The organism is Eubacterium sp. BIOML-A2, assembly GCF_009680135.1.
Taxonomy (GTDB): domain Bacteria; phylum Bacillota; class Clostridia; order Lachnospirales; family Lachnospiraceae; genus Faecalicatena; species Faecalicatena contortus_B.
In genome coordinates this window covers 1-57,671 of sequence record NZ_WKZK01000026.1, presented here as the reverse complement: position 1 = coordinate 57,671, position 57,671 = coordinate 1, and the positions used below count along the sequence as shown (strand labels likewise).

The 57,671-nt window shown below is 46.8% G+C and carries 54 protein-coding genes, 1 pseudogene and 1 riboswitch (1 of these 56 running past the window's edge); of the genes and pseudogenes, 10 read left to right on the top strand and 45 right to left on the bottom strand.

Translation table 11 applies throughout. The annotated features are described in order from the left end of the window. The 5 genes from ffh to GKG43_RS11150 all read right to left on the bottom strand — a co-directional run. Positions 1–1,242 carry the 5' portion of a signal recognition particle protein gene (gene ffh, locus GKG43_RS11170; RefSeq protein ID WP_050639573.1) on the bottom strand. It extends 114 nt beyond the left edge of the window, so only the first 1,242 of its 1,356 coding nucleotides appear in the window; it begins with the start codon at positions 1,240–1,242; its stop codon lies beyond the left edge, outside the window. A 1-nt stretch (position 1,243) separates the two neighbouring features. Further along, positions 1,244–1,594 carry a YlxM family DNA-binding protein gene (gene ylxM, locus GKG43_RS11165; RefSeq protein WP_330377547.1) on the bottom strand — a complete coding sequence of 117 codons (351 nt, stop codon included), beginning with the start codon at positions 1,592–1,594 and terminating at the stop codon, positions 1,244–1,246. A 119-nt stretch (positions 1,595–1,713) separates the two neighbouring features. After that, positions 1,714–2,625 (bottom strand): S8 family peptidase, encoded by a 912-nt coding sequence (locus GKG43_RS11160; protein ID WP_129879106.1) that lies wholly within the window; start codon positions 2,623–2,625, stop codon positions 1,714–1,716. A gap of 67 nt (positions 2,626–2,692) precedes the next feature. Further along, complete coding sequence (locus GKG43_RS11155; RefSeq protein WP_025656898.1) at positions 2,693–3,421, bottom strand: response regulator transcription factor; 729 nt, start codon at positions 3,419–3,421, stop codon at positions 2,693–2,695. Beyond that, positions 3,418–6,096, bottom strand: a complete 2,679-nt coding sequence (locus GKG43_RS11150) for a sensor histidine kinase KdpD (RefSeq protein WP_129879105.1) — start codon at positions 6,094–6,096, stop codon at positions 3,418–3,420. The genes GKG43_RS11155 and GKG43_RS11150 overlap by 4 nt, the downstream gene beginning before the upstream one ends. 434 nt (positions 6,097–6,530) lie before the next feature. Here GKG43_RS11150 and GKG43_RS11145 point away from each other — a divergent pair, with 434 nt between their 5' ends. Next, complete coding sequence (locus GKG43_RS11145; protein WP_081733163.1) at positions 6,531–6,764, top strand: chorion class high-cysteine HCB protein 13; 234 nt, start codon at positions 6,531–6,533, stop codon at positions 6,762–6,764. Positions 6,765–7,048: 284 nt separating this feature from the next. Here the strand turns inward: GKG43_RS11145 and GKG43_RS22925 are convergent, their stop codons facing one another. Beyond that, positions 7,049–7,195 carry a hypothetical protein gene (locus GKG43_RS22925; RefSeq protein ID WP_167702483.1) on the bottom strand — a complete coding sequence of 49 codons (147 nt, stop codon included), beginning with the start codon at positions 7,193–7,195 and terminating at the stop codon, positions 7,049–7,051. Positions 7,196–7,323: 128 nt separating this feature from the next. On the opposite strand from GKG43_RS22925, the gene GKG43_RS11140 reads away from it, so the two are divergent. Next, positions 7,324–8,121, top strand: coding sequence for a hypothetical protein (locus GKG43_RS11140; protein WP_055152046.1), 798 nt, complete (start codon positions 7,324–7,326; stop codon positions 8,119–8,121). Next, positions 8,081–8,359 (top strand): hypothetical protein, encoded by a 279-nt coding sequence (locus tag GKG43_RS11135; protein ID WP_025656895.1) that lies wholly within the window; start codon positions 8,081–8,083, stop codon positions 8,357–8,359. Before GKG43_RS11140 ends, GKG43_RS11135 begins: the two co-directional genes overlap by 41 nt. Before the next feature lie 40 nt (positions 8,360–8,399). Here the strand turns inward: GKG43_RS11135 and GKG43_RS11130 are convergent, their stop codons facing one another. From GKG43_RS11130 to GKG43_RS11105, 6 genes are all read right to left on the bottom strand, one after another. Beyond that, positions 8,400–8,873: an acyl-CoA thioesterase gene (locus GKG43_RS11130; protein ID WP_025656894.1), complete on the bottom strand. Its 474-nt coding sequence runs from the start codon at positions 8,871–8,873 to the stop codon at positions 8,400–8,402. After that, positions 8,874–9,359: a hypothetical protein gene (locus GKG43_RS11125; RefSeq protein WP_025656893.1), complete on the bottom strand. Its 486-nt coding sequence runs from the start codon at positions 9,357–9,359 to the stop codon at positions 8,874–8,876. A gap of 9 nt (positions 9,360–9,368) precedes the next feature. Next, positions 9,369–10,109: a tRNA pseudouridine(38-40) synthase TruA gene (truA, locus tag GKG43_RS11120; RefSeq protein ID WP_025656892.1), complete on the bottom strand. Its 741-nt coding sequence runs from the start codon at positions 10,107–10,109 to the stop codon at positions 9,369–9,371. Between the two features lie 66 nt (positions 10,110–10,175). Beyond that, a complete protein-coding gene (locus GKG43_RS11115) occupies positions 10,176–10,577 on the bottom strand; it encodes a DUF2809 domain-containing protein (RefSeq protein ID WP_025656891.1) in 402 nt (133 codons plus the stop codon). A 112-nt stretch (positions 10,578–10,689) separates the two neighbouring features. Further along, the gene (gene feoB / locus GKG43_RS11110; protein ID WP_025656890.1) at positions 10,690–12,735 is read right to left on the bottom strand and encodes a ferrous iron transport protein B; all 2,046 of its coding nucleotides are present in this window, start codon (positions 12,733–12,735) and stop codon (positions 10,690–10,692) included. Continuing rightward, on the bottom strand, positions 12,732–12,959 hold the full coding sequence (locus GKG43_RS11105) for a FeoA family protein (protein WP_025656889.1): 228 nt from the start codon (positions 12,957–12,959) through the stop codon (positions 12,732–12,734). Before GKG43_RS11105 ends, feoB begins: the two co-directional genes overlap by 4 nt. A gap of 217 nt (positions 12,960–13,176) precedes the next feature. On the opposite strand from GKG43_RS11105, the gene GKG43_RS11100 reads away from it, so the two are divergent. Both GKG43_RS11100 and GKG43_RS11095 read left to right on the top strand, forming a co-directional pair. After that, a complete protein-coding gene (locus tag GKG43_RS11100) occupies positions 13,177–14,160 on the top strand; it encodes a hypothetical protein (RefSeq protein WP_055152043.1) in 984 nt (327 codons plus the stop codon). Between the two features lie 63 nt (positions 14,161–14,223). Further along, complete coding sequence (locus GKG43_RS11095) at positions 14,224–16,344, top strand: EAL domain-containing protein (RefSeq protein ID WP_055152040.1); 2,121 nt, start codon at positions 14,224–14,226, stop codon at positions 16,342–16,344. 388 nt (positions 16,345–16,732) lie between these two features. On the opposite strand, the gene GKG43_RS11090 is transcribed toward GKG43_RS11095, so the two are convergent. From GKG43_RS11090 to GKG43_RS11080, 3 genes are all read right to left on the bottom strand, one after another. Then, positions 16,733–17,350 (bottom strand): signal peptidase I, encoded by a 618-nt coding sequence (locus GKG43_RS11090; RefSeq protein WP_055152034.1) that lies wholly within the window; start codon positions 17,348–17,350, stop codon positions 16,733–16,735. 8 nt (positions 17,351–17,358) lie between these two features. Continuing rightward, the gene (locus tag GKG43_RS11085) at positions 17,359–17,868 is read right to left on the bottom strand and encodes a hypothetical protein (RefSeq protein WP_055152031.1); all 510 of its coding nucleotides are present in this window, start codon (positions 17,866–17,868) and stop codon (positions 17,359–17,361) included. Between the two features lie 126 nt (positions 17,869–17,994). Beyond that, complete coding sequence (locus tag GKG43_RS11080; protein ID WP_055152028.1) at positions 17,995–18,912, bottom strand: LysR family transcriptional regulator; 918 nt, start codon at positions 18,910–18,912, stop codon at positions 17,995–17,997. Positions 18,913–19,094: 182 nt separating this feature from the next. Here GKG43_RS11080 and GKG43_RS11075 point away from each other — a divergent pair, with 182 nt between their 5' ends. Further along, positions 19,095–19,769 carry an MgtC/SapB family protein gene (locus GKG43_RS11075; protein ID WP_050639559.1) on the top strand — a complete coding sequence of 225 codons (675 nt, stop codon included), beginning with the start codon at positions 19,095–19,097 and terminating at the stop codon, positions 19,767–19,769. A gap of 727 nt (positions 19,770–20,496) precedes the next feature. Here GKG43_RS11075 and GKG43_RS11070 read toward each other — a convergent pair. The 6 genes from GKG43_RS11070 to GKG43_RS11045 form a co-directional block, all read right to left on the bottom strand. Then, entirely contained in the window at positions 20,497–21,528 is a 1,032-nt protein-coding gene (locus GKG43_RS11070; protein WP_129879104.1) for a LacI family DNA-binding transcriptional regulator, read from the bottom strand. Positions 21,529–21,663: 135 nt separating this feature from the next. Next, a complete protein-coding gene (gene malQ, locus GKG43_RS11065) occupies positions 21,664–23,145 on the bottom strand; it encodes a 4-alpha-glucanotransferase (RefSeq protein WP_050639556.1) in 1,482 nt (493 codons plus the stop codon). Positions 23,146–23,162: 17 nt separating this feature from the next. Then, complete coding sequence (locus tag GKG43_RS11060) at positions 23,163–24,035, bottom strand: carbohydrate ABC transporter permease (protein ID WP_025656881.1); 873 nt, start codon at positions 24,033–24,035, stop codon at positions 23,163–23,165. Further along, on the bottom strand, positions 24,035–24,877 hold the full coding sequence (locus GKG43_RS11055) for a sugar ABC transporter permease (RefSeq protein ID WP_055152022.1): 843 nt from the start codon (positions 24,875–24,877) through the stop codon (positions 24,035–24,037). Before GKG43_RS11055 ends, GKG43_RS11060 begins: the two co-directional genes overlap by 1 nt. Before the next feature lie 69 nt (positions 24,878–24,946). Further along, complete coding sequence (locus tag GKG43_RS11050; protein WP_055152019.1) at positions 24,947–26,308, bottom strand: ABC transporter substrate-binding protein; 1,362 nt, start codon at positions 26,306–26,308, stop codon at positions 24,947–24,949. 345 nt (positions 26,309–26,653) lie between these two features. Beyond that, the gene (locus tag GKG43_RS11045) at positions 26,654–28,906 is read right to left on the bottom strand and encodes a glycogen/starch/alpha-glucan phosphorylase (protein WP_050639553.1); all 2,253 of its coding nucleotides are present in this window, start codon (positions 28,904–28,906) and stop codon (positions 26,654–26,656) included. Between the two features lie 204 nt (positions 28,907–29,110). Between GKG43_RS11045 and GKG43_RS11040 the strand changes: the two genes are divergently transcribed. Continuing rightward, positions 29,111–29,995 (top strand): AraC family transcriptional regulator, encoded by an 885-nt coding sequence (locus GKG43_RS11040; protein WP_055152016.1) that lies wholly within the window; start codon positions 29,111–29,113, stop codon positions 29,993–29,995. Positions 29,996–30,025: 30 nt separating this feature from the next. On the opposite strand, the gene GKG43_RS11035 is transcribed toward GKG43_RS11040, so the two are convergent. The 4 genes from GKG43_RS11035 to GKG43_RS11020 form a co-directional block, all read right to left on the bottom strand. Further along, positions 30,026–30,856, bottom strand: coding sequence for a PHP domain-containing protein (locus GKG43_RS11035; RefSeq protein ID WP_050639551.1), 831 nt, complete (start codon positions 30,854–30,856; stop codon positions 30,026–30,028). Between the two features lie 151 nt (positions 30,857–31,007). Beyond that, the gene (locus tag GKG43_RS11030) at positions 31,008–31,211 is read right to left on the bottom strand and encodes a hypothetical protein (RefSeq protein WP_050639550.1); all 204 of its coding nucleotides are present in this window, start codon (positions 31,209–31,211) and stop codon (positions 31,008–31,010) included. A gap of 131 nt (positions 31,212–31,342) precedes the next feature. Further along, positions 31,343–32,326 carry a DUF4203 domain-containing protein gene (locus GKG43_RS11025; protein ID WP_055152013.1) on the bottom strand — a complete coding sequence of 328 codons (984 nt, stop codon included), beginning with the start codon at positions 32,324–32,326 and terminating at the stop codon, positions 31,343–31,345. A gap of 30 nt (positions 32,327–32,356) precedes the next feature. After that, positions 32,357–33,358: a WYL domain-containing protein gene (locus tag GKG43_RS11020; protein ID WP_055152236.1), complete on the bottom strand. Its 1,002-nt coding sequence runs from the start codon at positions 33,356–33,358 to the stop codon at positions 32,357–32,359. A gap of 704 nt (positions 33,359–34,062) precedes the next feature. Between GKG43_RS11020 and asnA the strand changes: the two genes are divergently transcribed. Beyond that, complete coding sequence (gene asnA, locus GKG43_RS11015) at positions 34,063–35,073, top strand: aspartate--ammonia ligase (RefSeq protein WP_050639547.1); 1,011 nt, start codon at positions 34,063–34,065, stop codon at positions 35,071–35,073. A gap of 52 nt (positions 35,074–35,125) precedes the next feature. On the opposite strand, the gene GKG43_RS11010 is transcribed toward asnA, so the two are convergent. The 6 genes and pseudogenes from GKG43_RS11010 to GKG43_RS10980 form a co-directional block, all read right to left on the bottom strand. Beyond that, positions 35,126–35,737, bottom strand: coding sequence for a C39 family peptidase (locus GKG43_RS11010; protein ID WP_242857544.1), 612 nt, complete (start codon positions 35,735–35,737; stop codon positions 35,126–35,128). Beyond that, positions 35,730–37,259, bottom strand: a complete 1,530-nt coding sequence (locus GKG43_RS11005; protein WP_050639546.1) for a Na+/H+ antiporter NhaC family protein — start codon at positions 37,257–37,259, stop codon at positions 35,730–35,732. The genes GKG43_RS11010 and GKG43_RS11005 overlap by 8 nt, the downstream gene beginning before the upstream one ends. Before the next feature lie 922 nt (positions 37,260–38,181). After that, the gene (locus GKG43_RS11000) at positions 38,182–39,057 is read right to left on the bottom strand and encodes a ribokinase (RefSeq protein WP_050639543.1); all 876 of its coding nucleotides are present in this window, start codon (positions 39,055–39,057) and stop codon (positions 38,182–38,184) included. Between the two features lie 123 nt (positions 39,058–39,180). Further along, positions 39,181–40,386, bottom strand: coding sequence for a DUF6070 family protein (locus GKG43_RS10995; RefSeq protein WP_050639542.1), 1,206 nt, complete (start codon positions 40,384–40,386; stop codon positions 39,181–39,183). A gap of 114 nt (positions 40,387–40,500) precedes the next feature. Further along, a pseudogene (locus GKG43_RS23340) lies at positions 40,501–41,553 on the bottom strand (DUF6070 family protein). 350 nt (positions 41,554–41,903) lie between these two features. Beyond that, positions 41,904–42,467 (bottom strand): DUF305 domain-containing protein, encoded by a 564-nt coding sequence (locus GKG43_RS10980; protein WP_050639540.1) that lies wholly within the window; start codon positions 42,465–42,467, stop codon positions 41,904–41,906. A gap of 193 nt (positions 42,468–42,660) precedes the next feature. On the opposite strand from GKG43_RS10980, the gene GKG43_RS10975 reads away from it, so the two are divergent. Further along, a complete protein-coding gene (locus GKG43_RS10975; RefSeq protein WP_129879101.1) occupies positions 42,661–43,584 on the top strand; it encodes a LysR family transcriptional regulator in 924 nt (307 codons plus the stop codon). A 16-nt stretch (positions 43,585–43,600) separates the two neighbouring features. Here the strand turns inward: GKG43_RS10975 and metF are convergent, their stop codons facing one another. From metF to GKG43_RS10935, 8 genes are all read right to left on the bottom strand, one after another. Further along, positions 43,601–44,464, bottom strand: coding sequence for a methylenetetrahydrofolate reductase [NAD(P)H] (gene metF / locus GKG43_RS10970; protein WP_129879100.1), 864 nt, complete (start codon positions 44,462–44,464; stop codon positions 43,601–43,603). A gap of 132 nt (positions 44,465–44,596) precedes the next feature. Continuing rightward, positions 44,597–45,706 (bottom strand): HAMP domain-containing sensor histidine kinase, encoded by a 1,110-nt coding sequence (locus GKG43_RS10965; protein WP_129879099.1) that lies wholly within the window; start codon positions 45,704–45,706, stop codon positions 44,597–44,599. Between the two features lies 1 nt (position 45,707). After that, positions 45,708–46,355: a response regulator transcription factor gene (locus tag GKG43_RS10960; protein WP_050639536.1), complete on the bottom strand. Its 648-nt coding sequence runs from the start codon at positions 46,353–46,355 to the stop codon at positions 45,708–45,710. A 55-nt stretch (positions 46,356–46,410) separates the two neighbouring features. Then, positions 46,411–46,992, bottom strand: a complete 582-nt coding sequence (locus GKG43_RS10955; RefSeq protein ID WP_050639535.1) for a hypothetical protein — start codon at positions 46,990–46,992, stop codon at positions 46,411–46,413. Between the two features lie 366 nt (positions 46,993–47,358). Beyond that, entirely contained in the window at positions 47,359–47,532 is a 174-nt protein-coding gene (locus GKG43_RS10950) for a hypothetical protein (protein WP_154253304.1), read from the bottom strand. A 110-nt stretch (positions 47,533–47,642) separates the two neighbouring features. Continuing rightward, positions 47,643–48,560, bottom strand: coding sequence for an NAD-dependent epimerase/dehydratase family protein (locus GKG43_RS10945; protein WP_129879098.1), 918 nt, complete (start codon positions 48,558–48,560; stop codon positions 47,643–47,645). Between the two features lie 31 nt (positions 48,561–48,591). Then, positions 48,592–50,286: a hypothetical protein gene (locus GKG43_RS10940; RefSeq protein WP_129879097.1), complete on the bottom strand. Its 1,695-nt coding sequence runs from the start codon at positions 50,284–50,286 to the stop codon at positions 48,592–48,594. Between the two features lie 74 nt (positions 50,287–50,360). Further along, a complete protein-coding gene (locus tag GKG43_RS10935) occupies positions 50,361–50,639 on the bottom strand; it encodes a hypothetical protein (protein WP_050639532.1) in 279 nt (92 codons plus the stop codon). A gap of 234 nt (positions 50,640–50,873) precedes the next feature. Between GKG43_RS10935 and pepI the strand changes: the two genes are divergently transcribed. Next, entirely contained in the window at positions 50,874–51,758 is an 885-nt protein-coding gene (pepI, locus tag GKG43_RS10930) for a proline iminopeptidase (protein ID WP_050639531.1), read from the top strand. 75 nt (positions 51,759–51,833) lie between these two features. Here pepI and GKG43_RS10925 read toward each other — a convergent pair whose 3' ends face one another. From GKG43_RS10925 to thiM, 6 genes are all read right to left on the bottom strand, one after another. Further along, a complete protein-coding gene (locus GKG43_RS10925) occupies positions 51,834–52,730 on the bottom strand; it encodes an ARMT1-like domain-containing protein (RefSeq protein ID WP_129879096.1) in 897 nt (298 codons plus the stop codon). Between the two features lie 94 nt (positions 52,731–52,824). After that, positions 52,825–54,027, bottom strand: coding sequence for a putative hydroxymethylpyrimidine transporter CytX (cytX, locus tag GKG43_RS10920; RefSeq protein ID WP_129879095.1), 1,203 nt, complete (start codon positions 54,025–54,027; stop codon positions 52,825–52,827). A gap of 2 nt (positions 54,028–54,029) precedes the next feature. Continuing rightward, entirely contained in the window at positions 54,030–54,857 is an 828-nt protein-coding gene (gene thiD, locus GKG43_RS10915; RefSeq protein ID WP_129879094.1) for a bifunctional hydroxymethylpyrimidine kinase/phosphomethylpyrimidine kinase, read from the bottom strand. Between the two features lie 117 nt (positions 54,858–54,974). Then, complete coding sequence (locus GKG43_RS10910) at positions 54,975–55,652, bottom strand: HAD family phosphatase (protein WP_129879093.1); 678 nt, start codon at positions 55,650–55,652, stop codon at positions 54,975–54,977. Beyond that, positions 55,649–56,332 (bottom strand): thiamine phosphate synthase, encoded by a 684-nt coding sequence (gene thiE / locus GKG43_RS10905; protein WP_050639526.1) that lies wholly within the window; start codon positions 56,330–56,332, stop codon positions 55,649–55,651. The genes GKG43_RS10910 and thiE overlap by 4 nt, the downstream gene beginning before the upstream one ends. Further along, entirely contained in the window at positions 56,319–57,140 is an 822-nt protein-coding gene (thiM, locus tag GKG43_RS10900; RefSeq protein ID WP_050639525.1) for a hydroxyethylthiazole kinase, read from the bottom strand. The genes thiE and thiM overlap by 14 nt, the downstream gene beginning before the upstream one ends. 73 nt (positions 57,141–57,213) lie before the next feature. Beyond that, positions 57,214–57,322, bottom strand: a riboswitch (TPP riboswitch). Between the last annotated feature and the right edge of the window lie 349 nt (positions 57,323–57,671).

Below are 57,671 nucleotides of genomic sequence, written 5' to 3'. Positions count from 1 at the left end.
TGATATATCCACGCCGGCGCCTCTGGCTATCCGGTGCTTTCTGGATGGATTTAACAGATCCGGGTTGCTGCGTTCTTCCAGTGTCATGGAATGGATCATGGCCTCCATCCGGGCCATTTTCTTGTCATTCTCCTCGGAATCCAAATCCGGCAGCTTCGAGTTCATGCCGCCGAGTCCCGGCATCATGCTCATGACGCTTGACAGACCGCCCATCTTCTTCATCTGGCTCATGCTTTCCAGATAATCATCAAAATCAAACTGGGCCTTCTTCATCTTCTCTGTCATCTTTTTGGCTTTTTCTTCGTCTATCTCCGCCCCTGCTTTTTCAATCAGGGTCAGGACATCCCCCATACCCAGAATACGGGAAGCCATTCGGTCCGGATAAAACTGTTCCAGATCGGAAAGTTTTTCTCCCATACCTACATATAAAATCGGCCTTCCGGTTACGGCTTTGATCGACAGCGCCGCCCCGCCCCGGGTGTCACCGTCCAGCTTCGTGACAATGACTCCGTCAATTCCGATCTTTTCATGGAAACTTCCGGCAACATTAACCGCATCCTGTCCGGTCATTGCATCCACAACCAGGATCGTCTGATGCACTGTAACTGCCTCCTTGATCTCCTGAAGCTCCCCCATCATATCCTCATCAATGTGAAGACGTCCGGCGGTATCCAGTATCACAATGTTGTTGCCATTTTTTACCGCGTGTTCATAAGCGGCCTTTGCAATGTCCGCAGGCTTGTTCTTGTCTCCCATGGAAAATACTTCCACGCCCTGCTTCTCTCCATTTATCTGTAACTGCTTGATTGCTGCCGGCCTGTATACATCACATGCCACAAGCAGCGGTTTCTTGCCCTTTAACTTGTACTTTCCCGCCAGCTTAGCCGTCGTCGTCGTCTTACCGGCTCCCTGAAGGCCCGCCATCATAATCACCGTGATCGCACTGCCCGGCTGCAGCTGTATCTCCGTCGTCTCGGATCCCATCAGCTTGACCATCTCTTCGTTTACGATCTTGATAACCATCTGGCCCGGATTCAGTCCGTTCATCACATCCTGACCGACCGCGCGTTCCTGTACATCTTTGACAAATCCCTTGACTACCTTAAAATTGACGTCTGCTTCCAGTAGCGCCATCTTTACTTCCTTCAGGGCCGTCTTCACATCGTCTTCCGTAAGCCGTCCCTTACTGCGGAGGTTTTTAAATACGTTTTGAAGCTTTTCAGTTAAACTGTCAAATGCCATTCTATAACTCCTCTATAATAGTATCCGAAATCCTCCGGATTCTCTCAGCCATTACTTCCGGCTCCACATCCCGACTCTCGTAAGAGTCAAGCACATCATTAATCTCCTGCACCATCTTTTTTACAGAAAGAAACTTCTCAACAAGATGCAGCTTGCTCTCGTACCCTTCCAGAATCTTCTGGCAGCGCCTGACCAGGTCGTGGACACCCTGCCTGCTGATCCCTTCAGACTGCGCTATCTCGCTTAATGACAGATCTTCCAGCACAAACTGCCCGTAAATCTCTTTTTGGTGATCTGTGAGTAGTTCACCATAAAAATCATATAACAACGCCTGTTCTAAAATCTCATTCACAATCATCACCTTTGTTATCATACTAAAAAGCAAAGCAGGTGTCAAGTATTTTTTCTTGACACCTGCTTTATTTTTCATCTGTTTTTTTATTTGATTTTCCAACCTGTTTTTGCAGCAAATTACATCGTAAGCAGTTTCCCTACGTTGAGCATCCCCCAGCCCTGTGCCGCGCACTCATTTCTGACACAAGACTCACGGAGCTTAAGCTTCACCTCCACATTGGTCATATCCGGAAATTTTGACAGCATGCAGGCGATCGCTCCCGACACCACAGGCGTTGCCATCGACGTGCCGCTTTTTGTGACATATGGCTTCTGCCAGCGGTTGGTATAATCTCCGTTGCAGCTCAGGATATTCGTCCCCGGCGCCAGCAGATCCGGCTTAATAACGCAAGCATCCGTGGGGCCGTTCCCCGAATAATTCCATTCTCTGCCGCCGCGCCCCGCAATGATCGATCTTTTCTCCCCCACTGCCCCTACAGTTATCACTTTCCTGCTGGTACCCGGAACAGCAACTGTCCCCGCGCCCGGTCCGTAATTTCCTGCTGAGACGACCACCACAAGCCCTGCATCCCAAAGCGCTTCCACAGCATCCACAAGCCTTTGTTCCTGCGCTCTCTCCACTCCCGGCTGTGTTCCCACAGAGATATTCACAATGCGGAGTTTCACCCTTTTGTGGATCATAAGCAGCCAGTCAATTCCCTCAAGAACATCTTCCACCGAGCCGTTCCCCGTATGATCCAGTACCTTCCCTACCAGAATCTCCGCCCGCGGCGCCATCCCGGCGTATACCCCCGAGGACAGTCTCCCGCTCCCGGCCAAAATTCCAGAAACATGCGTTCCGTGCTTACCATCATCATATATTTTATCTTTATGATTAACAAAATCGCGAAAACCAATAATTCTTCTATCAAAATCAGGGTGAAGCGTGATTCCGGTATCCAGTACCGCTGCGCGCACACCCTGTCCCAGGTATTTATTAGTAATGATATCCGGGCACCAATATCCAACAGTCTGCTTTACCCATTTCATGAAAACACCTTTTTTAATATGATATTCAGAAATGTTGTCCCTGTCTACTAATTTTGTGCCCCGCCTGTCAGCTAACCTCCGTCTTCTCATCTACCCGCAGCATCCGGTACCCTACGCCTATATGGGTTTGGATATACTGCGGATTGGATTTGTCTTTTTCAATTTTTTTGCGGAGTGACGCCATATATACTCTGAGAGAGGACATATCGCTTTCAATCGCATTCACCCAGACTTTATCCAGGATAAACTGGTATGTCAGCACTTTTCCAACATTCTGCGCGAGCAGACAGAGCAGGCTGTACTCCAAAGGCATAAGATGAATCTCTTTTTCTCCCACAAAGACCGTTCCCGCGCCGTAATCAATCACCAGATCCCCATCTTTAAACACACTGGAGTTCTGATCCTTCGTCCGCATGAGATACTGCACCCTGCGCAGCGTGGAACGCAGCCTTGCAAGCAGCTCCTCCACACTGAACGGTTTTGTCAGATAATCATCCGCCCCGGCGTCCAGAGCCTCCACTTTATCCCTGTCATCACTCCTTGCGCTGATCACGATCACCGGCGCTACAGACCACGTCCGGATCTTTCGGATCACCTCAATACCATCCATATCCGGCAGCCCCAGGTCCATCAGTATGATATCCGGATTGCCGGAAGCCGCGGCCATGACCGCCTGGTTTCCGTTAGCAGCAGTCTCATATTTATAATCCTGGGATTCCAGCGTTGTGGTGATCAGATTTCTGACCGGCATATCATCCTCGACAACAAGAATAAAAGGTTTGCCATTCACTGTCATAATGTTACTTCCTCCACTTCCAATTCAAAACAAAATACGGTTCCCTTCGGAACATTGTCATATACTTTTAACTCGCTTCCATGAGCATTGATAATGGATTTGCACAGAGTCAGCCCCAGGCCCATCCCCCGCCTGCCGTCGTTAACCGCATGGCCTGCGGTATAAAACATCTGGAACAGCTTGGGCTTGTGCTCTGCCGGAATCCCCGGTCCATTATCCGCTACCGAGATCACGGCCCTGTTTCCCTGTTTTAGCGCTTTAATCCAGATCTCGGAGCCTGCCGGCGTATATTTTACCGCATTGTCCGTCAGATTAATCAATACCTGAAGCATCAGTTTTACATCCATCTTCGCCATCAGCAGCTCATCACATTCCACATGGATCTTCTGTTCTTTTCCGCGCCGGTTCACGTGATGCAGCGCTTCTTCGATCACATCCTCCACGATCTCTCCCTGAAGATTCAGTTCCATCGTGCCATTTTCAATCCTGGTGACAGAAAGCAGATTTTCAACCAGATTAATCAACCACATGGAATCATCATAGATATCTTTGTAAATCTTCTTTCTCTGCTCTCTTTCCACTTCGCCTTCATTGATCAAAAGGGTTTCGGCATTGCCCGATATGCTGGTAAGAGGCGTACGCAGATCGTGGGAAATAGAGCGCAGAAGATTCGCACGCAGCTGTTCCTTCTGCAGCTTCAGGTCAATCTCCTGCTGTTGTACGAGGAGCGCCTCCTTCTCCAACGCAAACGCACACTCGTTCAAAATAGCCCCCATAACGCCTTCTTCAAAAGCCGGGATCGCCTTCTTCTCCATATCAATCCCGACGACCGCAAAGACTCTCTCCCCGCTCCTGACCGCGGCAAAAAGGAAGCGGGAACCCGGAAGCGTCTGGGTGGAGAAGCCTGCATGCTTATTGTTGCGGAAGGTCCACTGGGCAACTCCCAATTCCTCCTCCCCCAGCACATCCGGCGCATCCGGATCTTTCTTATATACAATCGGTCTGTTATTGGCCGATGGTTTCCCGAGATAGAAATAAATATTCTTCTCCAGAAGCATTCCCAGCTGCTGAATTGTTCTTGAAGCAATCTCCTGGGTGGTACCCGCATCCTGCAGCTTTCTGCTGGTTTCCAAAAGCAGTTCGGTACGGTAGGCCTTCCTGGCATTCTGGCGGGCATAGTTCTTCACCTGCTTGGTAAGCGCCGAGCTGCACAGGGAAGTGACAAACATCACGAAAAACGTAATAAAGTATCCCGGATCATTGACAGACAGCGTCCGCACCGGATCCGTAAAAAAATAATTAAACACAAGCACGCTGAAAACACTTGTAATTATCCCCCAGATCTGATGGCTGGTAAACATAGCTGATGTCAGCACACCCAGGATATATACCATGACCAGATTGGCGTCGCTGAATCCGAGCCTGGTGAAGATCAGGGCAATTGCCGTGGACACGCCCAGGCTGACAATACATATGAGCGCATCAAGCCAGGCCTTCTTATATGTCTCCTCCCGCCTCTTTTTTACGCGGCCTCTGTATCTCTTATCGAATGCATCCGGGATCAGAAAGATTTCCAGGTTCGGCGCCAGCCTGGATAGCTGTTCGGATACGCTGTCCCGGATAAACAAAAGCCTTCGTTTTGTATAAGTTCTGCCCAGAACAACCTTGGAGACTCGGGATGCCTGCGCATACGCCGCAATTTCTTCTACGATATCAGTCCCATAGGAAGTGACGATTTTTGCTCCCAGCTGTTCCGCCAGCCGCGTATTATCATTCAGCCCCTTCTGATCTGCCTTCGACATATTGGCCGAATCGGGCGTTTCCACATAGAGCGCAGTCAGTTTGCCGTGAAATGCATTCGCCATCCGGGCCGCCTGCCGGATCACCTTGCCGTTGGAAGGCGAAGGGGACAAGCATACCATGAGATGTTCCGCTGTCTCATTGCTGGCATGGATCATGCTGTCCTGGGCAAGATTCACACGATCAGCCATACGCCGCAGTGCAATTTCCCGCAGAGAGATCAGGTTATCCTTTGTAAAAAAGTTGGAAAGCGCCCGGTCCGCCTGCTTTTCCTTATAGATCTTCCCGGCCTTCAGCCGCTCCAGCAGCTCCTCCGGCTCAATATCCACCATCTCCACCTGATCCGCCTCGTCAAACACGCTGTCGGGAATCCGTTCCCGCACAAGCACCCCCGTAATCCCTGCTATGGTGTCGTTCAGACTCTCCAAGTGCTGTACATTGACCGTAGTATAAACATTAATCCCCGCCTTCAAAAGCTCCTTTATATCCTGGTAACGTTTGGCATGGATACTGCCCTGTGCGTTTGTATGCGCCAGTTCATCCACCAGAATCAGTTCGGGTTTTCTGAGCAGGGCAGCCTCCAGGTCAAATTCATGGAGACGCATGCCGTGATATTCCACCTCTTTTACAGAAAGCATCTCCAGGCCCTGCGTCAGAGCCATCGTCTCCGGCCTAGTATGCGGTTCTATGTAGCCTGCGACCACGTCAATTCCTGCGTCTTTCGCCTTGTGGGCAGACGACAGCATGGCATAGGTTTTTCCTATGCCTGCCGCGTAACCAAAAAATATTTTTAATCTGCCTTTTCCGCTTTGTTCTTTCTCAGCCTCCATCAGCTGTTTCAAAAACAGATCCGGCTTTCTGCTGTCTTCCTTCATCCTATCAATTCCTTTGCCGTTTCCTTTCTGCTATCTTACTTCAGAATCTTCTGCATTGCAAGATGAAACCCTTTCAGACATTAGGATAAATCGCTGTCCGGGTTATTCTTAGAACAAGTGGGCAAGCCCACCTCAACTCTCCACCCCCTCACTCATGAGGGGCTTGCACACTTTGGCGCCGCCGCAATGCCGCTTTGCGGCTATATACCTTATGGCGGCGTGTGCATCCCCCGAAGGGTTTTATATAATAGGAAAGTGCTAAGTACTTTCCTATATAAAATAACACATACACCATAAAATAGGTGTGAAAGAACCCCGGCCGGATATTAAAATGGTATAAAAATCTTTTTAAAATTAATTAGGGGAATCTTTTCACACATTTGTAACCACCTACATATTATGAACTGTAATCAAACATATATGGAGGATTTAACATGAGTGATTTAAGTGCTACAAACTGCGGATGTGGATGCGAAACTAGCTGCGGAGGATGCGGAAACGGAATGTCTTCTTGTCTGTGGATCATTATCCTGCTTTGCTGCTGCGGCGGCAACGGCTTTGGCGGCGGATGCGGCAATGGCTGCGGCGGCAACGACAGCTGCCTGTGGATCATCATCCTGCTTTGCTGCTGCGGCGGCTTTGGCGGCGGAAACAACTGCGGATGCTAATTCCAAACCAGTAAAACTTACCAGAACAGGAATTTCTGCCCGGGCCATCCCGTAACATTTACGTTTCGGGCGCCCAAAGGCAGGAAATAAAAACAGCCCCGGTACAGATCTTTGTACCGGGGTTATTTTATGATATAGGAAATTCATTCAGAATTTCCTATATCATAAAACCCTATGGGAGAATGCACACGCCGCAATAAAGTATATAGCCGCCAAACGGCATCGCGGCGGCGCCAGCTTGCCCACTTTGTTCTAGCATTCTAAAAATGGATTTACCCGCATGGTTATGGTTTTGCCTTATTCTGATCCTGCGGCCTTTTTTTCCCCTCCGGCTCTTTGTTCCCTTTCTTCTCTTCCATTCGTTTCTTCAGCATGCAATCCTCGTCTATCTCATACACCGCATTTCCATCGATAATCAGTTTTCTTTTCATTTTGAAACCGCCCTTTCCTTTCTATTCCCTATTATAGTATGTAGGAGTCCTCACTTTAGTCTTATCCCATCCTCATATTTTTATACTTCTCATCATATATATTTACAACGTGATAAACAGGAGTGAATATGGAAAAGAAAACGCCAAAACCAATGACACCGTTTGATGAACTGGTTACACCGCCCCAGCTTCAGATGCTGAAGCTGCTTCTGCCCTACACTCCTGCTTCTAACCAGCAGTTTTTGGGAATATTCATAAAATTCCAGGAGCTCCAGCAGACAATTTCTTTTTTTCAGAATTTCGAAAACGATTTACATAGCCAGGCCTTTGGCAGCGACCAGGCACCATCGATGATGGAGATGCTCCAGGAGTTAAGGCCCTATCTGCCGCAGCAGCAGGCGGAAATGATGGACACATTTCTGAATATGATGAATATAATGGAAATGGTACAAATGTTCCAGGAAAGCTCTCAGGGCCAGGAAAATGGTTTTTCAGGCACAGACAGCGGTTTTTCATCCGAAAACAGTTTTGCCGGAGCTTCCGGCGGCGGAACTGACCACATGGGCGGCATGGGAAATATGTTTTCCGGAGGCTTCAATCCCATGGATATGATGATGGGGATGCTGACTCCTGACCAGCAGAATATGTTCCAGATGTACAATAGCATGTTTTCCGGGGATACGTCCTTTGACCCAGGTACAGGGGAGGATTCTGCTCATGCGGAAGCCCCAAAAGAAACCTCCTCTATGGAAGATACCACAGAAGACATCTCCCATGGAAATGAACCATGGGCCCCTGCTTCGGCGGAAAATGCACCAACCCAAACTGATACAGCAGACAATGCCCCTATGGGGAATGATTCATTTATGGAAGGAGATGATATAGATGAACGAATGGATGAACAATCCGGCTATGAAAAATATTGACCCCATAAAACTGGAACTGATTCAAATGGCTGCTTCCCAGACCGCCGGCAAATCCGGCAGAGACCTGGCCCCCATCATGATGGCCCTGATCACAAATGCAAACAAAAAGGGTATCAGTTTTTCCGGGGACGAGATGTCACTGATCCTGGAAATAATGAAAGATGGAAAGTCCAAAGATGAGCAGGCGCAGATCGACAGAACCATCAATATGGTCAGCTCTTTTATGAAGAAAAAATGATCCCCCAATAACCCGGAGGATAAAAAGGAAAGAAGAAGGCCTAAAAACCTTCTTCTTTCCTTTTTATCCTCATCTCTCTTCTCTTTTTTGCTGCTTCCCATTCTGCCTTTTCTTCCTCACTCTCCAAAATCAGGCGCGGCACCCGCTTAGGCTTGTCATTCTCGTCCAACGCAACCATCGTAAAATAGGCACGGTTAATCGGCCTGCGCATCCCGTCCATATTTTCCACATAAGTATCAACCCTGACTTCCATGGACGTATTACCCACATAAGTCGCCTTCCCGATAATCACAATCACATCCTTCTGATAAGCCCCCTGAATAAAACGCAAATTATCCACCGAGGCCGTAATAATGTTGCTCCTGGTATGGCGCTTCGCCACCAGCCCGGCCACATCATCCAGCCACTGCATCAGAATCCCGCCAAACAAACGCCCCGCCGCATTCAAATGATTCGGCCGTACCATATGCACCGTTTCCACCCTGGAATCCGCAACTCTTCTCTCTTCTATCATCTAACCCAACTCCAATCCGCATTCCTGCGCTATATTTTTATAACCCTCCAGCGTCTCCCCCTCTTCACAAAACAAAGGATATTCCAGACCATAATTTCCCCAGACCACCGCTTTTTGCTTCGTAAAATAAAAAGTAGAAAACAGCCAGTTCCTGGCAGTAATCTCCGCAAGAAAAACCAGATTTTCCGCCACCAAAGGATAGTATACCTGCCTGGGTTCCGTTTCAAACTGCAAAAATACACTTTTTTCCTCATCACTCAACCCAGCCACAAATCCACGCTGTTCCTCCTCAGTCAGCACCGAATAATAAAAATCCGCAAAAGAAGCGCCCTCATTCACCACCAGACACCGCTCCAAAAAGCACTGCATCGCCAGCTTATCCCCTCTAAGAGTCACAGCCTCAAACCGCAAAAAACCATCCTGAACATTCTCAATCAAAAGCGCCCCCCGCGCCGCCAGTTCCCCTTCACTCAAAGACCGAAACATAATCTCCTCCTATAAATACCCCTCCACCTTCTCCAAAAACATCCCTTTCGGATCACAAGGTGCGCTCGCCTCTTCCGCCCCCGAAAAGACTGCCTCAATACATTCCACCTTCCGTTTCCCAAGCCCGATATCAAGCAAGGTTCCAACAATCATCCTCGGCATATTATGCAAAAAATCATTTGCCCGAATACGAATCTGAATCTCTTCCGCATCACCATGGATGTCTATATTATAAATCTCTTTTTCCGTAGACTTACTCTTCTTAACAGTTGAAAAATGTTTAAAATCGTGTCTTCCGGCCAATAAAAGAGCCGCCTGCTGCATAACACCCACATCCGGGGTGCGGAACGCATAATAAGTATATTTCCGGTTAAATACACTGGGCACCGCGCCAATAGCAATCCGATACAGATAACTCCTGGACTTCGCATTCAGTGAAGCATGAAAACGCTCCGGCATCTCCTCCGCAGAAAGAACCGCAATATCCATAGGCAGATAACGGTTCAGATACTGCCGTATTTCATCCGCTTTCATATCCGAAGTAGTCTTAAAATTAACCACCTGCCCATAAGCGTGAACCCCAACCTCAGTCCTGGCCCCACAAAACAGTTCCACATCCTCCGCGGTCATTTTATGAATCACATCCAGCAGCCTGTTCGCCACCGTATTTGCCGACTCCCCCTTACCAAGCCTCTGCCATCCCTGATAGCGCGCCCCGTCATACTCCAAAACTAACTTAATATTATGCATTCTTATCACTCCTCCATATTGTCGAATTCCGCGAAACTCACACTTGCAGCGGCCGCATCATGCCAGCTACTTTTTCTGCCTCATTCCCGTCCAGTTCAATATCCCAATCTCAATACCTACTCCTATCAGAATTCCAACGGTATAACACACTAAATCACTCCATAAAAAACCATATTCCAAAATCAATCCTCCCAGTGTAGTGTGGCGCAATACATTTATCCAATCTGCTTGATACAATTGGGAAAACTCTATTGCAAAAGAGAACACCAATGCCGCCAGCATCACTTTTGCAGCAGCCATTTTAGAAAATAGGAATCCAATTCCCCAAAATACCATCATAGCCCACAAGGCATCACCCGCATAGTTCCTCAGAAATACCGGCAGACAGTCACCAAATTGCCTTGACGCAAGCCCTAATACCATTGTAATTACAATTAAAGCAAAATAAATAATTCTACTCCTTTTCATAAATACTCCTTTTATATAGGCTGGCCTGCACGCTCCCTTTATTGATGTTGCCAATTACAGCTATAGGCGGCAGACATCCTTTTTACAAAAGTACCTCTGCCACTTAAACTCCTCAGAAGAATATCCCCGCTATGTGATAGGCCAGGAAACTTACACACCACGCCACTGCCAGCTGGAATAACACGATCCCGACTGTGATCTTTTTACTCCCCACCTCCCGGTTAATCGTAGCGATTGTAGCCGTACAAGGTACATAGAGCAGACAGAATACCATTAATGCATAGGCGTTGGCCGCTCCGAAGCCCATAGCCCCCAGTGTTCCCACAAAGCTTGCCATTCCATGGCCCGTGGTAATATTCTGGATACCAAACAGTACACTGCAGCTGGATACCACGACTTCCTTTGCGGCAATCCCCGCAATCAGGGCTACAATGATCTGCCAGTAGCCAAGACCCAGCGGTTTAAATATTGGCACAATAGCCTTTCCGATCATAGATCCAAAACTCTGGGAAATGTCTGTCACATATCCAGCAGTTCCAAAATTCAGGATGATCCACATAATAATCGAAGCTATAAAAATAACGGTTCCCGCCTTGGTAAGATAATCTTTCACCTTTTCCCAGACATAGATCGCAATTGTCCTCGCGTTCGGGGTCTTATACTCCGGAAGCTCAATTAAAAGGGAATGTTCCGCCTTACTTCCGTCGATTTTCGAAAGGACAAAGGCCGTTGTGATCGCAACAATAATTCCCAGCAGATACATGGAATAACAGGCCATCATCGCATGTTTTCCGAAAAACATGGAAGAAAACAGCACATAGATCGGCAGCCTTGCGCTGCAGGACATAAAAGGCGTTACCATGATTGTTTTCAGCCTGTCCTTTCTATTTTCCAGTGCCCTGGATGCCATAATCGCCGGAACGGAGCATCCGAATCCAAGCAGCATAGGCAGGAATGCCCTCCCGGAAAGCCCCAGGTGCCCCATGATATCGTCCATGACAAACGCCACTCTCGCCATGTACCCGCTATCCTCCAAAAAGGCAAGCGCCAGGAACAGGATAAAGATATTCGGCAGAAATGTCAGAATCCCTCCGACGCCTGAGATAATTCCATCCACGATCAGAGACTGCAGCATGGCGTTCACATTCCAGGCGGTAAACAGGCTGCCTGCTGCTCCGGATATCCACTCAAGCGCGATCTCAAAGTATCCCTTCAGCCAGTCCCCCACGGTAAAAGTCAGGAAGAAGACAAGAGCCATGATTCCAAGAAAGATAGGCAGCCCCAGCCATTTGCTGGTCATGAAACGGTCTGCTCTGTCCGTCCGTTCCTCTTTCTTACTCTTATTCACCAGGGTCTCCTGAATAATCTCTTCTATAAAATCATATTTCTGGTTAATGATATCCTTCTCATAACTACGGTCCATAACCTCCGGCATATTCACGGGGTATTTCTCCATAACTGCATGGTCCTGTTCCAGCATCTTTATGGCATGCCATCTTTTATTTTCCATCCTTGGATACAAACGCAGGAACTGTTCTATAATCAGATCGATCTTATCTTCTATCTCATCCTGATAAACCATTGCGTAATCGCGGTGATGATTATGTATATGTTTTGTGTTCTCAGCATGGTGATGGATAAAAGGACTCTGTCTTGCATAATCCTTGTGGTGTGCCACCGCATGCATCAGGATCTCCAGCCCGCTCATCTTTCTGGCGGAAACCGGTATTGCCGGGATGCCCAGCATCTCCGGCAGACGGTGCAGGTCAATCTCCATGCCGCGTTCTTCCACGATATCCATCATATTTAGTGCCAGTACCACTGGCTTTCCCAGCTCAATGAGCTGCAGCGTCAGATAGAGATTGCGCTCCAGACAGGAGGCGTCAACCACATCCACAATGACATCCACCTCTCCGCTCATAATGCATTCTCTGGATACCTTTTCCTCCATTGTATACGAGGTCAGACTGTAAATACCCGGAAGATCAATCAGTTTGAACTCCTGGTCCTTGTAAAATGCCTTTCCTTCTTTTTTTTCTACCGTAACTCCCGGCCAGTTCGCCACCTTCAGGTTGGCGCCTGTGTATGCATTAAATAACGTTGTCTTCCCGCAGTTCGGATTTCCTATAAATCCAACATTAATTACCCGATCGCTCATGCCCGGACCTCCTCAACCACAATGTTGTCTGCGATCCGTTTTCCCAAAGCAAATCTTGTGCCCCGGAACCTTACCGTAATCGCGCCCTTTTTATCATTATTCAATATTGTGATATTAGACCCCGTAGTAAGTCCAAGCGCCTCCAGCCTGCGCTCCAGATTCAATTCTGTATTGATCTCCTGTACCTGGTAAGTATGATGGTTTCTGCCTTCTTTTAACCTCATGGCTTTCTCCTGTAAAATGTATTTGGTATTGATAATTATTCTCCATAAGGAATTATAAATCTTTTCACACAGTAAGTCAAATAGATTGACATTTTTTGTCACAAGATTTACTCTATAAATAATAGCTTTCCGATTTCTGCGATTCTGATATGCGGGATTCATATGAGATGCAGAACATCAAAATATAAAATAACTGCCACTAAAGAGGGATATGATTATGGACATTTATTACATATTACTTTACTTTTTTGTATACGGATTTTTAGGCTGGTGCTCTGAGGTGGGATTTGCCGCTTTCAAGGAGCACAGATTTGTGAACAGAGGATTCTTGAACGGCCCTATCTGCCCTATCTATGGTGTGGGAGTCACTATAGTTATCGCATTTCTCACACCCTACAAGGACAACCTGATTATTCTCTATGTTTCTTCCGTCATTCTGGTTACCCTTCTCGAAGGCATTACTGGATGGGCAATGGACAAGATATTCCACAATAAATGGTGGGACTATTCGGAACAGCCTTTTAATATCGGCGGTTATGTATGCCTGATTTTCTCTCTGGTCTGGGGAATCGCCTGCGTGGCCATCATGGATTTTATCCACCCGCTGATCCATAAACTGCTGACTTTTCTTCCCCATACGGCAGGGATTATACTGATTGTGTTGCTGGGAATTGCTATGTTTGCGGATCTCTATGTCACTGCAACCGCAATATTCAAATTTAACAAACGTCTGGCCAGCATGGAAAAAATTGCGGGAGAACTGCACGAGATATCCAATCAGATCGGTGAAGATATCTATGAAAAAGTAATCTTCGCCATGGAAAAGCAGGAGGTTTCCAAGCAGAAACTGGACGAGGCCGCTGCTGAACTAAGGGAAAACATACAGGAGGCCGCCTCCGGACTGAAAGAAAGAACACAGGAAGCCACTTCCGGACTGCTGGGTAAGACGCAGGAAGCCACCTCCGGTTTACGCGAAAAGACACAGGAAGCCGCCGCTGATCTGAAGGAAAAGACACAGGAAGTCTCCGAAGAAATGCGCAGCCGCATTGCAGAACTTAAAAACCACTACCAGGAACTTGGCAGTAAAACACCGCGTGTCAGCCGCCGTCTTGTAAAAGCATTTCCTAAGATGGAATCCAGAAGCAGTAAGCATCAACTGGAAGAATTGCGAAAAAAATTTAATCTTAAAAAGAAAAAATAGCCTGCTATGAAATAATAATTCATAACATGGAAATGGCGCTGCCATAGGGAAGGGATTATATTTATGGAGAATAATTGGGAGTTTTTTGAAAATCTGCAGGAACTCATTTTTGTGATAGATATGGAAAACCACACAATGGCCTACATGAATCATAGTGCCAGGAATGCCTTTGGCTGCCCCGATCACAAGGAATACCAGAACAGAAAATGCTATGAAATTCTTCAGGGTCTTTCGACACCATGCCCGTTTTGTACGGATTCCGTCCTTGCAATGGGCAGGTTCCATGACTGGGAATACACCAATCCTCTGACTCATGTAACTTATATATTAAGAGATACACTGTTCGAACTGAACGAAAAAATATATAGAATTGAACTCGCCTATGATAAAAACAGCAGGGATATAGAAAAAAGTGAAAGGCAAAGCTTTACTCCTGACACAAAAAAGTTTTGGGATGACAATATAACCCCGCTTTCTGATGGCAGCACAGCTTTTCAGACCTTTATCCGTAATAATTATTTTGACGCGGAAGCCTTTTTCCGGTCTGTTGCCATACCTGACGCGCCTTATTACCTGTATTTCGGCGATTTACAGAGCAACCTTTATTACATATCGGATAATATGAAAGATGATTTCGGATTCCTGGACAACATTGTTTACAATCTGATTGATGCATGGGGAGAGAAAATCAGCAATGAGCAGGACCGTATGTTATATCACGAGGATCTTCGGCACATAATGGAGCAGAAAAAAGGGGTGCACAGCCTGCGCTACCGGATTACAGACAAAAACGGTATTACTACATGGGTACACTGCCGCGGTATTGTAAAATGGTCAGGGGATAAAAACACGGCCCTCTTTTTTTCCGGCTGTGTCTCAAGGCTGGACAGCGATTTCTCCCTGGATGCTGTCACCGGTTTTCTGCGTGAGCAGTCCGCACTGAATGACCTGGCGGCACGCAATGGCACAATGGAGACCACCCTGATTGTGGGCTTTGGCCTCAACCATTTTACCTACATCAACGACTCCAAAGGACGTGCATCCGGCGATATGCTGCTGCGTGCAATTTCAAACTGCCTGCTGGAGAAACTGGGAAGTCTCTTCACCTTCTACCGGCTCGATGGGATCCGCTTTATGGCTGTTTCAAAACAGAATGTGTCATATAACGAAAATGAAGCCGTTGAAAACATCAGGCTCACCATTGAGGAGTGCTATTCCAAACAGAAGCTGTCCACAAAGCAGGCGGCTTCCTTCGGGATTCTGCATTTCCCGGATAACGGCGACACTCCGCAGGAAATTCTTGAAAATACAATGACATTGATCAGCATTGCCAAACTTAATTCTGATCTGAAATACAGTAAATTTTCTTCCGATGTGATAGCAAAACAGAAAGATAAGTCCAGCATGGCCCTGAGCCTGAGTGAAAATGTAGAAAAAGGCTGCGAGGGCTTCCGGATCGTGGTACAGCCCATAGTCTCCCGCGATACAGGAAAGATCATTGGGGGAGAGACACTGCTTCGCTGGCGCTATCGCGGACAGGAAATATCTCCTGTGGTATTTATCCCCCTGCTGGAGGAGACACGCATGATACTTACCGTGGGGAAATGGGTTTTTGGGCAGGTTGTCTCACTCTGCAAACAGATCCTGGTCTTCCAGCCTGATTTTCTTTTATCCTTTAACGTTAGTTATCTGCAGATACTGGATGACACGTTTCTGCCTTTCATCCAGCAGACCATAGCGGAAATCGGGCTTTTGCAAGGGCATCTGATGCTGGAACTGACAGAAACCCATTTCGATGAGATGCCCATCCGGCTGCAGGAATTCGTCGCCGAATGCCTGAAAATGGGAATCAAATTTGCATTAGATGACTTTGGGAATGGATTCTCTTCTCTGCAGATGCTCTTTAAATATCCGGTAAATGTCATCAAGCTGGATCGTACATTGATGAATGAGATCACGCATTCTTCGGAGAATCTTGATTTTATAATGAGCATTGTCTACGCCTGCCACCGGTCAAAGAAACAGGTCTGCGTGGAGGGCGTGGAGACAGATGCGGAATTGGAGATTGTTCGGCAGACGGACTGCGATATGATACAGGGGTTTTACTTTTATCGGCCTTTGGAGGTTGCGGATCTTTTACGGGGGCTTGAAGGGGACGGAGGAATACTGGCTGAGGGGCGCTGAGAGAAAGGGGAGTCCGGCTTCTGCAGGGGATGCCTGTGCCGTTGTAATATCCGGCCGCTTGCTGAGAATCAGTAACAGACAAAATATGGGGAATAGAGGTACTTGCCGCAGTTGGCGTGAATGCCGATGCATTCACACCGCCGGCGGCAACAGGATTTGATTTTGTGAATCAAATCCTGCCCTCTATTCCCCATATTTTCTCTGTAACTGATTCTATGCGCGCTCTTAGGATTTTACAACGGCACAGGCATCCCCTGCAGAAGCCGGACTCCCCTTTCTCTCAGCTGGACGCATCAGGGCGGGAGGATTTTCTCGTCCCTTTGGGACTCGCGGCGGGTGCGGCGGATTGGACTGGCTGTGCGGGGCCTGTATCTCATTTTTTTCTGGTTTAACTGGTGCATATATTGTTTTTTGTCTCTGTGCCCTCTAATGTTTTTTGGTTCTCTGGTTTTTGTTCTGTCTCCTGTTTTTCTTTTTCTGCCTGCTCTTCCTGCTCTTCTTTGTCGAATTTGTCCCAAAGTAATTGGTGGATTATCATGATAATCATTATGATACCTAGTTCTATTAATGCAAATGGACTTTTTAGGAATAGGACGATCCTGCCGACATAGAGGATGTGAAAAACATAGGTGCCTATGATGTCCTGGCGATGGGTTATATAGTCGTCTGGCCGCTCAGCCGTTGCCCCCTGGGTCAGATATCGGATAGAACCGTCTTCCTCGGTTTCTGTTCCACGGTAATAGTGAGTGAAGACGGCATCCTCACCCAGACGGTCTACACGGAAGGATACGATGTCTCCTTTTTTAGGTTCTTCGTCATCTTTTAGGTTTTTAACAAGCACAGCAGAGCCAGTCGGTATGACTGGCTCCATGCTGTCTGTTAAGATTACAAATGTTTGGTATCCTAAAAATTTATTTATCTTTTCCGGACAAATTTTCATTAAAACTATATATGCAACAAGTATAATTAGTAAAACATTCGGCAATATCTTTAATATTTTTTTCATATACCTGTTTATGGCGTAGTATCTTTAGATAACGCTCCGCTTAGAACAACTGTATATTGTCCTGGCGTAGCCCCATCTTCAGGAGTAATTTCAACAGTATACTCCTTTCCTGTTGCAGCCGCAGTCTCATCAGCAAATGGAGTTTGTGTCACAGTTGTATTTCCATCTTTTATTACTGCTTGAACATTATCAACCGGCGTACCCGTGGTATCAGTTCCCGGATACACAGTCGCTGTAAGGGCTAATATTGTTTTCGTGCCAACTGGTACTCCTGTAGCCTGAATTTTAATAGGGGCGCTTTTATATACAGGTGCCGTTCCCCATGCAGTATCTGTTTCAGTATATTGAATTGGATCAGCAGGTGCTGCCACTTCTATCTTATTTCTTAGTGTTACTGTACCTGATGCAGTATCGCTCAACTGATCCCAAGCCGCATAAGACCCCGCCATTGTTACCACGATTGCTCCTGCTGTTAAGAACCCCAGCATTTTCTTTTTACTTAATTGCCATTTTTTCATACCAAATTCCCTCCTAAGGTTTGCTCCAATTTTTAACTGACTTCATTATATACTGGGACAGGAGGTTTGGCTAATGCTTATATCTTATTGTCCCGTGATACGTATTAATTATCACAACTATGGTTTTTAGTCGGCATAGCAATCCATGAAGAGTTTCAAAAAGTCCTCGGCCTGCGGGGACAATATCTCTCTTTTGCGCTTTATCCAGATTAATTTCTGGTGTACATCACAGTGATTCAGTAACAGGCTGTTGATCTGGCCTCTTTTTAATTCTTCTACCTGCCATTTGTTTCCAAATATGAAGGAATCGGTTCTTTTTACCATGTTGATGATTGCATGGTAGTTGTTCATTTGGATTGTTTTATCAAAATCGCTGACCTGGAGCTTACCATCTATTGTCGTGCTGTTGTTTATATTGGCAAAGAAGTCGAGCGGAAGCCTGACACGGCTGTATGGCAGCAGTTCTTCAGCATCTATTGTAGTCCTCTCATAAAATGGATTCTTTTTACCTATGTGGATATACAGGGTGCCCTCGCCGATCTCATGCATTTCCAGCTCCTTTAATTCGGTCAGCTTGTGGAAAGCGGCTCTCTGCATGTTGTTGATTGTCACAATTCCGATGTCAGCCTTGGTCTGTTCAACCTGGTTCAATACATCTTCGATCGTCGTCTCTATGATATGAATACCGGTCCGTCTGGCGCGAATTGTCTCGTAATACTGGTAGATCATGTCATCCCTCATTATCAATTTGCCGATTGCGATACTGATTCTGGATTCTATGTAGTTTTCAGTACTCATCTTTATCTTAGAAATCTCATCGACCTGCTTTAAGATTGATTTGGCATAATAATAGAACCCCTCGCCAAATGTGGTCATCTCCACACCCTTATTTGTTCTGTTCAAAAGCGCTGACCCGAATTCATGTTCCAGACTCTGTATCGCCCGGGTCAGATTCGGCTGCGAAACATACAAGCTGGCTGCAGCCTTTCGCATACTCTTCTGCTCCGCTATCTCTACAAAGTATTTTAAATCTTTTATCTCCATTCGTTCCGCCCTCATAATTATATTCTTTTCAAGAATTATACCTTATTTGCGCATACAATGATAGCAGAAGAGCCTGAAAAACTTTTCCAGTTTTTGTGTTTTCCCCTCTTCCATGGTAAAATAATATTAAGCATAAAAATCTTTTATCTAAACAAACCCGGATACGGGAAGGAGGAACCCTTATGTTGCCACAAGTACTAGTACAGCTTGAATATCTTGCCAGAATTTTAGGTGCGGCTCTTTGCGGTATGGTCGTGGGGTATGAGCGGGAAAATCATTTTAAAACCGCCGGAATCCGTACCCATACAATCGTAGCCCTCGCTTCCGCCGTCATGATGATTATCTCCAAATATGGATTCAATGATATACTGCCGCTGAATCACATCGGTCTGGATCCCTCCCGTGTGGCGGCAGGCATCGTAACTGCCATCGGATTTCTCGGGGCTGGCATCATCTTCACCCGCAATGTAACCGTCAGCGGCCTCACAACTGCCGCCGGCATCTGGGCAACCGTAGGAATCGGAATGGCTTTCGGGGCTGGAATGTATGTGCTCGGGGTAATGACGACCATCTGCATTATCATAATCCAGTTCATCCTGCACAAAAATTTCCGCTGGCTCAAAACACTTTCAATCCAGCAGATCACCCTCGAGATCCGGGAAACAGATCATCTCAAAAGTATCCTGAAAGATTCCTTCGCCATCCGGGACCTTAAGATTCTAACGATGAAAGCAACCCGTATAGACGAAGAAACATTAAAACTGAAACTGAACGTGGCATTTCCGGACGATTATACATTTCAGGATGTCATAGACCTGCTCAAAGAAAACCCACAAATCAAATCCGTGGACATCTAAGCGGAGCGAATGTGGTTTAGTTATTTATGCGGATGGGGGACGCGTATCGGGAGCAGCGTATTTGTATATACTATAATTTTCCTTATACATACCTGGAATATATTAACAAATATATACACATCTTCCATATAGGATAACATTGCGCACATCCTATAACCATCCGATGCCGATGCCCCTAGCCTCCCACCAGGGAGCATTTCCTGCAAAGCAAGCTTCTGCTTCCGCATTGATGAACCAGTCTGCCGTGGAACGGGACGGAGACGAGCCGGGAAGGGAGCGACGCGGGCAGTCGGAAGGGCAGATATGTCATTTCAATAATGCTAAAGCGGAGCTTAGAAATTCTTGGAGGGAAACAGCCGTGAAAATGGGGAGATTTTTTGATCCCGAATCAAAATCAGCTGACCCAGCGCGAGAAATTATCAAATTTCTCACGATGTGTCAGCTGTGCGGTTCTTTCTGAACATTGGGTAATGCAGGGTTTTTGAAAAAACAGCAGGAGCCTTAAGTCTGTGATAAATACAGACATAAAGCTCCTTTGCTATTTGACGCAATTATCATTCTATACCCGGAGTTCAGAAAGAACCGCTGTGCCCCATTTTCACGGCTGTTTGCCTCCTAGAATTTCTTAGCTCCGTGTCCGCATTATAAAATGACATATATGCCCTTCCGACTGCCCGCGTCTATCCCTTCCCGGCTCGTCTCCGTCCCGTTCCACGGCAGGCGTCCCTCACACCAATCCTCTGGTAGACTCCCGAACCAGCAATTCTCCCGGAAGCACAACCTTTTTATGCTGCCCGTTCTTCCGTATTATGTTAAACAGCAGATCGATCGTAACCTTCGCCATCTTCTCTACCGGTTGACGGATGGTCGTCAGTGTCGGAGTATAGTATGACCCGATCTCCAGACCGTCAAATCCCGCCACTGAACAGTCCTGCGGAATCCGGATACCGGTCTCTGTGAGTGCACGGCATGCCCCGATTGCAAGACTGTCAGCAATCGCATATACCGCAGTGAACTCCTGCTTTTTTGCCAGCAGGGACTTCATGAGACGGTAACCGGTCTTCATTGAATAGCTGTCCGTCACGTAGTCCATATGGCAGATCAGCGCTTCATCCGGCTGTATATGGTTGTCTTCCAGAGCCTTCAGATATCCCTCAAACCTAAGCTTACCAATGCTTTCATCCTCTTGATCCGCAGATATAATCGCAATCTTTTTGTGGCCCGCCCTGCACAGATAATCCGTCATCTTATAGCTCTCGGCATAATCATCCACCGACACGGAAGACCAGAGCGACCCCTCCTCAGTCTCTTCATTGACGATCCCGGAAGTGCTCAGGACAAAGGGGACATCCAGTTGTGCAAGATGCTCACTGGAGTGCGTAATAAAGCCGCCCAGGAAGATAATTCCCTTCAACTTTTTTTCTTTAACCAGCTCAATCGCCGCATCCAGTTCGTTCTCGTGTTCCTCCACCCTCTGCAGGATAAACGTATACTTCTTCCGCTGTGTTTCCTGTTCGATAATGCCTATCATGTCATTGAAGAAGGGATTCGTTATCCCTTTGACCAAAACTGCTATGGCTTTGGCATCGGAACGTTTCAGGTTCCTTGCACTGTTGTTGGGGATGTAATTATGCTCCTTAATCACCCGCATAACCATCTCTTTCGTCTCCGGATTGATATCCGGATGATTGTTGATTGCACGGGATACGGTGCTGACTCCAACCCCGCATATCCTGGCTATATCCTTAATTGTCTCCATGCTGATTCCTGCCCTTATTAAGTATTTTGGACATGCACGCTCCACCGGGCCAATTTTATTTTTATAGAAGTTTCTCTTCGGTATGCTGTCCTTTACGAGATAGAAGACCGTAACAGTTCCGACATGTCTAAACTGTTACAGACGACCGTACAGTTTCGTTATCTTACGTATCTCTTCTATAAGAGTATCATTTAACTCATCTTTTTTCAACCGCCATACCCAATTATTTCCCAGTGTCGAAGGTGTATTGATCCTTGCCTCACTGTCTCTGCAAAGATAATCCTGAACCGGTATCACACACAGCTGCGCCACACTGCCCATGGCCATGGCGATAAAGTCCCATGCCAGCTCATCTTCATCCAGCGCATGCTTGTGCAGATATTCTTTTGCAAAATCACGGCACTCCTTATCCACATGATGATACCAGCCCCGTGTTGTATCGTTGTCATGGGTCCCGGTATATACCACGCAGTTTGGGGTATATGTGTGCGGCAGATAGTTCGCCGATTCTCTGGAATCAAATGCAAACTGTATGACTTTCATTCCCGGAAAACCAGTGTCTTCCAAAAGCTTTAAGACACTGTCTGTTAAAAACCCCAGATCCTCCGCAATAATATTCAGTCTGCCAAGCTTCTCCTCCACTGCCCTGAAAAAACCGATTCCCGGCCCGGGCATCCATTTGCCGTTCACGGCGGTCTTCTCACCATAAGGAATCGCATAATATTCGTCAAATCCCCGGAAATGGTCGATACGGACGATATCGTACAGCCGGAAGCAGTAGGCGATTCTCCGCATCCACCAGGAATAACCAGTCTTTTTATGGTACTCCCAGTCATACAGCGGATTTCCCCACAGCTGCCCTGTGGCGGAGAATCCATCCGGCGGACAGCCTGCCACCGCGGTCGGCTCCTTATTATCATCAAACTGGAACAGCTCCGGAGCCGCCCAGGTATCAGCACTGTCAAACGCCACATAGATCGGAATATCACCGATGATCTCTATGCCATTTTCATTGGCATAGGCATGCAGCCGTTTCCACTGCCTGTTGAATTCAAACTGCTGGAAACGGTAGAAATCAATCTCTTCTGCCAGTTCCCCTCTGGCCTCCTCCAGGGCTTTCTCATCTCTGTCCCTGTAAGGAGCTTTCCATTCCCTCCAGCTGACACCGCCATGCTGGTTTTTCAGGGCCATAAACAGACAGTATTCGTCCAGCCATTCCCTGTTATCCTCCAGAAATGCATGGTACTCCCCACTCCTGCTGCCGTCAAACCTGCGGTACGCCTGCTCCAGGATTTTGAATTTGCCCAGATACAGCTTTTCATAATCTATACTGTCCTTCGTTTTCCCAAAATCATATGCTTTACATTCTTCCTCCGTCAGAAGTCCTTCCCGGATTAAAGTCTCCAAATCTATGAAATACGGATTTCCGGCAAATGTAGAGAAAGACTGGTACGGAGAATCTCCGTATCCGGTCGGCCCCAGCGGAAGAATCTGCCATTTACTCTGTCCCGCCTTTTTTAACTGATCCACAAACTCATAGGCTTCTTTTGAAAAACATCCAATCCCATACTCAGAAGGCAATGCGAAAACGGGTAATAAAATTCCACTTTCTCTCATCGCGTTTCCCCTTTCTGTTAACCTTTCACTGCCCCTGCAGCCACGCCTTTAATAATATATTTCTGGCAGAGCAGGTAGAATACGATGATCGGCAGGATTGCCAGAACCAGCATACCCATCATGGCTCCCATATCCACCGAACCATATCCGCCCCTGAGATACTGCACTGCGATCGGAATCGTCTGATAATCGCTTCCCAATACAAGCAGGGGAAGGAGATAATCATTCCATATCCACATCGCATTCAGAATTGCAACGGTGATTGCAGTTGGCTTTAGTACCGGCAGCACAATCCTGAAAAACGTCTGGATCGGCGTGCAGCCGTCGATCATCGCAGCCTCCTCCAGGGAAATCGGTATCGCCTTAATAAAACCTGCGAACATGAACACCGATAGTCCTGCACCGAACCCAACATATACAAAGATTATCCCAACCGGATTCCCCAGATTTAACGTATCCGTCACCTTGGACAGCGTAAACATCACCATCTGGAACGGTACAATCATAGCAAATACGAACAGATAATACAAGACCGTAGATATTTTACTTTTTACCCGCGTCAGCCACCATGCAGTCATTGCCGTCAGCAGTACGATCAGCAGCACCGAAAATACCGTTATGAAGATGGAATAACCGGCCGCCTTGATCAGTCCTGTTTTAGCCACGCCGTCAATATAGTTATTCAGGCCCACAAACGTATCGCTGCTGGGAAGCGCAAAAGGCTGATCACTGATATAAAGCTTACTCTTAAAGGAGTTGATAAATACCAGGATAATCGGGAATATAAATACCAGGGCCAGTACGGCAAAAATCACGGTCATCAAAGCCCCTGTGCCTTTTGATACTTCCATTGTCTGTACTTCTTCCTGTTTTCTCTTCTTTCCAGCCATTAGCTTTCCACCTCCTTATTTCTCGTAAAATAAAGCTGCGTCAGAGCCAGGATTCCTACTATTACAAAGAATATAACCGCCTTTGCCTGGCCTACGCCTTCCCAGCCGTTTCTATTATAGAAAGTCGTATAAATGTCCAGCGCCAGCATTGCCGTTTTCTTGGACGGAGCGCCTGCCGTCAGCGCCAGGTTCTGGTCAAAGAGCTTGAAGGAGTTGGTCAGAGTCAGAAACAGGCAGATCGTCACGGAGGACATCACCATCGGTATGGTCACCTTGAACAGCGCCTGCAGCTTTGTGGCCCCGTCAATCTTAGCGGCCTCCACCAGTTCTGTGGGGATATTCTGGATGCCCGCGATATAGATAATCATCATATATCCGATGAGCTGCCAGTTCATGAGAATAATCAGGCCCCAGAATCCGTATTTCGCATCTGTCGTTATAGTCACGCCGAATCTGGCAAGCACACCGTTGATCATCAGCTGCCAGATATAACCGAGCACGATACCGCCGATTAAGTTCGGCATGAAAAATGTAGTACGGAACAGATTTGTTCCCTTGATTCCTCTTGTCAGCGCATATGCAAAGATGAAGGCGATCACATTAATGCTGATGACAGAAACAATTGTAAACTTTACGGTAAACCAGAGGGCATTCAAAAAGTCTTTATTTGCAAATGCCTTCAGATAGTTATCTAATCCAACCCATCTTGCATTTGTCACTGTGGTAAATTTACAGAATGATAATCCAATACCAAGAACAAATGGAATCACGAAAAATAATGTAAATGCAATCAGTGTCGGAAGCACGAATATGCAAAAATATTTTTTATATGTCTTCTGCATAATACTCCTCCTGTTCTGTATTTGAGGGTGAGGCAGACCGATTTTCCGCACTCACCCTCCTTGTTTTCTTTATTCAGCTGTTGCTTCTTTTTCTGCTTTCCAGTCTTCGATACAATCTGTCACGACTGTATTCCATTCCTTATTGCCTGACGCATATTCCAGGAGTGATGCCCCAAGGTTGTCTTTGAATGTCTGGCTCGGGAATGTCTGGAAGTCCCAGGATACACTTGTCAGGTCGGGATTCTCCATATAGCGGATCACTTCCTGTGCCAGCGGGTCGGTCGGCTTCTGGTCGTCCTCAAAGGTGTTGAACGGTGTGATAAATCCCAGTTCATTTGTTACTTTGTCCTTGCCTTCATCTGAACTGAACAGCCACTGGATGAAGTCCAGAGACGCCTTCTGGTCTGCCTCAGAAGCCTCGCTGTTGATGCAGAAATAGTTCTCGCCACCTACGCATAAGCCCTGTTTCTCTTCTCCTTTGATGCCTGTATAAATCGGAAGATATTTAATCTTATCTTCTTTTACCGTATTACCGTCAACGCCGCTGATGTCTCCCCAGGCCCAGTTACCGTTCTGCACCATCGCTGCTTTTCCAAGCGCAAATTCAGCCATGGAATCAGAAACGGTCTTAGAACCCAACATAGCCGGCTCTGTAACGGAATTATTCAGATAAAGATCAAAAATATTCTTGAACTCTTCGTTATATTCAAAAGTAATCTCTTTCTCATCTTTCACCTTTTTATCCTGGTACTCATAATAGATCGGAAGGTTCATCAGATGTGTCTGCCATCTCCAGTCCTCGCCAGGTGCAAAGGATGTGGAAGCAAATACGCCTTCAATTCCCAGCTGGTCTTTCTTGGCTGTCATGTCCTCGGTCACTTCTTTTAACTTCTCAAAATTGTTGATCTCTTCGATGGAAGAAACCTTCGCGCCGTCGAGAGCAAAGTATTTATCCATAATCTCTTCATTGTAGATGATGCCGTATCCTTCCACCGCGTATGGAATACCATATACGCCTCCGTCTTCACCCTTAATGGCCATATCCTTGTCATTCAGCCAGGAGTAAAGATCTGTATCGGACAGATCCATACAGTAGTCTTTCCAGTTTTGGTATCCCACTGGTCCATTGACCTGGAACAGCGTGGGGGCATCCTTCTTTGCAATCTCGGACTTCAGCGTCTGCTCATAGGTCCCGGAAGCCGCAGTCTGCACTTTTACCTGCACTCCGGTCTCCTCCGTATATGCTTTGGCAACTGCTTCCCACTGTTCTGCCTGCTCCGGCTTAAAGCTTAAATAATAGACAGAACCTTTATCATCTTTTTTGGATGAATCAGAGGATGCGGAATCTGTTTTATTGCTCCCGCATCCGGCTAAAAGGCCTGCAGTCATCGCTGCTGCCAGTGCTGCTGATAAAAACTTTTTCATCTTCATACTTACTTCTCCTTTTCTGAATAAACTTTTTCTTGTTTCCTTATGTTTTGGAATCGTTGTCGGTATCGATCTCGGTAACGTTTCCAATCCTGGTATTAAATATACACCTGCCACATCATAATTGCAATCCCAGAATTAAGATTCTGTAATTTCTCACAGTTTTTTCTTACGTATTTTGTGCAATTTGTACAGGTGTATTGAGATTCGGGACGGGCCTCCGCCGCAAGGCTCCGCCCCTAACTGTCTTCTTGTTATAACATCGCTTTGCGGTGCACTGTGTCCCCAGTCATTAGAGCAGATACGGTGCAATGCCAGGCTGTTTTCTGAAGCCAGTATTATACCTTTTTATAGTTTCCAGATATCTCTATTATATTCCTCTATTGTCCTGTCTGAGGAGAAATATCCCGCCTTTGCAATATTTACCAGCATCTTCTTCGCCCACTCGGTCCTGTTCTCATAGGCTTTGAGCGCTTCCTCTTTTTTCTTCACATACTCTTTGAAGTCCAGAAGCGTCATGAACCAGTCCTTGCTCATCAGTTCTTTCTGCAGGCGCTTTAAGTTTTCCTCATTCCCCACCGCCAGCATTTTTTTGCTGGTGATAAAGTCCACGGCCGCCTTGATATCCTTATCTTTTTCATAGAAATCCCGGGACACATAGTCTGCCTTTGCATAGTGTTCAATGACTTCATCGCTGGATGCTCCGAATACAAAGATATTATCATCTCCCACCAGCTCATGGATTTCCACATTAGCCCCGTCTTCCGTGCCCAGTGTAACAGCTCCGTTCAGCATGAACTTCATATTACCGGTGCCGCTGGCCTCCTTGGATGCCAGGGAAATCTGCTCGGAAATATCACAGGCAGGGATCAGTTTTTCCGCTTTCGTCACGTTATAATTTTCTACCATAACCACCTGGAGATAAGGGCTTACCTCTTTATCCTTGTTGATGATCTCCTGCAGACATAAAATCATATGGATGATATCCTTTGCAATTACATAGGCCGGCGCGGCTTTTGCCCCGAAGATGACGGTAATCGGAGTGGACGGCCGTCTGCCCGCTTTGATTTCCAGATATTTATGGATCACATACAGGGCATTCATCTGCTGGCGCTTGTATTCGTGGAGACGTTTTACCTGGATATCAAAGATAGAATCCGGATTCAGTTCAAGCCCCTGGGTATCTCTCAGATAACCGCAGAGAACCTTCTTATTCTCCTTCTTTATTTCCAGGAGACGGCTCAGTACATTCTTATCCCCGCGGTAATTCATCAGCTTTTCCAGCTGTTTTGCATCAGAACGGTATCCCGTACCCACGATAAAATCAAGCATTTCGGTAAGCTGCGGATTGCAGTGAAGCAGCCATCTTCTGAATGTAATTCCGTTCGTTTTATTATTGAATTTTTCCGGATAAATCTTATAAAAATGATTCAGCTCATTGTCTTTGAGAATCTCCGTGTGCAGAGATGCAACCCCATTCACACTGAATCCGTAATGGATATCGATATGAGCCATATGGACCGTATCATTTCTGTCTATAACAGCCACGCTCTCATCTGCATACTTTCTTCTCACCTTATCGTCCAGCACTTCGATGATGGGGACCAGCTGGGGCACCACCTTTTTCAGATAATCCACCGGCCATTTCTCCAGTGCCTCTGCCAAAATTGTATGGTTCGTGTAGGCACAGGTGCGTGAAACAACATCGATGGCCTCATCCATCTCCAGCCCCCGCTCCATAAGCAGCCGGATCAGCTCCGGAATCACCATTGTCGGATGCGTATCGTTGATCTGTATGACCGCGTAATCCGGCAGGTCATAGAGTCTGCAGCCTTTTGCCACACATTCATCCAGAATAAGCCTTGCACCGTTGCTGACCATAAAATACTGCTGATAAATCCGCAGCAGGCGTCCATCCTCATCACTGTCGTCCGGATACAAAAACAGAGTCAGATTCCTGGCGATGTCCTTCTTATCAAATTCAATCCCCTCCTCCACAATACTCTCATCTACAGTCTCTACATCAAAGAGATGCAGCTTATTTGTGATATTGTTGTATCCCGTAACTTCGATATCATACATTCTGGAATTCAGGGTCATTCCCCTAAAGCTGACCGGATAGGACACATCCGTTTTAGTCAGCCAACTCTGCTTCTCAATCCATGGATTCGGGGTCTCTTTCTGCAGTTCCTCCTTAAACTCCTGTTTAAACAGGCCGAAATGATAATTTAGGCCAATTCCGTCCCCGTTCAGCCCCAGTGTAGCGATCGAGTCCAGAAAACAGGCCGCCAGCCTTCCAAGCCCCCCATTTCCCAGGGATGGCTCAGACTCGATTTCTTCGATCTCACAGATGTCTCTGCCGTTTCCCGCGAGAACATCCCGGACCTCATTGTAGATACCCAGATTGATCATATTGTTGGAGAGTAATTTTCCAATTAAAAATTCAGCAGAAATATAATAGAGCTTCTTTTTGCCGCCGTTTTTCTCTTTTTGCCGGGCCATTTCCTGCACGATCTCCAGAAGTGCGAAATAGATCTCCTCGTTAGAAGCTTCTGAAATCCCTTTCCCCAGCTTCTGTGTCATTGTATCCTGTATACTCATAATATTACTCCTTTCATAAAAACTCTAATTGGCCTTACATTAAGTCTATGTCAGAAACAGTCCAGGAAGGCCTGAACTGTCATCTATGTTATGCATTTTAATACGATTCCTGTTCATTTTCTTGCAAAATACTCTTAAATTATAGTACAATACTATCATTCTTTTATAACTCACCTACATTGCTACAGAAAGCGAGGCACCGTTTTGAATCTCACGGAGTACCAGAATTACCATGAAACCAAATCCCATACAAATGCTGATTTTCCTTATAATACTTATCTATGTTCCATTCCGCTTGATTTTATACAAGTTCCGCTCCACTGGCACGAAGAAATTGAGTTTATTGTTATAAAAAAGGGACAGGGCCTGGTATCTGTTAACCTTCAGACCCGGGAAATAACCGCCGGAGATATCGTCTTCATCCTTCCCGGCCAGCTCCACTCGATCCGGCAGAAAGACGGATGCAGCATGGAGTACGAAAATATTCTGTTTAAGCCTGCGCTGCTGGTGTCAGATAGCAGCGATCTTTGTACCACACAGTTTCTGCAGCCTCTGCTGAGTGCAGAACGTGCCGTCCTCACCTTCCTCACCCCCTCCTGTTTAGCATATGCGGATCTTGCCGGCTGCATCAGCCATATTGATGACTTATGCGCCGCCCGGCCGGAGGGATACCAGCTGGCGGTGAAAGGATATCTCTTCCAGTTCTTTTTTCTGCTGGTCTCCTCACAGACAAACAGAGATTCCGCCGCAAAAATCAAGGCGAAATCTCTGGAAAAATTAAAAACGATTTTGAAATATGTTGAAGAACACTATGCCGATACGATCACGATAGCGGATATGGCCGCCCTTACTTTTTACAGCAAATCCCACTTTATGAAATTCTTTAAGGACCACATGGATATGGGGTTCACAGAATATCTGAACGACTACCGCCTCAGCATGGCCGCCCGGCTGCTTGCCGCCTCCGGCTTATCTGTACTGGAGATTGCCACAAGGACGGGTTTTGACAATCTCTCCTACTTTAACCGGCTTTTTAAACGCAAATATGGGCAGACCCCCAGAGAATACAGAAAGACCCTAACAGATTAGGCAAACCTGAACTGTCACAAAAGCTGCCGTTTATGACAGCTTTTGTTCTCCTGTATAGTACATTTCAATCGGATCTATGGGATCGATGGGGTTCTCTACCTCCATCTTCTCTTTCCTTCCGTGGCGTTTGAGAAGTTCTCCGCCTTTGTTGTAAAACCAGAAAGAGTAGACAAGCACTTTATTGACCTTCCCGATCCGGTCTTTTGTCGTCTTCTCATACAGCGTTCCTCCGGTCTCCAGCTTTGTCTTTTTATGGATCATGGAGATCAGTTCCGTCTCACAGTTCACCGGCTCGGGCAGAATGGTATAGGCCCGTCCCACACAGCCCGGCTTATGGGAATCGCTTCCACCTACCGTAACCTTGCCATACTTTTCGGCCAGCTTCCGGGCACCTGCATTGGATGCCTCGGATTCACAGGAATTAAATACTTCCACAAAATCAAAACGCTTCATCACTTCCGGGTTCGTATAAAATCTCTTTGTATTCGTAATGCTCAGATACTTCTCGCCGCATGGGTGCGCAGGCCCGAGAATCCCGCCGTTGCGGTGCACCAGGTCGATCAGGACGGATACGGGCATGCCGCGCATCTCCAGCAGTCTCATCTTAACCCCCTCCGGCATGATAACCAGGATGTGTCCGGCATCCCTTGTGTCATACTCGATTCCCTTCAGTACAATAAAATCGGTATGGATCTTCCCCTTCATGTGATGTTTCCAGTAGCGGTATCCCTTATAAGTATTGTGATCTGTCACCACCATACCCTGAAACCCTTTGCTCTTTAGAATCGTAATGTATTCATCCAAGCTTACTTTGCTGTCTATAGAACCTTCCTTTACATGGCAGTGCATATCAATCTTCATAAGTAAGCCCCCTTTTTTAGTTTATATATTTATATGTATTATACAACTTTGTCAGAGGGCTGGCAATAAATTCACAGTCTTTTCATCTGCCGCATTTTTTACCGTCATGTGCTTTCCTTTATTTCAGGGGGTTTACGATTTAGTTTTATATTTATTTAATATTCTGTCCATTTTCCTGCCGTTCTATCTTTCCAACTATATCCACTATGGCCAGGATACTTCCGATCCATCCAAATATATAAACATATCCCGGAACCTGAACCTCGGTAAAACAATATAATACGGCCATAATCAACAGTACAGCCGCTCCGATTCCCATGACAGCTCCGCTCAGCAATGATTTTCTTAATGACATAAAAACACACCTCTCTCTCATATGAATCCATCATATCAGAAAGGGTGTGTCATAAAACGGACTTTACTTTTTTATTTCAAATCATTTTACACTAATTTTAAACTATTGTAATTGGAACTAAAAGTATATTATTATCTCATTGTCTCTTTATCATCGTCCAGATCCAGAATAGTAATATCATCATCCATGTCTCCGTCCAAATACTCCTCATCACCAGGAAGATCTTCGTCGTCCAGATACTCTTCCTCATCCAGCAGATCATCGTCTTCCATAAATTCTTCTTCATTCAGGAACGCTTCGTCTGCATCTGCTTCGTTCTCTGCCTCCACAGCCGCTTTACTGGCAGCAGCCCCTGCTGCAGCTGCCGCACCGGCAGCAGGATTCTTCTTTTTGACAGGCTCTGTACTGTCCAGATTGTCGATCATTGCCCTTGCCTTGTCCACTTCATTGGCAGTAGAATGCTTTTTCCTTATCTCTTCCGCTTTTTTCAGATGAAGTCTTTTGCGCTTTTTGGATTCCAGTAAGAACTGTACGATCACACCCAGAATAACCAGAACCGCAATCGCCGCAATCCGCACAATCTCATTTTCCAGAGGAAGCAACCCATAGACCGCCTGTCCCGCAGTAAATCCGCCGAACAGTGAAGTAACTACCATCGTGACCGGCTCCGCGAACTTCAGGGTAATCAATCCGATCACCAGGCCGATTCCAACACAAACAAGCGTATAGATCCAATCCGCCGGCTGTATAAAGTAGGCACTGGCCACGGTTCCCAGGAACCACCCGACAACAAAGACCCCCGCCAGATAAAACCGCGCTCCCAGAACTGCCAGAATAATACCTGCAACAAGGCCTATAATCCAGGCAATATTATCACTGACGTTAAAGTAATAGGCCGCATAAGTACCGCCTGTCACTCCGATCACCAGGCCAAAGAAAGCAGCCCAGAAACGGACCATCTTCAGCCCAAAGAAACAGAAGAGCAGGCCAATAGCTGCAAACACGGCCAGAGTAATCATATCCTCCGGCGTCAGGTTCCGCCCCTTCGTTGTCAATGCCGTCAGGCCGCCGTTGATCTCGACCTGCAGTCGTTGAAATATTAAGTTTACTTCCATTTTGTAAATCTCCTTATCCCTTGTTAATATTTACCTTTGTTCCCCGCTGTCATATACCTCCGAGATCTCCCGCAGCAGAGTCAGATATGCATCCGCCACATGCGCCGGTGAAAGAATCCTTACATCCTTCCCAAGTCCCGTCAGCCATCCAAAAAACGGATCGCTCACCGCCACTTCGACCCTGGCGATAAAATGCTGCTCACCATCCGGCCTCACAGATACATCTTTCCCAAATCTGTCAATGACAACACCTATGTATTTATTATGAAATCTGATACGTAAGGTCTCCTCCTCCCCACCAAACATACCAAATGTTTTTTTCGCATAATGGGCCAGATCAAACCGGCCAAACTCCTCCCTGCCAGACCTTGGCTCCTCCAAAAGCTCGATCTCCAGCATCTTATCCACTCTGAAATGCTTCAGCATCCCCGCATCCATATCGAATCCGATGAGATAATAATTCTCGTCATCCCACGTCAGCGCCCACGGACTGACCTGATAGGGGCTGCCGTCCTTCTTCAGACGGATGGTTTTGTCAATCGTCCACTCAAAATACTTGAAAAGAATCTGCTGGTTCGAAGCAATTGCCGCGTGCAGCTTGTCTATATTATAATAGATACTTTCATTCATCGCCTTGATCCTGTTGGTTACCACGACCTGGCGCTGCAGCTGTTTCGCCTCATGGCGGCTGGCCAGCCCTTCAATCTTGTGGATCAGGCTGTGTGATTTCTTCTCAGTGATAAATCTGGAGGACTGGACTGCATCTACTAAAAGTTTCAGCTCTGCCAGTTCAAATTCATGTCCTGCCAGATAGTAGCCTTCCGGCCGCTCCTTTCTGTACGCAATGTCCAGGCCAAACCTTTTCAGCGATTCTATATCACTGTACAGGCTCTTTCTCTCTGTCTGGATTCCATACTCTCCAAGCTTTTCCTCCAGCTGTTTTCTTGATAATGGATGATCTGCATCTGTTTCTTCCAGAAACAGCCTCATCAGATACAGGATTTTCTCCTTTTGGTTGCAAGATTTTGCCATAATATTCTCCCCTGTATAATCCCACATTTTAGGGTATGTTTGAAAATTCATTGCCGCAAAAGCCACTCCATTTTGCAACCATGAATCTTAAACACGTCCAAACCTGTACCTATCTTATTTTAACAACATTCCTTAAAATATACAATATAAAGATGGATGCTAACCTAATAATGATTAACACCCATCTCTATTCTGATATCTCTATCATTCTTTTTTTACCTCTTTCTCTATCTTTTGATAGGGTTTGGTTTTTAAATTAAGTATGCTGGCGGACCGTACCTCCTATTCTTAGACTTCCTTACCGGACTTAGATTCTCTGATCTTCTCTCCCTGATGGATTTTACTTCTCTCATAACTTTCTCGTCATTATGATAATTTCTCCATCTCTCTTTTCTAACCATTCACTGTGATCCGATAAGCTAAAACTGTATTGAGCTTTCATTTACGAAGAATTTTCCTCTTGTTTTACAAGATTACTTCTTCTTTTTAAATGATTGTTCAATCAGTTTTATTCTTGTTATAATAATAACATTTATCTCTTTCATTGTCAACATATTTTTAGTTATTTGTCATATAATCTTCCAATTATCTGTTAATTTATCATTCTTCACTCCTCATTGACTTCTTTATCATGAGAATGTAGAATAGGAATATCGGATTTTCAATAATATTAATGTATAGAAAATAACAAAGGAGTTTATATTATGGAACAATTGACAATTCCCCAGGGGTACCGCTCTCCCCTTACCATACGGGAAACCGAAGTCGCCATCAAAGAAATAAAAGACCATTTCGAGCGTTCACTGGCAAAGTCACTTCATTTAACCCGTGTGTCCGCACCGCTTTTTGTCCGCCCCGAATCCGGGCTGAATGACAACTTAAACGGCGTGGAACGTCCCGTTTCCTTCGGAATCAGGGAACAGGAGGATGCCCCCGCTGAGATCGTGCATTCTCTTGCAAAATGGAAAAGGTATGCACTGAAGCATTATGATTTTCATTCCGGAGAAGGGTTATACACGGATATGAGCGCGATCCGCAGGGATGAGGATACCGATAACATCCACTCCCTCTATGTGGACCAGTGGGACTGGGAAAAAATCATCTCGAAAGAAGAACGCAATACGGAAACGCTGGAATATACAGTTCGCAAAGTATACGGCGCATTGAAGGAGACAGAAGATTTCATTTCCAGGCGCTATAATTACATAGAGCCCCTGCTGCCGGATGATATTTACTTCATAACAGCCCAGGAGCTGGAAGAGATGTATCCGGGCAAGCCGCCGAAAGAAAGAGAACATTTGATCGCCAAGGCTAAAAAAGCCGTGTTTATTTCCCAGATCGGAAAGACACTGGCTTCCGGCCAAAAGCATGACGGCCGTGCCCCGGATTATGATGACTGGGAACTGAACGGGGATATCATCGTCTACTATCCGGTACTGGATATCGGTCTGGAACTTTCCTCCATGGGAATCCGTGTCGATGAGGACGCTTTGAGAAAGCAGTTAAAGCTTGCAGGCTGTGAAGATCGGGCCGAACTTTCTTTTCAGAAGGCGCTCCTTGCCGGAGAGCTTCCCTATACCGTGGGCGGCGGAATTGGGCAGTCCCGAATCTGTATGTATTATCTGCGCAAGGCCCACATCGGAGAGGTACAGTCTTCCATCTGGCCCGAAGATGTGCTGAACCTGGCTTTGGAGAACGGAATACAGCTTTTATAATTAGGAACAGGAGGGAATCTGAAGGCATACGCCGCAGATTCCCTCCTGTTTTCTATTCTACTCTCACTTTCCTAAGCCCCACAGCCATTGAATGCTGTGCCGCATGACGATCCTCCACTACATCTTTTGCATAGCGGATCACCCCATTATTGTCATAGGGATCATTAAAATAATATCCTTCCTCATCATAACCTACCAGCAGCATACAGTGCTCGTTGGATATCCAGGTAAACTCGCTGCCGCAGCCCCTTAGCTTCCAGCATGGGCCGGTAATTGGTTCACGCATGTTGATACATGCCCAGAAAACAACGGGCATTCCCTGGTCAATGTACATTTTCAGCAGTTTCTCAATCGGAGTCCCTGTCTCATCTATGACTTGGTAGGAATCTCCAACCGCTTTCTCCAGTGCATTTTTGATGACCGGCGCATAACAGCCAAAGGATTCTTCGTCATAAGGGCTTCCACAGAAGCATTCGTTAGGATTTGGTCCGTAAAGCTCTCCATCCTGCTCTTCCAGCTTCCCAAGCTCCAGATATTTTTCAATAAACTCGTCCACAGTTATAGAATACCCCAGATACTGGAGCAGCATAACTGCTGATACACTCTCACACCCTGTCGGGTATTTGACACTTTGGTCTATGTAAGGTACCTCAAGTTTAATCATCTGCATTCACCACATCGCATTTCGGCGTAAACTTTTTCATGAGTGACAAAACAATAAACAGAATTGCAAGGCTCAGCAACAACGTAATCCACCATACCTTTACAAATCCGGCAATAATATAACCAACCACGCAAACGATTGCAACAACCATCGCATACTGCATCTGCGTCGATACGTGATTGATATGATTGCTCTGTGCCCCTGCCGAGGACATAACTGTCGTATCTGAGATCGGAGAAATATGGTCTCCGCACACTGCGCCTGCCAGAACTGCAGATACAGCAATAACCATCATTTCCATATTATTAGCGGAAGAGAACATGGCAACAACGATCGGTACAAGGATTGCGAAAGTTCCCCAGGATGTTCCCGTAGAAAATGCCAGGAAAATTGCCACTGCAAACATAATTGCCGGGATTGCCACGCTTGCGGATGCATTTGCCCCTACTATACCGCCTACAAAATCAGCAATACCAAGCGCATCGCCCATTCCTTTCAGAGACCATGCAAAGATTAGAATCGCAACTGCCGGAATCATCAGCTTGAACCCTTCCACAAAACTGTCCATAAAGCCCCTGAATGTAATTACCTTTCGCGGCAGATATAAAAGAAGCATAAATATAATAGTCAGCATGGTCGCAAAGATCAGGCTTGTCTCCGCATCACATCCCGCAAATGCATCGACTACGCCCGTGGCGCCGCCCTGAAAACCGGTAAATATCATAGCCCCTATGGCCGAAATAATCAACACTACAACAGGAAGTACCAAATCAATAACTCTTCCCTTTGCAGAAGAAGTCTCCTCCTTGATCTGATCAAACTCTTCCGCACCTGTTGTAAACAAATCCCCTTTTGCCGCATTGTCCTCATGTTTCTTCATTAGGCCGAAATCAAAACCTGAGATGATAATAAAGAACACCATGGCAATCGTCAGCAATGCATATAAATTGTAAGGTATCGTTCTTAAGAACAACTGGAAACCTGTGATACCAGCATCCTCAGGAACATAAGAATTCACTGCTGCAGCCCAGCTTGAAATCGGAGCGATAATACAGACCGGCGCCGCTGTGGCATCAATGATATACGCCAGCTTAGCCCTGGAAACTTTATACCTGTCCGTTACCGGCCTCATAACAGAACCAACGGTCAGGCAGTTAAAATAATCGTCCACGAAAATCAGAAGACCCAGGCCCGATGTAGCAAGAAGCGCACTCTTCTTCGTCTTAATCTTGCTCCCCGCCCAGTTTCCATAGGCGGCAGACCCTCCTGATTTCGCCATCAACACGATAATCATACCAAGCAGTACATCGAATATCAGAATATTCAGATTCATACTGCTCTTCATGATATCAAAAAATGCAACAAAAGAATCCCACGGCTGGAACCCGGTGTACAGCAACGCTCCCACCGCAACACCGATGAATAAAGAGCTGTAAACCTCTTTTGTTACAAAAGCCAGAATAATGGCTAAAAGCGGCGGTACCAAAGACCACCATGTTCCGATAAACATTGAACCGTCCATAAATCAACCTCTCTCTCATTTTTATTCCTGTATCTTATTCCAAAGTTTTGCTCCTGCACCGCCCACAAGGTATAAATAACGGGATGTTCCTGTGGATACCTGATTCTGCAGTTCTGCTGAAGGCCCGTCCGCATGGCGCCAGGTGCGGGGTATCTCCATGGATACTTCACCGCACAGCCTCTCTCCCGGAAATATGTATGGCAGGCGTTCTCCGGGGCGAAAAAACGGGAAAATACAGATATGGACGCGTCTGCTTTTGCCGACACTATACTTATTTTATCGAATTAACGCGCAGAATACAATCTTTTTTTGTAATTTGTGCGGGAACCAGGCCCGCCTTTCACTTAGCTTGACGCATCCAATCGGTAGGAAAAGATCTCCCTGCCGGATGGGGCTTCTGGACGAGAGCAACGGATGCTGGTTGTAGGGGCCGGGCTGCATGAAAGGGGGAGTTTATCGGAATATAGCGTGCCCAGCAGTAACTCCTCTATTTTACTTCCTATGGGGGTATCGTATGCCCTTATCCAACTCCATCCGCTGCCCCGTCAGGTTGCCTCCATGGAGCGGGTTTTCCTGCGCCTTGATGAACGCAGCCTGTCTGTAACGGTACTCCTGCCGCAGCCCGGGAAACTTTCCTGCCCCTTTTGACGGCATAGAATGTGCCGTAGTATCACTAGATAAAAACCACACCGGATTGGGAGGCTAAATGCTGCTTCCGAAGCAGCATTTAAGGCGGCCTGAGCCGCGCAATTCATCAGAATTGCGGGGTGAATGCCGCCGGTGCCTCCCAATCCGGTGTGGTTTTTATCTAGTGATACTTGGCAAATGGGCTGCCGTCAGAAGGGGCAGGAAAGTTTCCCGGGCTGCGGCAGGAGTGCCGTTACAGACAGGCGACCTCTCAGCCGCTAATACCGCCTCCCCCTTAAACCACCACCTCTGCGCGTGCCGGGATGGAGGCAGCTGCCCCCGCCCTGGATACCGCGATTGAGGATGCTTTTGCCGCGAGTTTCAGCCCCTCGGACGGTTCCATTTTTTCTATGATGGATGTGATGAAATATCCGGTGAAGGTATCTCCGGCTGCGGTGGTGTCCACTGCTTTTACGGGGAAGATTGCCTGACGGCAGATGCTGTCACCGTCCTGGTAAACTGCGCCGTCGCCTCCGAGTGTGAGCACGGTTTTTACTGTGGGATACCGTTCTCTCAGCTCCTGCAGGATCTCTTCCGGCTCCTGCTTTCCTGTTACCTGTGCTCCTTCTATTTCGTTCATAAGGAACATGGACACTTTGGAATAGTCGCAGGTATCCAGGGCGCTGTTATATGGAGATGGATTCAAAATGATCATCATCTGTTTTGCATAGGCCTGGTCAATCATGTAGTCTACAAGGTTCACCTCATTCTGCAGCAATAGGATGTCCCCTTTGTCAAAATGTCCGAGTACTGTATCTATGTATTCTTTTGTCATCTTCTGGTTTGATCCGCCGTACAGGAGGATGCAGTTCTGGCCGTTTTTGTCAACCTGGATTATGGTATGTCCGCACGGTCCCTCCAGTTTTTGAATAAAGTCTGTGTGCACGCCCGCTTCTCTGCAGGTATCAATCAGAATCTCCCCGCCGTCTCCTACAAGTCCGGCATGATATACCTCTGCACCTGCCCTTGCAAGCGCGATGGACTGATTAAGCCCCTTGCCCCCGCAAAATGTCTCCATTCCATAAGAACTCAGCGTTTCACCTGGTAACACCATATGGTCAACCGAATAAACGTAGTCCAGATTTAAAGAACCTAAATTTAATACCTTCATGACTCCCTCACTTTCTTTGCCGGACTCCCGCCCGCCAATTTATTTCAGTATTTTACATATACAGATTATTATACAAAATCCGGCCCGCAAGTACAAGGACAGATATCCGAATATCCTATTATCTTATTCTCCTTTCCTTTTTATATATGGAGGGATTTTTTGATCCGGAGTTGGAAGGATGTGATTCGATACGTATTGAAACTTTTCATCTCTTTCCGGGCGTACAGTCACCTCATGTGTAAAGGCACAATCCGTATTTTCGTCTTCCCAGACGGCCTCCACTTTTAACGTAAGGGTGCCGTCCCCATTATCTCTGTATGAGGTCGTCTCCGGAACCGGCAGAATACAGGAAGGAAAGTCTCCCATACCGCGCACTTTCCACTTATAGCTCCCTTCATCTGCATCAAATGCTGACATGATTAGCAGTACCGCTTCATCTACCCGGAACCAGGGCTGCATCACTTCCGCAAATTCCTGCTGCGTTACACGTATTTCATCATCGTGTGCATCGGCCCGGCGGCCATGTTCTATCTCGTAAAGTTTTTCATACAAATCTTCAAAACTGAGTTCACCATAATCATTTTCTGACCAGTCTGTTAAAAACAGATTGTTGTCCTCATACCCTATCGGCAGAATGTATTTTCTGTTCAACTCCCGGCATTCCTGATCCAACGGTTCTATCCGCACTGCATGATGGCCGGTTGGACCGTCATAGCCCGGAGGCTGGTATTTTTCAAATAATAAATAACCTTTCTCTGTATAATTCCATGTACAGGCCGTAAATGTATCCAGATAAGAGGCAGCAGATGTGCCGTTTACCCAGGATACGGCATACCGATCTATCTTAAGTTCTTTTTTACCGGACTTAAGGCTGTACCAGATCAGGCCTCCGTCATCCAGCAGGCGCAGCAGGACTTTATCTCCGGCTTCCCCCTGTACCGCACGGGTACAGAAGTCTTGCATAGATTTAAAATTGTACATGTCCAGTTGATTGTCCCAATCCACGGCAGAATATCCAGCATCTCCAAGCTTTTTTAAGATCTTATCCTTCGTTGCCAGACTGTCCAGTGCCTGGCTGCTCCGTGCTTCCCTGTATATTTTTTCATACAGGCCGGCAGCATTTTCTGCCTCACGGAGAATCTCTTTGTCTTCCAGTTTCTTCCGGCCGTCTGGTTTTTCAGTTGTATCGTGCGTATCCACACCGGACTGAATCGGACTGCCTTCCAGGGCCGGCTCCATCTGTCCCTGACAGCCGGATAAGGAAAGTATAAAACCTGCCAATATAAACAGCCCACTTCTGCAGCATTTTTTTATTCTATTCTTTTTCATTATGCCTGCTCCTTTTTGTATCCACCCTGAGTATATCTAACGTGCAAGATTTCAGTTCCCGCCGCTATAGAAAGACCTGCCGCAGTTTAAACCAAATCAGCCTATTTTTTCCTTTTACTTATAGTCCATCCTTGGTATGTAGTCAGGAATCCTGTCTTTTCCGGCCTCCAGGATATGATTGCTCACATACTTCATATGTCCGCTTTCATCAGGCTTCATCGTCACTTCATGTGTAAATGCGGCGTCCTGCCCCTCCAGAATATATACTGCATCCACCACCAATGTCACCGTACCGCCCGGTTCATGCCTGACCTCTACAACCTCAGGTTCCTGTTGCGATTGATGCGACGTATTCCATAGTCCCACAGCCGTCCAGTCATAGCTTTTCTCTTCTTCATGATATCCCGGCATCTGCTGCAGCTTCTCCGCTGATATCGGTAACCAGGATGTTATTACGCTCTCATACAGTGCAGCGGGTACCTTTCCCGGACTCTGCCGGTCATCGTAGACCTGCCCATATTCCATCTCATATAAGGTATCAAATATATCATTGAACACAAGCTTATCCATGGTCTCCTCATCCCATTCCGTCAGGAAAAGATTGCTTGTTTTATATTTTACCGGCTAAATATATTTTCTGCAGTACTCCCTGCACTCCTCTGTAAGGGGCAGTACACGGTACATGCTGTGCATGTCCAGTTCATGGTTTTTGGACTTCGCTTTCTCCAGCATAAGCCAGCCCTTTTCCGTATATCTCCAGTCATACATCCGAACCTTTTCCATATAGGAAATGTTCGCATCCCTGCCTTTTTCCCACGCTGCCGAAGCATAGGTCATCACCAGCTCACCTGCATCAAATTCCAACTGCCTCCACTCAAATGTCCCGCTTTTGGTGACAGTAAAAAACTCCGTTGATACTGACTTTCCCTGCTCTGCCTGCCTCAGCGCTTCATCCAAAGCTTCTGCGCCCTGCATATTAAAGTCATTGGAACTGCATGCCGAAGCATATCCCTGGCCGGCAAGGCAGACTGCCAGCCGGTGCATATCCTCCTCCTTCAGCACAACATTATCTGCACTGCCCTTATCCACACTTTGGTAAATATCACCGCAGCCTGCCACTGCCTGCAGGACCGTCTCACGTATCCTGCTCTTCTCTTCTTCGCCCATCGTAATCAGGACCGGTTCCATATTCTCTGTGCTCTCCCGCTCATCCGGGCGAAGCATCCTTACATCAATCGTCTCTTCCTCCCCAGAATCCGGTTCCCGTTGTGCTTTTCCCATGCCCCAGACCAGCATAATGCCCGCAAAGGCTAATATCACCATTATAAAAATAACTGCTACTGTTCTTTTACTCATGCCGCCTCCTTAATCTTACAATTGTAGGATTTCATAATTTTACACCTCTGTCCTGCAAAAGTCAAGGGCAGCATAAAAGGGAGATTCCAAGATACGCGGCATGGTCTGACAGTAACCATATAATCCCCGCGGCCGGAATCCCCCTTTACACTTTGTTAAATTCAGATACATCGGAGCAGCCGCTCCATCTTATTTACACCCTCCCGCTGTGATGTTATGATTGCCTGCAGGATGGGAACCAGCTCCGGACAGATATCGAAGCGAAGTACATTCTGAGACATTTGAATCGCGCCCTGGTGGTGTGGGATCATTTCACGCATGAAATCAGCATTGATGTTATTGGCTGCACAGGCATTTTCCATTTGGCTGAACATCGTCTGCGTAATCTGCTGAAAGGCATTTTGATATAAGCATATATCCTGCTGTGAATTCTGCACTTTACTGCAGCACTGAAGTATATTCTGCATATTCCCGATGCTTTTTGTCTGTTCTTCTATGATATTTAGGGCAATGTCCTGTAACGGCACGCAAGTGGTATACTGCAGCAGATTATGTGACATTTCAATTGCTGCTCTGTGGTGCGGAATCATCTGAACGATGAAGTTATGCGAAAGACTGTCCGTAAGCGCTGCTCCTGTCATATTCTCAATCATTTCCTCCAATATCCCGTAAAAGCAGCAGAGGTATGATTTTGTAACATTACTGAATCTTTGCTGATCCTGCATAATTTATTCTCCTCTATGATGGCCTGATCTCGTTCACTTATGCTATTTTATGCGTAAGAACACAGTTTGGTTCCGGAGACTCAACATATGTGATTCTGTAAAAATGCTTCAGGAGCCCCAGCCACCGGCATAGCAGACTCCCTTGTGTTTTCCTTCATTATGTTTTAGAATATTCTCAATATGAGGTGATATTATGACAATTCAACAGTTAAAATACATAATTAAAATTGTAGAATGCGGCTCCATTACGGAAGCCGCACGGCAGCTTTTTATTTCGCAGCCCAGTCTGTCTGCTGCCGTGAAAGAACTGGAACAGGAATATGGCATCGAGATATTTTACCGCACGCCTAAAGGGATCTCTTTATCCGCAGACGGCACGGAGTTTCTCTCCTATGCACGGCAGATTATCGAACAAACGGAATTGATGGAATTAAGATATACAGACAGGAAGCCGGCTAAGCAGCTCTGCTCCGTATCCACGCAGCATTATGCCTTTGCAGTCAACGCTTTTGTTAATCTGATTGCGTCTCTGGATGCGGAGGAATATGAATTTACACTGCGTGAGACGAGAACTTATGAGATTATCGAGGATGTAGCCAATTACCGGAGTGAGGTAGGTGTTCTTTATTTCAGTGACTTCAATCAAAAAGTATTGCAGAAGCTGCTCAGGGAAAACCATCTAGAATTTACACCGCTTTTCCATGCCCATCCCCATGTATTTGTCAGCGCTGCCCATCCGCTTGCTAAAGCAGTAGAGGTCACTTTGGAAGACCTGGAGCCCTATCCTTTCCTGACATTTGAACAGGGAACATACAACTCCTTCTATTTTTCGGAAGAGATTCTAAGTACGGAACCCCGCCGGAAAATCATCCATGTCAGCGACAGGGCAACTCTGTTCAACCTGCTGATCGGACTCAACGGCTATACGATCTGTACCGGCGTGCTGAGCAGTGATTTAAACGGTGATCATATCGTTTCTGTCAAATTAAAAACCGGGGAAATCATGCGTGTCGGCCTCATCACAAACAAGAAGGCGCCCTTAAGCTCTGCCTCCAAAAAATATATCGCAGAGTTGAAAAAACTGATCGGGGAATACGGATATCCTGTGTTGCAGTAGCCGCTGTATCTTCTTTCTATGCTGCAAGCACCCGGTGTACCGCTTCATATATCTTTGCGGCTATGTAAGGATTATTCATGGTATACAAATGAATCCCGTCGACGCCCTGTGCCGTCAGATCTATGATCTGGTCTGCCGCGTAGGCGATACCCGCATCGCGCATTGCTTCCGGATTATGCTCGTAGCGCTCCATCATTGCGGTAAACTTGCGGGGCAGATGCACACCGCACAGCGATACCATGCGCTCGATCTGTTTTTTATTGACAACCGGCATGATTCCGGCTTGTATTGGTACATGGATTCCGGCCAGAAAACATCTTTCCCTGAATCTGTAAAAATAATCATTGTCAAAAAACAGCTGTGTGATCAGCTGATCTGCACCGGCATCTACTTTTGTTTTCAGGTTACGGATGTCCGCTGCAATATTTTCTGATTCTGTGTGCCCCTCCGGATAACAGGCCGCTATCACGTTCAAGCTGCAGCGTTCCCGGATGAAAGCGATCAGCTCGCCGGCATACCGGAAGTCTCCGCTCATCTCTCCGTCCTTTGGGATATCGCCCCGAAGAGCCAGTATATTTTCTATCCCTGCCTCCTTAAAATGCCGGATCTGCGATAAGACATCCTCTTTGCTCAGGCCAATACACGGCAGATGCGCCACACTCTCGATGTGGTAATTATTCTTAACGGCCGATGCGATCTCAAGAGTTGCCTTGCAGTTCTCGCTCCCTCCCGCCCCATACGTAACACTGATAAAATCCGGATGCAGCTTCTGCAATTCCTCAAGGGTACTGTATATGGTGTCTACTGCCCCCGTCCGTTTCGGTGGAAAAACCTCAAAAGACAAAACGGTATGTTCTTTAAATATTTCTGTTGTTTTCATGGCTGATTTTCCTTTCCCTAGTAGTGTGAAAAGAGTATAACATGAAAAGAATGTTATCAGGTAATATGCATTTTATATAGATTGGCATAGAAAATAACTATGGTCAATCGTTTTCCGGCTCTTTCCCCGGACTCACAGCAGGATCTCCGCCGTCGTCCCATCCGCCTCAGATGATCTATAAAACAATTTCCAGCCATGCACGCCGGCAATGTCATGACAAAGACTGATGCCAAACCCATGCCGGTCTGTATAAGATGCCGGAGTCCCCTGGCTTCTGTTCATCCACTTCAGCTTCTTTCCACTGACTGCCTGGCCGTCATTCCACACAGTGATTCGGTAAGCATCCGCACTGACTCTCACCTGACTGCCCCCGGCGGCCGCATTCTGGATCAGATTTTCCAGCATACACCGCACCAGTGTCCTGTCGCCCTGCACGAAATCCCGTGTGCATTTCACCTCAATGTATGGATACAGACTCTGAATATCATTTAACATACGGGCCAGATCTATCTTCTGCATCAGAACCCTGCCTTCCCGCACGCCGCCCATAATCAGCAGCTTTTCGACGATATCATTCATTTCCCGCGCACTTTGTTCCATCTGCTGTGCCGCAAAAAAACGATCCTCTTCGCTTAGATTTCCAAGCATCAGGTACTGCGCATACCCCTGGATTCCCGTGAGCGGAGTCCTTAACTCGTGGGCGATCCGGCTGATGGGCCGGTTGATCCTCTTCATCGTAAAGTACAGCATTCCCCCCACAACTGCAGACAGAAGTATCCCCATCCCAGCCATGAAAAGCGCACGCCGCTGCTGATTCTGCTGCAGGGGAGCCATACTTTCCATATATGCAATTTTTGTGACCGATCCCGCATTTTCCAGCCTGTCCTGAATCAGTACATAGGAGATGTTCTGATGCTCGATGATCTGTACAGGTTTATCGTTCGGCAGATCCGCCGGCAAAAGGTCTGCTTTGATTCTCCCATCCTGCTCCACTCTCAGTTTCACACCCGAGAGCATATAACTCCGAAACACCGACGACAGATTGATTCGTGATGTTTCACCTTCATCAGTCTGGATTTCCCGCAGAAAGAGTGCAATTCCCTTTTCTTCTGAAACGGCCCGGGATATCCACTGCTCCAGCTCATTCCTGTAGAGAAGGCCGTGGAGAAGAAGCAGGCTTCCGTAGATAATAAGCAGGAACATCATAAATGTAATCAGAAAGTTTTTCTTCCATAACTGCATGTTATATCTCCAATCGGTAACCGTATTTGAATATGGTCCTGATGTAATCTTCCAGTCCCAGTTTCTGCCGCAGACGCCGGATATGAACGTCCACAGTCCTGTCGTCCCCACAGTAGTCCATCCCCCACGCCAGATCCAAAAGCCGGTTCCTGGACAGTGCGATATTCTTATTCTCCAGGAGCACCTTCAGAAGTTCATATTCCCTGGTTGTCAGCTCCACCGGTATCCCGTCTTTTCTGGCCACGGCCTGCGCCGTATCTACTTCCACACTGCCCAGCCGGTAATATGTCTGTTCCTTGTGCCGGCGTCTCAGAGCAGCCTGGATTCTGGCTACAAGCTCCTCTACTGCAAAGGGCTTTACAATATAATCTTCTGCCCCGCCGTTGAGCCCTCTCACCCGGTCTTCAATCTCTCCCCTGGCAGTCACGCAGATCACCGGAATTTGTTTCCAGTGCTTCAGTAGTTCAAATCCGCTGATGTCAGGCAGGTTCATATCCAGCAGAATCAAGTCCGGTGCCTTCTGCTCCACGGCCTTTAAGGCCTCCCGTCCGTCATGGACAGGAAGCCCCCTGTGACCGGTCATCCGGACGGTTCGCCTGATTAGTTCATTAATACTCTTATCATCCTCAACAATCAAAATATCTGCCATTGATGTCCCTCTTCTCATTTTGTTATGATATATCTGTGTCATTAAGGCAGCGCTCTTATTTGGGATGATCCGATGTATTATAGGCCCTGATTCCGATCTCAATCAGATCTTCTTCGGAAAGATTCGAGACAACTGCGGTATCTCCGTTAATACTTTTTTCACGGCAGAACTGCTCAATCACTTTTTCAGCTCCGGTAAATGCATAAATATCCCCGATATAGGCTTCCAGCGACCACTGTGTCGTACCGTCCGCCTTTTTCTCTGCATGTTTCGCATACAGCGGACAGTCTCCGATATTCTTCAAAAGCCAGAGCGCTTCCTCATAATTCGTCATCTCCCGGGTAACCTCACCCATAGTCAGCGTCTCGAAATCCTTGCCGAACTTCTCGCAGGTTTTCTTCCCGAGATCTGCATCTTCCACATGGTCTCGATACAGATCCGTATCCTTCCATCCAGGTGAATATGTAATTTCTCCCTCCATCAAATTCTCCTCGACTTCCTTCGATGCAGCCTTCACCACGTCCTTTTCTGCCATGGAATTAGACCAGCCGATCCCTGCACCCAGCGCAGCCGTCATACAGATCACAAGCCCTGCTGCCATCAGTGCAACTTTGTACCTGCTCCATTTTTCCTTCATAGATCTACTCTCCTTTCTGCTTATTATAACTTCCTATTGCGTAATGCGTAAAGAGGAACTCCCCTTACAAAACAATCATACTCTCCACATATTGCAGACTTATTACAGGGGCAGGGGAAAGTTTATAAAATAAAAAGAGCCGTTGGCAGACAGGCGGGGGCTTGTCCGTCAACGGCGTTAGGCACATACAAATTATTTTCTGCTTATGATGTTACTGTTCACACCCTACGGGCGTGCACAGTAACGGCATCTGCCCATTTAAAGTCGCCTACGGCGAGGTGCAGATGCCCCGAGACCATCACTTCACCGGCTCTTCCTTTATCTGCGAAATGCTTATGGAAATCAGGCCTTCATATCTGGCGTTTTTTAGTCCGCTCTTCCTGTACCCAGCACAAAATTCCCATTCTCATCCGATAACCAGAACCGGGAATTCTCTTTCATATATACATTAATCATGTCCCGGACTTTATTTTTAGAAATGCTCAGCATAATATATCCGATTCTTACATTCAGGGAAAATGCTTTTACCGGATAAAACATACTGGATCTGATTGTTCAAAATCATCATACGGTTATTTATAAACCAAAAACATAAAAAAATGATCACGCCCATAAGGATGCTTTATTTGAGGATTTATTGACAACTCATTTTATTTTTGGTACACAGAGCGCAAGTTCTGATATGTAAACTTCATTTTTTCCTGCAGACTGCTGTACTGGAAAGGCAGATCCTTTGTGATTGTTTCACCGGAAAATAATTCATTATCCGCTTCGGTAAGCGGGAATGGCAGGGGCATGTTCTTTTCTGTGATCTCTTTGAGCGGCACTTCCTCTACTGTAAACGGCAGATCGCTGATGTCTCTGAGCAGCTGGATGAATGAATGATAATCCAGCACTTCCGGGGCGCTCAAGATATACGCCTGATTCGCCGCCTTCTCTTCTTCTATACAGCTTACAATCGCATTTGCCACGTCTTTTACAAAGACCATCTGGAACTTACCCGAAGTTTCTTTCGGCACCGGGAGAGGCGTTCCCTCAATTATCTTCTTAATATAATAGGATTCCCTTGGCGCATAGTTGAATGGGCCGTAGATAAATGTGGGACGCAGGACTACATATTCAGCCTCATGCTGCCTCGCGCTTACAAATAATTCCTTTTCTAAGAGCATTTTGTTGTATGTATAGCTTTGTACCTGGTCTGCTCCTCCTTCGCTCATCATTGGGGACTCTTCATTCCTTATTCCTGCTGTCTTCTCATGTACATCTGCAGTACTGATATAGATATATCTATGGGCGCTGCACGGCAGGTAATTCCACAAGTTCTCAATATCTCCCGGCGCATATGCGCAAAAATCCACCACCGCATCATATTCTTTTTCCAGCGGAAGTTTGGACAGCGTCTGATAGTCATGCCTGTCACACGCATATTCTGTTACATTCTCATAGGACTTCACGGAGAATCTTCCCCTGTTCACCACCGTCAACTCATACCCTCGCTGAGATGCCACCATTACAAATACTCTTCCTGCAAAATAACTCCCGCCTAACACTAAAATCTTTTTATTCATTGTCTTCCCTCCTCTAAGAATAGTTGATTCGTTATTCCGTGTTATTAATATTCACCTTTTTTATATGGCTTATCACAATATACAATAATATCCCCAAAAGTGCTACCAATGAGATGATACTGGAAATCTTCTGCAGTGCAGTCCCATCGTACTCTATCCGTACTTCCCCTTCTTTCCCCTCTGTATTGTGCACACGAACAAGCGAATTATCTGATTTATCCAGCATAAGCCGGACTGAGGAACCGTCCCCGCAAGAGAGCCATGCTTCATAGCCTTTATAGTACATCAGGGGAAGTATATACGTATGTGCATCATCCTCTGTAGTGAAATAATAGTATTTTCCTTCATGCCTCAGCTTCTGGTTCGTTAGTTCTTCATCTGCTTTGACCGTCTTACCCGCCGTCAAACCGGTGACATCCGGGTCAAGCCCCTGTGGCAGCCATTCTCCTGCGCCCACATAACCCGTATTCTCCTCCAGATAGGCGGCATCAATCTGCTTAGACTCTTCACTGCTTATAATCGTTGCATTCTGCACAATTCCCCCGAGCACGGAACCTGCGATCACAAATACTAAAACTGCTTTGCGCCCTTTCACTCCCGTCGGGAAATTCTTTACTAATATCATCGTAATTCCTACGATAAGAAAAAATAACGCGTAGGGATAAAAACGATAAGGAAATTGTATCATATTAAGAATGGTATCATTCAGCTTTTCCCACGGAAATAACGGTGTTGTCAGTAAAAACATCCCGCATCCCCCAACAAAAAAAGCTGCTGTCCATTTATTCTTCGGTTTCTTCAAAAAAAGGCATACAATGAGGAGAATCAGAATCGGAATTCCAATTCCTACGTATGCAATGTGGGAGAAGTATCCTGTAACCCTAAAAAATGTAGAAAAGGGCTGTACATAATCTCCGACCTTCGCCCATGGAGTCATGTATTGAAATGTTCCCGAAATCATCTGCTCTAACATGGGAAACGTAAAGTATGCGGTACAAAGAATCACTGCTCCCGCCGTAACAAATAGTCTCCGCATACGTTCCATATCTAATAAAAAGAGATTCTCCCTGCGCACAAAAAGCATTCTGACAAATATAAGAACCGTAAGTATCACGCCGATGAAGGTCATAATTGTATGTGAAAGAAGCAGCCCCGCAAACCCGATTCCCATGAGCCATGTTTTTCTTCCTCCATATACAAAAAAATCATAAATTCCTGCAATCAAGACCGGGATAAATATAAATGCGAGATATTCACTCAGCCCGACCCGATGGCACAGATCTGCCAGGTAAAACTGGGACAGCATCAGCATAAAGGCTGCCGCAATTGAAAATTCCCGGTCCCGGCAAATGTATTTTATAGAAAAGTAACTTGTCAGTGATGTCCCAGCTGTCAGGCACAGCGCGAATATTTTCCATACTGCTAAGGGGGGAACCGATAGTATTCTGAGTAAAGCTGGAAAAATCAGGAAAATATCCGGATAAAATAACGGGCTTCCATAGCCGTATCCATTGAAGAATCTTTCATAGATACGGACAGGGAACACCCCTTCCAGTAATGCATCTTTTACCGCTTCAATCCGCAGCATGTGGTACATTAGATCCGGGAAATACCCGCACAAGCCTTTTTGCAGATATGGAAAGCCGGTGACCGCTGCGATTGTGATAATCATAAGGGCAACCTTCTGCTTATGAAACTGTTTTGTCTTTTGCGAGCATTTTCCCATCGTGTATCCGCCTTCCGCTCAATCCCTTACTTCAAAATGACGCTGCCCGCTCTAGAGCAACCGCACTAAATATATCATCTGTCCAGTTCCTTATCGGAGCCACTGTAAGCAATATCTTCCCCTACATCGGCGCTAAGATTGTCAACGGCCACAAACGCCCTGCCTTTCCACCACTCATTGAGAGCGGTGCGGTCAATTCTGCCCTTTTTTACGGCAATACCAACCGGAACATGAGCCGGTGCGTATATTTCACCAATGGCGGAAACAGAAGCAGAAGCATTGTCAAGCTCAATCTCCGCAACGGGTATATTTTTGTGCATCAGGATGTATTTTTGGTATAAACTGTCCGCCATTTCATCATCTCAAATCTTATTCTTATTATTCTACCAAACCGGATGTTCTAAAACAAGAGAATTGTATGAATTTAGAAAGCCGGTTTTCGAGTTTTTTATCCATTTTATAACATTTTTGTTATTACTTCCCATATAGATTGTAAAAGAATCCACATAGTCCGAATTGAAAGTGCCTATTATGTCTGTTATAATCGAAAAGTATGAAAAAGCCGAAAACGGCAAGGAGGAACTTATATGAAAGTCATTGAAGGTTATATGCCTTATCTAGGGTATCAGACTTATTACCGCATTGTTGGGGAATGCAAAGGTAATAAGAAACCGCTTGTTTTACTGCACGGCGGACCCGGATCCACACACAACTATTTTGAGGTGCTGGACAGGCTTGCGGAGGAGGGACGCGCCATCATCTCCTACGATCAGATTGGCTGCGGCAATTCTTATGTGGACGGCCATCCTGAGTTATGGTGTTCCGAGACATGGGACAACGAGCTGATTGAACTGAGAAAGCATCTCGGTTTGGACGAACTGCATCTGCTCGGACAATCCTGGGGAGGCATGCTTGCAATTGAATATCTCTGTGATTACAAACCTAAGGGGATAAAGTCGGTCATTCTCTCCAGCACGCTGCCTGCCGCAGAGCTGTGGGCTCACGAACAGCACCGTATGATCAGGTTTATGTCGCAGGAAGATCAGGATGCTATTGCAAAAGCGGAAGTAACCGGGGATTTTGATGATCCGGCTTATCTTGCCGCGAATGACAGATTTATGCTGCTTCACTGTGCGGGAGCCGTAACTGAAGATTCACCGGAATGCCTGCGCCGTCCGAAAAAATCCGGAACCGAGGCTTATGTGGCAGGCTGGGGACCGAATGAATACAACCCGACCGGCAGCCTGGGCGGATGGGAATACAGGGATAAGATTGTAGATATGAGGGAACCTGCACTGATAATCAGCGGTACAAATGACCTTTGCACACCGCTTGTAGCCAAAACCATGTATGATCTGATCCCGAATTCACGTTGGGAATTATTTGACGGATGCAGGCATATGTGCTTTGTGGAAGAAAATGAGAAGTACTGTACACTCCTGAATGAGTGGATGGATCAGTACGATTCATAGGGCGGCTTCTCAGATGACAGGCGAAAGAATTTGTAACAGTTCAGACAATTCTGAACTGTTACAAGAATTTCACTTCTACTTTGCAATATAGATACCGCCCGCTCCAAGCGCGCTTTCGTGTATAAATATCCCTCCGTTCTTCTCCATCCGGAAACGTTTAACAAACCAGTCGCATTTGCATAGAAAAAGATAATAAATGTTCAGCCCGCATCCATGAAGCGACTCAAAATTTCCCTGCCCTTTGGATATAATCATATCAGCACCGTGAATCAGCCGGGAGGCCTCATCGCTGATATCAGAAAGGGATGTTCCCGGGATATCAGTTCCATTTCCTATTACGGGCACGATATCTGTCAGGCCGGTCTCTTTTGCGTCCTCAACAGTTGCATCATTGATTACCGCCTCTCCTCTTACAATTGCTGTAATCCGAAGAGCCGGGTACTGCTTCTTCAAAAATTCGATCAGCAGCTTATCCAATACGATCTCACCGCAGTTATCGGTCAGATATACCAGGCTGCCGCCTTTCTCCAAATCCCTTTCAAAGCGTTTTAGCGTATCCTTATCTACCTCTTTTTTACCCGCCTCACGCACCAGCATATCCAGAACTGAGTCTTCAACTTCCCGCAGGGCGCCAAAGTCTATGTAATTTCCTGTTCTTGCAAATGAAAGGGCACAGGAAAGCGGATCCTGGGCGGCTTCGATTTCTTTCCTGATACCCTCCTCCGCCAGCTGCATTTTCTTGTTAAAGGAATGCTTAATTGTGCTGTAATCCACACTTTCCCCAAAGTATTTTTCATATGCCTTCTGTACGCAAGCCGACAAAACGGGTGTCGTGTCCTCTTCCCTGCTGTTGCCAATTATGCGGAGGACTTCCTTCAGATATGCTGATTTTATCTGCTCATCCTCAAAATCCTTTATGTTTTCCGACTGTTTATCCACCATGCACTGGATACATGCTGCACTTATCCTCATTCTTTTCCACCTCCTTATAATTGAACCGGCAGCCTGTCTCCAAGCTGCCGATTATCCCTCTTTTACCATTCACAGTCAAACCTGTAAACAATAACTATGGATTCTCACTATTCACATTATAGGTGTTTTTTCCCAATAGTGCAACCTTTCTGACTGCTAAGCAGATTACAATCGTGATCAGCATATCCGGCAGCGTATTGCCCACGGGCATATCTACATGCATCAGCCCTCTGTAAGCCAGAAATCCGATCACCCATATAACCAGATTCGGCACATTTGCTGCTTTGCTGCTCTCGTCCTTTTTCAACAGGAAGAAATCTGCTATCTGGATGGCGATCATTGGGGCAAAAACAGAACCGATCAGGTAGAGGAAATCTGTGATATCATCCATGGGGAATGCAATTGCCGCCACGGTTCCAACTACTGTTACCACGATTCCCACCTGCTTTGGGCTGATTCCTTTGATAATAGATTCACTGGATACACCCGCAGAGTATGCATCCAAAAACGTGGTTGTAACTGTAGAAAAAATAATGATCAGAAGCCCGGCAATGCCCAGCCCCGCCTTCACCATGATGGAGGCAATATTTCCTTCACCGGTAAAGATGGCGGCTCCCATACCTATGGTATACATCCAGCAGCTTACGATCCCATAGACAATGGCGCTGACCGCGGTTGCTTTCACCGGCTTTGCCGCCTCACGTGTATAGTCGCTGATCAGCGGCAGCCAGGACAGCGGCATGGCAACGGATAGCTCTACCGCCGCTCCAAAGGTCATCCCCTCCGGACTGATCATTCCGGGGGCTCCGCCTCCAAAGAAAATCACCTTGCACAAAATCAGGGTCAGGATAAACAGGGCTGTCATTGCCACTGTATTAATCTTTCCAAGATTTGTTATCCCGATTGCGATCCAAAGAATAATCAGTGCTCCAATCACAAGGCACCATACCCAGGCGCCTGTCTTCACAACACCATTGGCGGCCAGAGCTCCGTCATATATCATGATGGATGTCCAGCCCACCAACTGGAGCACATTCAGGATCGAAAACAAAAGGCTTCCCTTCTGTCCAAAGCTCATCTTAACGGTTTCCATCGAACTTTTTCTGGTCTTAGCACCAATCAGGCCGGCCAGGAAAAGCATGGTACAGCCAATGACGTGGCCCAGTATAATGGCGAGCACTCCCTTAGAAAACCCCAGAGGGGCCAGGTAGGTCCCCGTCAGGATCTCAGCAATAGAAACCCCTGCGCCAAACCAGATCAATCCGTTTTCAAAAATAGATGTTCGTTTTGTTTTCATGTTTAGCCCACCTCCATTTCTGCTTCAGGTGCCTCCGCCGTAAAGCTGCCATATATTGCAAATCCATGATTCATCGGCCCGCTGCCCTGCCCCAGATCCAGCATGGCCCCCAGGGCACCGGATATATAATCTTTTGCGCGTTCTACTGCCTGCTCCATCGGAAATCCTTTTGCCAAATTGGAGGCAATGGCGCTGGAAAGCGTGCATCCGGTGCCGTGTGTGTTCGGATTTTCAATCCGTTTACCATAAAACCAGTGAGCACGTCCTCTGCTGTGTAATAAATCATTCGCGTCGTTTAACTCGTGACCGCCTTTTAAGAGCACCGCACACCGATATCGGGTACTGATTGCTGCGGCAGCTTTTTCCATGTCCTCTTCTGACAAAATCTGCATGCCGGAAAGGACCTCTGCCTCTGGTATATTAGGCGTGATTACCTCTGCCAGAGGAATCAGTTTCTCTTTTAGTGTCTGCACAGCGTCTTCGCTGATCAGCCTGGAACCGCTCGTGGCTACCATAACCGGGTCCAGAACAACATGTTCTGCCCGATACTCAAGCAGCTTGCCGGCAATGGCCTCTATGAGCGGAGATGATGATACCATCCCTATTTTTACTGCATCCGGCCGGATATCTGTAAAAATACAGTCCATCTGCTCCTTTAAAAATTCTGGTGTTACTTCCATAATTCCTGTTACGCCGGTCGTATTCTGAGCGGTAAGAGCGGTAATTGCACTCATGGCGTACACGCCATTTGCTGTCATCGTCTTAATATCTGCCTGGATGCCGGCGCCTCCGCTGGAATCACTTCCAGCGATTGTTAATGCTGTTCTCATAATCTTTCGTTTCCTTTCTTTATGTCTGCATTAATTTTATAGAGCGGCAGAGAGTGGTGCCCCCGGTCTGCCGCTGGGTCTGTTGATTTTAATAACTTATGATCTGGCTGAATTCAGTTACTGTTCAGACCGTAACGTGCACTTTGCTGCGCAGGTACTGAATTCCTTAAATGTTTTCAAATAATAATCGGCTGTTTCTCTGATTTCCTTCTCCTGTCCGGCACTATATCTGTCGAAAACGGCAGCAGTTTGAAAGCCTGCTTTTCCTGCCGTTTTCAGGGCATGCAGAACATCTTCGAAAACCAGGATATCTGCAGGCGCTGCCTGCAGCCTGCGTGCCGCTTCCAGGAAAATATCCGGTTTTGTCTTATCTGTATGCATCTCCGAACAGGTCAGGATCTCCTGAAAATAGGACAGAATTCCATGTCTTGTGAACGCTGCTTCTACATTCACGCGGTCACTGGAAGTCACAACAATCATAGGAATCTTCTGCCTTTTCAGTTCTTCCAGACATTCCGCCACGCCTTCTTTGAGAGGGGCTTCGCAGCTGTAGAACCCGTACAGCATTTTATTGATCCCTTCCATGGCCTGCCGGATATCCAGCTGCAGCCCATAGTGTTCAATCAGATATTGCGTTCCCTGCCTTGTACTCATCGTGTTCAGGATTCTGCTCAGTCCCGGCTCTGGTTTCACACCCATGGATTCCAGATATCTCTCGCTGAGATTCTCCCAGATTTCCATGGAGTCCAGAAGTGTTCCGTCTACATCAAATACTGCCCCCTGTATCTGCCTCATCTTTTCTGCTGCAGCCCGGATACAGCTGCGTCCTCAAAAGGCGCCTTTAGCATCTTTTCCGTTAATTCCTTCAGTTCCCGCGCCGCTTCTTTAATATCCTGCTGTGCAAAGAGTGCGCTGATGACCGCAATACCGCAAATACCGCTGCCGGCAAGCTCCATGACATTGCCCGCCCCAATGCCGCCGATTGCGATAACCGGAATATTCACTGCCCCACAGATTGCCTTGACCGTCTCCATATCCACTTCTATCGCGTCCGACTTCGAGCCGGTCGGAAAGACAGCCCCGACCCCCAGGTAATCGGCCCCGTGTTCCTGGGCCAGAAGGGCTTGCTCTACCGTCTGGGCGGATACGCCGATGATCTTATCTTCTCCCAGCCTCCTGCGCACATCTCCCGCTTCCATATCGCTCTGGCCTACATGCACACCGTCCGCATCCACGGCCAGGGCAATCTCCACACTGTCATTGATGACAAAAGGAACCTGATACTTTTTACACAGAGCTTTGATCTCTCTGGCTTCCTCCAGAAAGGCCTCCGTCTCCAGCTCCTTTTCCCTCAGCTGGATAAATGTAGCGCCGCCTTCCAGAGCATCCCGCACCTGCTGGTAAAGTGTGGACTCTCCCAGCCAGCTTCTGTCTGTTACTGCATACAAGAGCAGCTCTTCTTTAGCGCACTTCATAGTTTGCACCTCTTTCCAGTTCTTCACCCGTCATATTATAAATGGCATCTATAATACGGTTCCTGTAGGTTGCATTTCCATCCCCGTCCTGCATCCGTGCAAATCCGCTCTCCCCTGCAAGCCCCATAGCGCAGACTGCAGCCGCTGCCGCTTCCAGCTTATGATTCGGATTCGCCGTGATAAAGGCGGTCATCATACCGGACAGCTGGCATCCTGTTCCCGTAATCCTTCCCATCTCGGGACGCCCGTTGCGGATCACATAGCAGGTTTCTCCGTCGCTGACCAAATCAATGGCCCCGGTCACGGCTGCAATGCTGCCGCAGCTTTTTGAAAAGGCTTTTACGAAGGCTGCCGCCTGCTCCAGGTTCTCCTCCGTCACTGCATCCGCCACATCGGCATCCACGCCCTTTGTCGTACCGCTCCCCTGAGCCAGTGTCTTGATTTCCGAAATATTTCCCCGGATTACATCGAATTTTATCTTTGCCATCAGTTCCTTCGCCGTGCCGGTCCTAAGGCCGCTGGCCCCTGCGCCCACGGGATCCAGAAGCACGGTGTGCCCCAGCTCATTGGCCTTCTCCCCCGCCAGGAACATACTGCGGATGCTCCGCTGGTTCAGTGTCCCGATGTTGATATTGAGTCCGCCGCAGATTGAAGTGATATCCACCACATCCTCCGGCTCATCCGACATAATCGGGCTGCCGCCGCATGCAAGCAGGATGTTCGCCACATCATTTACTGTCACATAATTGGTAATATTATGCACCAGCGGCGACTTTTCTCTAACTTTGTCAAAACATTCTCTCATCATGGTACCTACCTCCTGTGTATCGTTATTTTGAATGTAAAAATGCGGATACACCAAAATAAGGCATATCCGCATAAAATGCAGTTCAATGTATCCCTACGTTGGCATTATCCAAATCAGGTTATGGGTCTAAGCAATACAGCTTACTCTCAGCCTGCTTCATGCAAGCTCCCCTTTCCAGGTTTTACAGTAATCATTATACTCTATTCTCAAAGAATTTCAACTATAACTTTAAAAAAATCGGGAGTTAGTCGGCTAGGTTTAGACTTGTCGACGGATGGGGACGCTTTATGACAGGGAGGCCGGGAAGGTGCTGGGGCTGTATATGCCGTTGCGATATGCACCCATGCTGCTAAGTGATTCTAGAACAGCCGATGCCGGATAGGCGGGTACGCTGAACACATCACGGGAAATCTGATGATTTCCCGCGCTGGGTTCAGCAAAAACTTGATTTGGTGATCAAGTTTTTCCCCGCCTATCCGGCATCGGCTGTTCAAGAATCACTAAGCGCACTCCAGCATTTCGCAACGGCAT

Excerpts from the sequence above, each read along its gene's own strand:
- thiE (WP_050639526.1), bottom strand. The coding sequence starts at position 56,332 with ATGAAGTGCGCTAAAGAAGAGCTGCTCTTGTATGCAGTAACAGACAGA.
- GKG43_RS10950 (WP_154253304.1), bottom strand. The coding sequence starts at position 47,532 with ATGTTTTATCCGGTAAAAGCATTTTCCCTGAATGTAAGAATCGGATAT.
- GKG43_RS10955 (WP_050639535.1), bottom strand. The coding sequence starts at position 46,992 with ATGAAGGAAAAATGGAGCAGGTACAAAGTTGCACTGATGGCAGCAGGG.
- GKG43_RS10940 (WP_129879097.1), bottom strand. The coding sequence starts at position 50,286 with ATGGGAAAATGCTCGCAAAAGACAAAACAGTTTCATAAGCAGAAGGTT.
- GKG43_RS11125 (WP_025656893.1), bottom strand. The coding sequence starts at position 9,359 with ATGTTTCGGTCTTTGAGTGAAGGGGAACTGGCGGCGCGGGGGGCGCTT.
- GKG43_RS11035 (WP_050639551.1), bottom strand. The coding sequence starts at position 30,856 with ATGAAGATTGATATGCACTGCCATGTAAAGGAAGGTTCTATAGACAGC.
- GKG43_RS10965 (WP_129879099.1), bottom strand. The coding sequence starts at position 45,706 with ATGCAGTTATGGAAGAAAAACTTTCTGATTACATTTATGATGTTCCTG.
- GKG43_RS10975 (WP_129879101.1), top strand. The coding sequence starts at position 42,661 with ATGACAATTCAACAGTTAAAATACATAATTAAAATTGTAGAATGCGGC.
- GKG43_RS11140 (WP_055152046.1), top strand. The coding sequence starts at position 7,324 with ATGGAAAAGAAAACGCCAAAACCAATGACACCGTTTGATGAACTGGTT.
- GKG43_RS10995 (WP_050639542.1), bottom strand. The coding sequence starts at position 40,386 with ATGAAAAAGAATAGAATAAAAAAATGCTGCAGAAGTGGGCTGTTTATA.
- metF (WP_129879100.1), bottom strand. The coding sequence starts at position 44,464 with ATGAAAACAACAGAAATATTTAAAGAACATACCGTTTTGTCTTTTGAG.
- GKG43_RS11105 (WP_025656889.1), bottom strand. The coding sequence starts at position 12,959 with ATGAGGTTAAAAGAAGGCAGAAACCATCATACTTACCAGGTACAGGAG.
- GKG43_RS11070 (WP_129879104.1), bottom strand. The coding sequence starts at position 21,528 with ATGGAGACAATTAAGGATATAGCCAGGATATGCGGGGTTGGAGTCAGC.
- thiM (WP_050639525.1), bottom strand. The coding sequence starts at position 57,140 with ATGATGAGAGAATGTTTTGACAAAGTTAGAGAAAAGTCGCCGCTGGTG.
- GKG43_RS11005 (WP_050639546.1), bottom strand. The coding sequence starts at position 37,259 with ATGGACGGTTCAATGTTTATCGGAACATGGTGGTCTTTGGTACCGCCG.
- GKG43_RS11010 (WP_242857544.1), bottom strand. The coding sequence starts at position 35,737 with ATGATTAAACTTGAGGTACCTTACATAGACCAAAGTGTCAAATACCCG.
- asnA (WP_050639547.1), top strand. The coding sequence starts at position 34,063 with ATGGAACAATTGACAATTCCCCAGGGGTACCGCTCTCCCCTTACCATA.
- GKG43_RS11100 (WP_055152043.1), top strand. The coding sequence starts at position 13,177 with ATGGACATTTATTACATATTACTTTACTTTTTTGTATACGGATTTTTA.
- GKG43_RS10980 (WP_050639540.1), bottom strand. The coding sequence starts at position 42,467 with ATGCAGGATCAGCAAAGATTCAGTAATGTTACAAAATCATACCTCTGC.
- GKG43_RS10935 (WP_050639532.1), bottom strand. The coding sequence starts at position 50,639 with ATGGCGGACAGTTTATACCAAAAATACATCCTGATGCACAAAAATATA.
- GKG43_RS22925 (WP_167702483.1), bottom strand. The coding sequence starts at position 7,195 with ATGAAAAGAAAACTGATTATCGATGGAAATGCGGTGTATGAGATAGAC.
- thiD (WP_129879094.1), bottom strand. The coding sequence starts at position 54,857 with ATGAGAACAGCATTAACAATCGCTGGAAGTGATTCCAGCGGAGGCGCC.
- GKG43_RS11145 (WP_081733163.1), top strand. The coding sequence starts at position 6,531 with ATGAGTGATTTAAGTGCTACAAACTGCGGATGTGGATGCGAAACTAGC.
- GKG43_RS11090 (WP_055152034.1), bottom strand. The coding sequence starts at position 17,350 with ATGAAAAAAATATTAAAGATATTGCCGAATGTTTTACTAATTATACTT.
- GKG43_RS11080 (WP_055152028.1), bottom strand. The coding sequence starts at position 18,912 with ATGGAGATAAAAGATTTAAAATACTTTGTAGAGATAGCGGAGCAGAAG.
- GKG43_RS10925 (WP_129879096.1), bottom strand. The coding sequence starts at position 52,730 with ATGAGGATAAGTGCAGCATGTATCCAGTGCATGGTGGATAAACAGTCG.
- GKG43_RS11135 (WP_025656895.1), top strand. The coding sequence starts at position 8,081 with ATGAACGAATGGATGAACAATCCGGCTATGAAAAATATTGACCCCATA.
- cytX (WP_129879095.1), bottom strand. The coding sequence starts at position 54,027 with ATGAAAACAAAACGAACATCTATTTTTGAAAACGGATTGATCTGGTTT.
- GKG43_RS11115 (WP_025656891.1), bottom strand. The coding sequence starts at position 10,577 with ATGAAAAGGAGTAGAATTATTTATTTTGCTTTAATTGTAATTACAATG.
- GKG43_RS11045 (WP_050639553.1), bottom strand. The coding sequence starts at position 28,906 with ATGAGTATACAGGATACAATGACACAGAAGCTGGGGAAAGGGATTTCA.
- pepI (WP_050639531.1), top strand. The coding sequence starts at position 50,874 with ATGAAAGTCATTGAAGGTTATATGCCTTATCTAGGGTATCAGACTTAT.
- GKG43_RS11000 (WP_050639543.1), bottom strand. The coding sequence starts at position 39,057 with ATGAAGGTATTAAATTTAGGTTCTTTAAATCTGGACTACGTTTATTCG.
- GKG43_RS11055 (WP_055152022.1), bottom strand. The coding sequence starts at position 24,877 with ATGCAGAAGACATATAAAAAATATTTTTGCATATTCGTGCTTCCGACA.
- feoB (WP_025656890.1), bottom strand. The coding sequence starts at position 12,735 with ATGAGCGATCGGGTAATTAATGTTGGATTTATAGGAAATCCGAACTGC.
- GKG43_RS11150 (WP_129879105.1), bottom strand. The coding sequence starts at position 6,096 with ATGAAGGAAGACAGCAGAAAGCCGGATCTGTTTTTGAAACAGCTGATG.
- GKG43_RS11075 (WP_050639559.1), top strand. The coding sequence starts at position 19,095 with ATGTTGCCACAAGTACTAGTACAGCTTGAATATCTTGCCAGAATTTTA.
- GKG43_RS11020 (WP_055152236.1), bottom strand. The coding sequence starts at position 33,358 with ATGGCAAAATCTTGCAACCAAAAGGAGAAAATCCTGTATCTGATGAGG.
- truA (WP_025656892.1), bottom strand. The coding sequence starts at position 10,109 with ATGCATAATATTAAGTTAGTTTTGGAGTATGACGGGGCGCGCTATCAG.
- malQ (WP_050639556.1), bottom strand. The coding sequence starts at position 23,145 with ATGAGAGAAAGTGGAATTTTATTACCCGTTTTCGCATTGCCTTCTGAG.
- GKG43_RS11025 (WP_055152013.1), bottom strand. The coding sequence starts at position 32,326 with ATGGAAGTAAACTTAATATTTCAACGACTGCAGGTCGAGATCAACGGC.
- GKG43_RS11160 (WP_129879106.1), bottom strand. The coding sequence starts at position 2,625 with ATGAAATGGGTAAAGCAGACTGTTGGATATTGGTGCCCGGATATCATT.
- GKG43_RS10910 (WP_129879093.1), bottom strand. The coding sequence starts at position 55,652 with ATGAGGCAGATACAGGGGGCAGTATTTGATGTAGACGGAACACTTCTG.
- GKG43_RS11030 (WP_050639550.1), bottom strand. The coding sequence starts at position 31,211 with ATGTCATTAAGAAAATCATTGCTGAGCGGAGCTGTCATGGGAATCGGA.
- GKG43_RS10960 (WP_050639536.1), bottom strand. The coding sequence starts at position 46,355 with ATGGCAGATATTTTGATTGTTGAGGATGATAAGAGTATTAATGAACTA.
- GKG43_RS11050 (WP_055152019.1), bottom strand. The coding sequence starts at position 26,308 with ATGAAGATGAAAAAGTTTTTATCAGCAGCACTGGCAGCAGCGATGACT.
- GKG43_RS11095 (WP_055152040.1), top strand. The coding sequence starts at position 14,224 with ATGGAGAATAATTGGGAGTTTTTTGAAAATCTGCAGGAACTCATTTTT.
- GKG43_RS11155 (WP_025656898.1), bottom strand. The coding sequence starts at position 3,421 with ATGACAGTGAATGGCAAACCTTTTATTCTTGTTGTCGAGGATGATATG.
- GKG43_RS11060 (WP_025656881.1), bottom strand. The coding sequence starts at position 24,035 with ATGGCTGGAAAGAAGAGAAAACAGGAAGAAGTACAGACAATGGAAGTA.
- GKG43_RS11085 (WP_055152031.1), bottom strand. The coding sequence starts at position 17,868 with ATGAAAAAATGGCAATTAAGTAAAAAGAAAATGCTGGGGTTCTTAACA.
- GKG43_RS10945 (WP_129879098.1), bottom strand. The coding sequence starts at position 48,560 with ATGAATAAAAAGATTTTAGTGTTAGGCGGGAGTTATTTTGCAGGAAGA.
- GKG43_RS11130 (WP_025656894.1), bottom strand. The coding sequence starts at position 8,873 with ATGATAGAAGAGAGAAGAGTTGCGGATTCCAGGGTGGAAACGGTGCAT.